General features: G+C 54.3%; 47 protein-coding genes, 2 tRNA genes and 1 riboswitch (1 of these 50 running past the window's edge). Of the genes, 29 read left to right on the top strand and 20 right to left on the bottom strand.

The genetic code is table 11. The annotated features are described in order from the left end of the window. Nucleotides 1–413, top strand: partial view of a DEAD/DEAH box helicase gene (locus tag VFO10_RS28310; RefSeq protein ID WP_325145383.1) — the final stretch only. 796 nt of this gene lie to the left of the window's left edge; only the last 413 of its 1209 coding nucleotides appear in the window; the start codon falls outside the window, past its left edge; the stop codon is at nt 411–413. Between the two features lie 136 nt (nt 414–549). Further along, on the top strand, nt 550–1866 hold the full coding sequence (locus VFO10_RS28305) for a S8 family peptidase (protein WP_325145382.1): 1317 nt from the start codon (nt 550–552) through the stop codon (nt 1864–1866). A gap of 14 nt (nt 1867–1880) precedes the next feature. On the opposite strand, the gene mgtE is transcribed toward VFO10_RS28305, so the two are convergent. Then, the gene (gene mgtE / locus VFO10_RS28300) at nt 1881–3218 is read right to left on the bottom strand and encodes a magnesium transporter (protein WP_325145381.1); all 1338 of its coding nucleotides are present in this window, start codon (nt 3216–3218) and stop codon (nt 1881–1883) included. Nucleotides 3219–3433: 215 nt separating this feature from the next. Continuing rightward, nucleotides 3434–3530, top strand: a riboswitch (purine riboswitch). Here mgtE and VFO10_RS28295 point away from each other — a divergent pair. From VFO10_RS28295 to VFO10_RS28270, 6 genes are all read left to right on the top strand, one after another. Next, the gene (locus tag VFO10_RS28295; RefSeq protein ID WP_325145380.1) at nt 3524–4048 is read left to right on the top strand and encodes a hypothetical protein; all 525 of its coding nucleotides are present in this window, start codon (nt 3524–3526) and stop codon (nt 4046–4048) included. It overlaps the preceding riboswitch by 7 nt. Nucleotides 4049–4229: 181 nt before the next feature. Then, nucleotides 4230–5501, top strand: coding sequence for a replication-associated recombination protein A (locus VFO10_RS28290; RefSeq protein ID WP_325145379.1), 1272 nt, complete (start codon nt 4230–4232; stop codon nt 5499–5501). Between the two features lie 74 nt (nt 5502–5575). Beyond that, nucleotides 5576–6508 carry a PhzF family phenazine biosynthesis protein gene (locus VFO10_RS28285; protein WP_325145378.1) on the top strand — a complete coding sequence of 311 codons (933 nt, stop codon included), beginning with the start codon at nt 5576–5578 and terminating at the stop codon, nt 6506–6508. 39 nt (nt 6509–6547) lie between these two features. Further along, nucleotides 6548–10150, top strand: a complete 3603-nt coding sequence (locus VFO10_RS28280; protein ID WP_325145377.1) for an ATP-binding protein — start codon at nt 6548–6550, stop codon at nt 10148–10150. Nucleotides 10151–10433: 283 nt separating this feature from the next. Next, a complete protein-coding gene (gene ftsH, locus VFO10_RS28275) occupies nt 10434–12389 on the top strand; it encodes an ATP-dependent zinc metalloprotease FtsH (RefSeq protein WP_325145376.1) in 1956 nt (651 codons plus the stop codon). Then, nucleotides 12271–13158 carry a LysR family transcriptional regulator gene (locus VFO10_RS28270; protein ID WP_325145414.1) on the top strand — a complete coding sequence of 296 codons (888 nt, stop codon included), beginning with the start codon at nt 12271–12273 and terminating at the stop codon, nt 13156–13158. Before ftsH ends, VFO10_RS28270 begins: the two co-directional genes overlap by 119 nt. A 1-nt stretch (nt 13159) precedes the next feature. On the opposite strand, the gene VFO10_RS28265 is transcribed toward VFO10_RS28270, so the two are convergent. From VFO10_RS28265 to VFO10_RS28245, 5 genes are all read right to left on the bottom strand, one after another. Further along, entirely contained in the window at nt 13160–18379 is a 5220-nt protein-coding gene (locus VFO10_RS28265) for a SpoIIE family protein phosphatase (RefSeq protein WP_325145375.1), read from the bottom strand. A 139-nt stretch (nt 18380–18518) separates the two neighbouring features. Further along, nucleotides 18519–19691, bottom strand: a complete 1173-nt coding sequence (locus VFO10_RS28260; RefSeq protein ID WP_325145374.1) for a pyridoxal phosphate-dependent aminotransferase — start codon at nt 19689–19691, stop codon at nt 18519–18521. A 21-nt stretch (nt 19692–19712) separates the two neighbouring features. Beyond that, nucleotides 19713–20567, bottom strand: a complete 855-nt coding sequence (locus VFO10_RS28255) for a tryptophan 2,3-dioxygenase (RefSeq protein WP_325145373.1) — start codon at nt 20565–20567, stop codon at nt 19713–19715. Nucleotides 20568–20660: 93 nt separating this feature from the next. Further along, complete coding sequence (gene rlmD / locus VFO10_RS28250; protein WP_325145372.1) at nt 20661–21956, bottom strand: 23S rRNA (uracil(1939)-C(5))-methyltransferase RlmD; 1296 nt, start codon at nt 21954–21956, stop codon at nt 20661–20663. A gap of 117 nt (nt 21957–22073) precedes the next feature. Next, nucleotides 22074–23060 carry a hypothetical protein gene (locus tag VFO10_RS28245; RefSeq protein ID WP_325145371.1) on the bottom strand — a complete coding sequence of 329 codons (987 nt, stop codon included), beginning with the start codon at nt 23058–23060 and terminating at the stop codon, nt 22074–22076. Between the two features lie 381 nt (nt 23061–23441). Here VFO10_RS28245 and VFO10_RS28240 point away from each other — a divergent pair, with 381 nt between their 5' ends. The 4 genes from VFO10_RS28240 to VFO10_RS28225 all read left to right on the top strand — a co-directional run bounded on the left by VFO10_RS28240 (nt 23442) and on the right by VFO10_RS28225 (nt 26346). Continuing rightward, nucleotides 23442–24200, top strand: a complete 759-nt coding sequence (locus VFO10_RS28240; protein WP_325145370.1) for a response regulator — start codon at nt 23442–23444, stop codon at nt 24198–24200. Nucleotides 24201–24332: 132 nt separating this feature from the next. Then, a complete protein-coding gene (locus VFO10_RS28235) occupies nt 24333–25331 on the top strand; it encodes a chemotaxis protein CheV (RefSeq protein WP_325145369.1) in 999 nt (332 codons plus the stop codon). Continuing rightward, nucleotides 25328–25975, top strand: a complete 648-nt coding sequence (locus tag VFO10_RS28230) for a type II CAAX endopeptidase family protein (RefSeq protein WP_325145368.1) — start codon at nt 25328–25330, stop codon at nt 25973–25975. The genes VFO10_RS28235 and VFO10_RS28230 overlap by 4 nt, the downstream gene beginning before the upstream one ends. 92 nt (nt 25976–26067) lie before the next feature. Continuing rightward, nucleotides 26068–26346: a (2Fe-2S)-binding protein gene (locus tag VFO10_RS28225; RefSeq protein WP_325145367.1), complete on the top strand. Its 279-nt coding sequence runs from the start codon at nt 26068–26070 to the stop codon at nt 26344–26346. Here VFO10_RS28225 and VFO10_RS28220 read toward each other — a convergent pair. The 5 genes from VFO10_RS28220 to VFO10_RS28200 form a co-directional block, all read right to left on the bottom strand. Continuing rightward, nucleotides 26343–26912 (bottom strand): HAD family hydrolase, encoded by a 570-nt coding sequence (locus tag VFO10_RS28220; protein WP_325145366.1) that lies wholly within the window; start codon nt 26910–26912, stop codon nt 26343–26345. The two genes, VFO10_RS28225 and VFO10_RS28220, sit on opposite strands and share 4 nt — an antisense overlap. Next, nucleotides 26890–27171: a hypothetical protein gene (locus VFO10_RS28215; RefSeq protein WP_325145365.1), complete on the bottom strand. Its 282-nt coding sequence runs from the start codon at nt 27169–27171 to the stop codon at nt 26890–26892. Before VFO10_RS28215 ends, VFO10_RS28220 begins: the two co-directional genes overlap by 23 nt. A 70-nt stretch (nt 27172–27241) precedes the next feature. Beyond that, nucleotides 27242–27541: a hypothetical protein gene (locus tag VFO10_RS28210; protein WP_325145364.1), complete on the bottom strand. Its 300-nt coding sequence runs from the start codon at nt 27539–27541 to the stop codon at nt 27242–27244. A 95-nt stretch (nt 27542–27636) separates the two neighbouring features. Further along, complete coding sequence (locus VFO10_RS28205) at nt 27637–28410, bottom strand: hypothetical protein (protein ID WP_325145363.1); 774 nt, start codon at nt 28408–28410, stop codon at nt 27637–27639. Nucleotides 28411–28432: 22 nt separating this feature from the next. Then, nucleotides 28433–29680 carry a thioredoxin domain-containing protein gene (locus VFO10_RS28200; RefSeq protein WP_325145362.1) on the bottom strand — a complete coding sequence of 416 codons (1248 nt, stop codon included), beginning with the start codon at nt 29678–29680 and terminating at the stop codon, nt 28433–28435. Between the two features lie 162 nt (nt 29681–29842). On the opposite strand from VFO10_RS28200, the gene VFO10_RS28195 reads away from it, so the two are divergent. The 3 genes from VFO10_RS28195 (at nt 29843) to VFO10_RS28185 (ending at nt 30737) form a co-directional block, all read left to right on the top strand. Continuing rightward, nucleotides 29843–29918: transfer RNA gene (locus VFO10_RS28195), tRNA-Ala, on the top strand. Nucleotides 29919–30103: 185 nt separating this feature from the next. Then, a complete protein-coding gene (locus VFO10_RS28190) occupies nt 30104–30412 on the top strand; it encodes a nucleotidyltransferase family protein (RefSeq protein ID WP_325145361.1) in 309 nt (102 codons plus the stop codon). Next, on the top strand, nt 30396–30737 hold the full coding sequence (locus VFO10_RS28185) for a DUF86 domain-containing protein (protein ID WP_325145360.1): 342 nt from the start codon (nt 30396–30398) through the stop codon (nt 30735–30737). The genes VFO10_RS28190 and VFO10_RS28185 overlap by 17 nt, the downstream gene beginning before the upstream one ends. A 113-nt stretch (nt 30738–30850) precedes the next feature. On the opposite strand, the gene VFO10_RS28180 is transcribed toward VFO10_RS28185, so the two are convergent. After that, nucleotides 30851–31153: a DDE-type integrase/transposase/recombinase gene (locus VFO10_RS28180; protein ID WP_325145359.1), complete on the bottom strand. Its 303-nt coding sequence runs from the start codon at nt 31151–31153 to the stop codon at nt 30851–30853. A gap of 53 nt (nt 31154–31206) precedes the next feature. Beyond that, the gene (locus VFO10_RS28175) at nt 31207–31620 is read right to left on the bottom strand and encodes a type II toxin-antitoxin system VapC family toxin (protein WP_325145358.1); all 414 of its coding nucleotides are present in this window, start codon (nt 31618–31620) and stop codon (nt 31207–31209) included. 136 nt (nt 31621–31756) lie between these two features. Here VFO10_RS28175 and VFO10_RS28170 point away from each other — a divergent pair, with 136 nt between their 5' ends. Next, on the top strand, nt 31757–32356 hold the full coding sequence (locus tag VFO10_RS28170; protein WP_325145357.1) for a hypothetical protein: 600 nt from the start codon (nt 31757–31759) through the stop codon (nt 32354–32356). Here the strand turns inward: VFO10_RS28170 and VFO10_RS28165 are convergent. Both VFO10_RS28165 and VFO10_RS28160 read right to left on the bottom strand, forming a co-directional pair. Beyond that, complete coding sequence (locus VFO10_RS28165; RefSeq protein ID WP_325145356.1) at nt 32333–32626, bottom strand: hypothetical protein; 294 nt, start codon at nt 32624–32626, stop codon at nt 32333–32335. The two genes, VFO10_RS28170 and VFO10_RS28165, sit on opposite strands and share 24 nt — an antisense overlap. A 75-nt stretch (nt 32627–32701) precedes the next feature. Then, a complete protein-coding gene (locus tag VFO10_RS28160) occupies nt 32702–33196 on the bottom strand; it encodes a hypothetical protein (RefSeq protein ID WP_325145355.1) in 495 nt (164 codons plus the stop codon). A gap of 750 nt (nt 33197–33946) precedes the next feature. On the opposite strand from VFO10_RS28160, the gene VFO10_RS28155 reads away from it, so the two are divergent. From VFO10_RS28155 to VFO10_RS28145, 3 genes are all read left to right on the top strand, one after another. Further along, nucleotides 33947–34699, top strand: coding sequence for a PilZ domain-containing protein (locus VFO10_RS28155; RefSeq protein ID WP_325145354.1), 753 nt, complete (start codon nt 33947–33949; stop codon nt 34697–34699). A gap of 86 nt (nt 34700–34785) precedes the next feature. Beyond that, on the top strand, nt 34786–36189 hold the full coding sequence (locus VFO10_RS28150; protein ID WP_325145353.1) for an aldehyde dehydrogenase: 1404 nt from the start codon (nt 34786–34788) through the stop codon (nt 36187–36189). 249 nt (nt 36190–36438) lie between these two features. Further along, nucleotides 36439–36669 carry a hypothetical protein gene (locus VFO10_RS28145; RefSeq protein WP_325145352.1) on the top strand — a complete coding sequence of 77 codons (231 nt, stop codon included), beginning with the start codon at nt 36439–36441 and terminating at the stop codon, nt 36667–36669. A gap of 70 nt (nt 36670–36739) precedes the next feature. Here the strand turns inward: VFO10_RS28145 and VFO10_RS28140 are convergent, their stop codons facing one another. Then, the gene (locus VFO10_RS28140; protein ID WP_325145351.1) at nt 36740–37348 is read right to left on the bottom strand and encodes a tRNA (adenine(22)-N(1))-methyltransferase TrmK; all 609 of its coding nucleotides are present in this window, start codon (nt 37346–37348) and stop codon (nt 36740–36742) included. Nucleotides 37349–37518: 170 nt separating this feature from the next. Here VFO10_RS28140 and VFO10_RS28135 point away from each other — a divergent pair, with 170 nt between their 5' ends. Then, complete coding sequence (locus tag VFO10_RS28135; protein WP_325145350.1) at nt 37519–39057, top strand: serine protease; 1539 nt, start codon at nt 37519–37521, stop codon at nt 39055–39057. Nucleotides 39058–39060: 3 nt separating this feature from the next. Here VFO10_RS28135 and VFO10_RS28130 read toward each other — a convergent pair whose 3' ends face one another. The 3 genes from VFO10_RS28130 to hrpB form a co-directional block, all read right to left on the bottom strand. Then, nucleotides 39061–39873 carry an RNA methyltransferase gene (locus VFO10_RS28130; protein ID WP_325145349.1) on the bottom strand — a complete coding sequence of 271 codons (813 nt, stop codon included), beginning with the start codon at nt 39871–39873 and terminating at the stop codon, nt 39061–39063. A gap of 14 nt (nt 39874–39887) precedes the next feature. Next, on the bottom strand, nt 39888–41897 hold the full coding sequence (metG, locus tag VFO10_RS28125; RefSeq protein ID WP_325145348.1) for a methionine--tRNA ligase: 2010 nt from the start codon (nt 41895–41897) through the stop codon (nt 39888–39890). A 281-nt stretch (nt 41898–42178) separates the two neighbouring features. Beyond that, nucleotides 42179–44719, bottom strand: coding sequence for an ATP-dependent helicase HrpB (gene hrpB / locus VFO10_RS28120; RefSeq protein WP_325145347.1), 2541 nt, complete (start codon nt 44717–44719; stop codon nt 42179–42181). A 133-nt stretch (nt 44720–44852) separates the two neighbouring features. On the opposite strand from hrpB, the gene VFO10_RS28115 reads away from it, so the two are divergent. After that, complete coding sequence (locus VFO10_RS28115; protein ID WP_325145346.1) at nt 44853–45797, top strand: RluA family pseudouridine synthase; 945 nt, start codon at nt 44853–44855, stop codon at nt 45795–45797. On the opposite strand, the gene VFO10_RS28110 is transcribed toward VFO10_RS28115, so the two are convergent. Continuing rightward, a complete protein-coding gene (locus VFO10_RS28110; RefSeq protein WP_325145345.1) occupies nt 45759–47141 on the bottom strand; it encodes a small ribosomal subunit Rsm22 family protein in 1383 nt (460 codons plus the stop codon). The genes VFO10_RS28115 and VFO10_RS28110 overlap by 39 nt on opposite strands. Before the next feature lie 157 nt (nt 47142–47298). On the opposite strand from VFO10_RS28110, the gene lipA reads away from it, so the two are divergent. The 8 genes from lipA (at nt 47299) to VFO10_RS28070 (ending at nt 57670) form a co-directional block, all read left to right on the top strand. Next, the gene (gene lipA / locus VFO10_RS28105; protein WP_325145344.1) at nt 47299–48225 is read left to right on the top strand and encodes a lipoyl synthase; all 927 of its coding nucleotides are present in this window, start codon (nt 47299–47301) and stop codon (nt 48223–48225) included. Beyond that, a complete protein-coding gene (locus tag VFO10_RS28100) occupies nt 48222–49145 on the top strand; it encodes a lysophospholipid acyltransferase family protein (RefSeq protein WP_325145343.1) in 924 nt (307 codons plus the stop codon). The genes lipA and VFO10_RS28100 overlap by 4 nt, the downstream gene beginning before the upstream one ends. Then, nucleotides 49073–49780, top strand: a complete 708-nt coding sequence (locus tag VFO10_RS28095; RefSeq protein WP_325145342.1) for a hypothetical protein — start codon at nt 49073–49075, stop codon at nt 49778–49780. Before VFO10_RS28100 ends, VFO10_RS28095 begins: the two co-directional genes overlap by 73 nt. 194 nt (nt 49781–49974) lie before the next feature. Next, nucleotides 49975–52284 (top strand): hypothetical protein, encoded by a 2310-nt coding sequence (locus VFO10_RS28090; protein ID WP_325145341.1) that lies wholly within the window; start codon nt 49975–49977, stop codon nt 52282–52284. A 332-nt stretch (nt 52285–52616) separates the two neighbouring features. Beyond that, entirely contained in the window at nt 52617–52904 is a 288-nt protein-coding gene (locus VFO10_RS28085; RefSeq protein ID WP_325145340.1) for a hypothetical protein, read from the top strand. 144 nt (nt 52905–53048) lie between these two features. Beyond that, a complete protein-coding gene (locus VFO10_RS28080; RefSeq protein ID WP_325145339.1) occupies nt 53049–54461 on the top strand; it encodes a hypothetical protein in 1413 nt (470 codons plus the stop codon). A gap of 9 nt (nt 54462–54470) precedes the next feature. Continuing rightward, on the top strand, nt 54471–57548 hold the full coding sequence (locus VFO10_RS28075) for a hypothetical protein (RefSeq protein WP_325145338.1): 3078 nt from the start codon (nt 54471–54473) through the stop codon (nt 57546–57548). Nucleotides 57549–57593: 45 nt separating this feature from the next. Beyond that, nucleotides 57594–57670, top strand: a tRNA-Val gene (locus tag VFO10_RS28070). Nucleotide 57671 lies beyond the last annotated feature (1 nt).

The following is a 57671-nucleotide window of genomic DNA, read 5'->3' as shown; positions in this document are numbered from 1 at the left end:
TGGCCCGCATTCATGGCGACCGCACCCAGAGCCAGCGTGATGCCGCAATAAAAGGCTTCCGGGGCGGAACCTACCGTATTCTGGTGGCCACAGACATTGCCGCCCGCGGCTTGGATATTCCTCATATTGCTCATGTTATTAATTACGACCTGCCTCAGTCGCCGGAAGATTACGTGCACCGCATTGGTCGGACAGCACGCGCCGGGGCTGAAGGTGAAGCCATATGTCTTTTGGTTCCCGAGGATCAGGGACAATGGCGCCGTATCGCGCGTCTTTATATGAAGGACGATGCAGGAGCCCCGGCGAAGAAAGGTCCGGTCATCGAGCGCCGCGCTAAAAGCAGTGCCTCGCTGGACAATCCGCTTCCCGAAGCTGCCATCCGTCCTCGTATCATTCCACGCGCCCAGCGTTAAAGTCCTGCAGGCTTCCCATCGGCACTCAAAACCGCATGGGAAAGCTTTTTCTTCATTACTGTATGGACTTTCCTACACCTCCTGACTAGTGTGTTAGTTAAAATAACCAAACACACATAAAAAAACAGGTCATGCCATGTACAGCAAAATTTTTGCTTTGCTATCCTTTGGTATTGTAAGTTCGCTGTCTTGGGCGAAAGGCTCGGCTGTAAGCCCGATTGCGCCGCTCGTTCCGAACGACACTTACTTCACATCACAGTGGAACCTGCATAACAAAGGTCCAGGCCTCACGCCTATGGGTCAGGGCCGCGTTCAGGGTGCAGATCACGCGCATATCGCTGAAGCGTGGGGACTTTTGCACGAGCTTGGTCTTGCAAATGATGTCTCTGACATCGGTAAATCGATTCGCCTGGCTGTGATTGATGATGGATTTGATCTTCAGCATGAAGATTTGAAAGATAAGTTCGTCGCGACCAAAAACTTCGGAGGTCCCGTCAAGGCCAACAATCTTTTCAGCACCTCCCCGAATAATTTTCACGGCACCCTGGTCACGGGTTTGGCTGCGGCGGCGGGCAACAATGATAAAGGGATCGTCGGCGTTTGTCCCGGTTGTCAGATCGTGGCCGCGCGCATGGGCGGCGACAAGCCCACGGGTTCCATTGAAAAATATTATGAGAAAATTTTCGACTGGGTCATGGAACAGAATCCTGATGTGATCAACTGCAGCTGGGGTCCTGATCCTTCCATGAAACCGGGTTTTGCCAAATACATGATTGATCGACTGTCCCGCGAAGGTCGCGGCGGCAAAGGCACTGTTGTGGTCTTTGCATCCGGCAACACAGGCCAGGATTTTACCTGGAATCACTTTGCCAGCTACCCCGGCGTGATCACCGTGGGCGCCAGCAACAGCCTGGGCCAGCGTCATAGCTTTAGCAATTTCGGACCCAACATGGATCTTTTGGCTCCGACCAGTGGCGGCAAGGTCGCGGGCGACATGTACATCGACCCGATCTGGACCACCGATAATTATCTGGCTCCGGATTGTCTTGCTCCCGGTGGAAAACCGAATGCTGATTGCAGTGATATGGCCGGTTGGACGCCTTATTCCAACATGGCCGGTGGAGACAGCTGGGAGGGCCGCTATTCGGATCGTTTCTCCCATACGTCGTCCGCGGCTCCCATTGTTTCGGGGGTTGTAGCCCTGATGCTGGAAGCCAATCCCAAATTAACGGCGGACGAGGTGCAGACCATTTTGCAGAATTCCGCTGATCGTATTGCCCCTTCGGATGCGCGTTATGATGTGCAGGGCTTCAGCATGCGCTATGGCTATGGCCGGGTGAATGCTCTGCGGGCTGTGGCCTTGGCCTATGAGCGCAGTGGCAAGCGTCTGGGTGCGGAACTCAGAGAGCGCATTGATGCGACCTCGCCGTGTACCCGCAAGAATTGCTGGTAAGCTCCGGAAATTTATTAGAGCAGCGTACCGCGAAGGATAAGGCTGGCTGTTGTGAAATAGATGATGAGACCGCACACGTCCACGAGCGTCGCCACAAACGGCGCCGAGGCCGTGGCGGGATCCAGCTTGCACTTGCGCAGGACAAAAGGCAGCATGGATCCGCTCAAACTTCCCCAAAGAACGACGCCTACGAGGCTGACGGCAACCGACAATCCGACCAGAAAAAAATGCTCGCCGTAAACCGTATCCCGATTGGGCCAGAAGATAATGCGCAAGAGTCCGAATGAACCCAGGATCAAACCCAGGGCCGCGCCGACGACAATCTCGCGCCCCAGAACCTTGCTCCAATCGCGCAGACGCACTTCGCCGAGAGCCATGGCCCGCACGACAAGCGTGGACGCCTGGGATCCCGAGTTGCCGCCACTGCTTATGATAAGTGGAATAAAAAGAGCCAGCACCAGAGCGCGTTCCAACTCGTGCTCGAAGTAACTCATGGCCGTAGCGGTGAACATCTCTCCAAAAAACAGGATGACCAGCCAGCCCCCACGTTTTTTGATCATGCTCGCCAGATCTATTTTCAAATAGGGCGCGTCGAGAGCCTCGACACCGGCCATGCGCTGGATATCTTCCGTGGCTTCCTCTTCCACGACTTCCACGATATCATCCGCGGTCACGATACCTTTCATGCGGCCAGCGCTATCCACGATGGGGATGGCCATCAGACCGTGACTGGCGAAGAGCTGCTTCAGCGCTTCCTGATCCATGTTTTCATTGGCGACCACAAGGTTGGTGCGCATGATGTCCTGCACCAGCTTTTGATCGGGCGCGAGGAAGATTTCCCGCAGCGAAACCGCACCGAGAAGTTTTTGATCCCGATCCAGCACATAGATGAAGCGCAAGTTTTCCAGGTTTTCGTGGGCCTGCTTCCTCAGATAGCGCAGGGCTTCCCCCACCTGCATATCCGGCCGAATCCGGGCAAAGCGGGGGTTCATCAAACCACCGGCCTGGTCCTCGGCATACGCGAGCAGGGCCGCAACCTCTTTTCCCAGGCGAGGATCGAGTTCGGCGAGCATGGCGTAGCGCAGTTCGGGTTCAAATTCCTGAATCAAGTCGGCCAGGTCATCGGGGGGCAGAATGCGAAGCCAAAAGCGGCGTTCAAAGACCGGCAGGCTTACAAGGAGTTCGGCCTGTTCATCGGTCTTGAGGGTCAAAAAAAAGTCTTCCGCGGCGGCACGTTCGAGGTTCATGAAAGCATTCAAACGATCTTCGGCCGATAGATCAGCCCACGTCTCCCGCAGGGCGTCGCTGTCCTGGAGCTGCTTTTCGTTTTGAGTTTCATCCAGGCGTATCATGCCACCCTCTTGCCTCGCGCGTGCTTATGGAAGCGTAGTATGGCTAGTCCTCGACCTAATCTTTGTCAAGGCTAATCTCCTGTCGTCTCTGGACTTTCGGAACATCCGGTAGGTCGCACGAGGGGCAATTTCTGCCTTACAAGAAGTCATTTTGACCCCACTCGCAAAATTGTTTGAATCTTCACCAGACGGCAGTTTCTCTTTATACTACGTTGTGCTATCCAGTCCGTGAACTTCGTATAAGCTGAAAATCGGTTCAGCGTTTCTACCAGGCACCGTAAATGCTTGACTATGAGGATCTTTGCATGCGTTTAGCTTTTGTTTTGGCTGCGATTTTCATCACAGCCTGTGGTCCTTCGGATCCAGAATCGACGTTAAGTGCGAGGCCAACGGGCGAGGACAGGTATCCCTTGTTCCCCGAGGAGTCCATGACTCCCGGCACCACGTGTAAGAACCCGAGTGAGTACCGCTATCCTGAACGCATCCCCTACTGCACCCGATCCGTCTCTTCCTCTCTTAAAAACAAAATCATTAAAACCTACGACAACACCTTCGATTATACGATCGGAAGTATGCCGCGGAATGATTTTAAAATCGATCATTACATCCCCCTTTGCATGGGCGGCAGTAATGATGTCGCGAACCTCTGGCCTCAGCATAAGTCGGTCTACATTTATACCGACGATCTGGAGCAGAGGCTTTGTCTCTATATGGAACGAGGCCGCATGAAGCAGGTCGACGCCATATACTACATCAAGCTGGTGAAAAATAATCTGGATGAAGCCGAGCGCGTTCAAGTTGAGATCGAGACCACTTACGGTCATCTCTAATTGTTCGCGGCGCTTTAAGCCCAAGCTTATCAGGCTGAACCGCCAAGGGAAGCCTGTTCCCCAGGCCACTCGCAGATCCTGCGGGTGGTTTTTTAGCTAACCACAACATTCTGACTGGTTGGCCCCCTCACGATTTCCGGTTACAAAGAAGGCGGTGTTTTAACCGACTCGGGATCATTCCATGCCACAGAATAAGCAATCCCCCCTGGCGGCGCGTTATCGCCCCGAACAGGCCGATGAATTGATCGGACAGGAGAAGGTCTGGTCCCCAGGCACAGCCCTTTGGAAGCTGGTCCACGCCGACCAGTTCCATGCCCTGCTCTTTTGGGGACCTCCGGGCACAGGCAAAACCAGCTTGGCCCGTTTGATTGGGCGCATTGTCAAGCGCCCCGTGATTGAGCTTTCGGCCGTGGAAGCCGGCGTGAAGGACATTCGCGAAGTGATCCAGCGATCGCGCGAAGGCCTTGAGCTGGGTGACAAGGCGGAAATCCTTTTTCTGGACGAGATTCATCGTCTCAGCAAGAACCAACAGGACAGTCTTCTGCCGGCCGTGGAAGCGGGCATCATCAAGCTGATTGGTGCCACCAGCGAAAACCCTTCGTTCTCGGTGAATAACGCTCTTCTGTCACGTTCGCTGACCATCCCCATGCAGAAGATCAATGATGAAGCGTTAGCCCAACTTTTTGTGCGTGTTGCGAAACGTGAAGAGCGGATATTGAATCCGGACCTCGCGCAGATTCTTGCGCGCGCCGCGGATGGCGATGCCCGGGCGGGCTTGAATCTTTTGGAAGCCGTGCTGGGTGTGACCAAGGATAAAGCGGAAATCACAGCCGATGACATGCAGCCGATCCTGCATCTCATCGCCCGGCACTATGATCGCGCAGGTGACTTCCATTACGATCTGATTTCCGCCTTCATCAAAAGCATTCGGGCCAGTGATCCGGATGCGGCTCTTTATTATCTTGCGCGTATGCTGCATGGTGGCGAGGACCCTGTGTTTCTGGCAAGACGCCTTGTGATTGCCGCCAGTGAAGACATCGGCAATGCGCATCCTACAGCGTTGGTGGTGGCTCAGGCCTGTCTCTCCTCCGTCAAGGAAATCGGCATGCCCGAGTCGCGCATAATTCTGGCCCAGGCGACGACCTATCTCGCCTCAAGCCCCAAGTCCAACCGCAGTTATCTTGGTATAAACCAGGCCCTGGCCTTGGTGGAAAAGACCGGAGATTTGCCGGTGCCCTTGCATCTGCGCAACGCACCGACCCGTTTCATGAAGGAAATGGGTTATGGTCAGAACTATACCTATGCCCATGATAATCCGCAGAAGGCCGCGCAGCAGTCCAATCTGCCTCCGAACCTCGGAAAAATGCGCTTTTACGAACCTTCGGAACAAGGTTCGGAAAAAGCAATTCGCGATTATCTGGAACGATTGAGGCCGGGAAGTCAGAGGAAGTGAGACGAGCGGCTTGCGGGATAAACCCAGGGCATATAGAGTGAGCCCAGACTTTTCCTTCAAGCCGTGAGGGTACCATGGAAGCGCTATCCTACCTTTTGCTCGATGTTTTCACTGACCGTCCGTATACAGGCAACCCCCTGGCAGTCGTGCCATTCCCAAAGATGCCTCTGACCACCGAACAGATGCAGGCGATCGCGACGGAATTCAATCTATCCGAAACCGTTTTCATATTTCCGCCGCAGAAAAAAGGCCACACCGCCTCGCTCCGCATTTTCACGCCTACCCAGGAATTGCCCTTTGCCGGTCATCCGACTGTCGGTGCTGCGGTCGCCTTGGGTTGGCTTGCGGAGCGGAAGGAATTTCATTTGGAAATGGGCGGCCGCATTATTTTTGAAGAGAAGATCGGGCTCGTTCACGTTGCAATGGAAGTTGAAAATCCCGAGCTGGGACGCGCGACACTGAAGACGGCGCAGCTGCCTGAACGCGGACGCATCACCATTACGAAAGAGCAGCTGGCGGCCACTCTTTCGGTGGAGCCTCAGGATCTGATCTGGGATGATCACTGTCAACCGACGGCATGGTCCTGTGGTGTTCCTTTCTTCTTCGTACCGCTCTGGTCACGCACAGCCGTGGATCAGTCGCGCATCAATACCGGCGTTTGGGAAAGCACGCTGAAGGACAGCTGGGCTTCCTCGGTGTTTGTCTTTGCCTTCGATCCGATGAATAAAAAGCATCACGTGTACGGGCGCATGTTCGGACCTGAAAAGGGCATCGTTGAAGATCCGGCCACAGGGTCTGCGGCTGCGGCTTTTGCCGGCTTTCTTTTCGCGCGGGAAAAGCATCCTCATGATGCGATGCAATGGATCGTCGAACAGGGTTTTGCCATGGGACGCCCGAGTCTTTTGGAGATCACAGCTCATTCCCAAGATGGCGTTCTGCAAGGCGTTCACGTGGGCGGCCAGGCCGTGTTGATAGGCGAGGGGCGGCTGCGAAAACTGCCTAACTGAGGCGTGCTATGATGGTTGTAAAAACCATCGGAGCATTCCGTGATCAGTATCCGCATCATTTTTCTTTGGGGGGTCTGGGCATTTTTTTCCCAGGCCTGGGCCGCGAGCAATCGCGCGCCCGAGAGAAATGATCTGGTAAGCATCCGCGCGCAGCTCTTCGATGATCCGAGACGCGCGAGTGAACGGGCCAGTAACCTGATGCATGCCCTGCATCCCGAGCGTCAGACCAAAGCCTGGCTTGAGGCTGCTGCGCTGGCCGCGGAAGGCGCCTGGCTCTGTGAACAGCCGGAGCATGCTGCCGACCTTGCCCGTAATGCTTTGCCCATCGCCCAGGCTTCTCAGGATCATCGGATCATTACCATCCTTCATAGCGTCATCGCCGGAGCCGAGGAATACGCCGATCATTATGAAGAGGCCAAAGCCGGCTTTTTGAAAACCCTGGAAGAGGCGCGCAAGGCCAATGACCCCGGGCTTTTAGCCTATTTCTATAGCGTGACCGGCAATTTCTTTGATCGCAATGGTGACGAACGCTTTGCTTTCGAAGCCTATCAGAATGCTCTCACCGCCTTTCAAAACCTCCCGAAGGACGATCGTTACTACGACTTCCTCACCAACATGGGTTCCCTTTATACATCCCTGCAGGGTGAAAAAGTCGAAACAGGTCGAGCCATGCTGGAGGAGGCCCTGGCCTGGTTCAGTCAAAACAATAAGCGCTACGCGACCTATTACACGCTGGATTCCATTGCCTTCCATCATTACGAGCAAAAACGTTTCACCGACGCTTCGGTGGTTCAAAGGAAAGCCCAGGCCGTGGCGCAATCACTTGGCTACCAGCATCTTGTGGCCCATTCCGACCTGCGGCTCGGACGCTATCTGATCGAGGACCAAAAGCCGCGCGAAGCACTGATTTTTTTGCAGAAGGCCCTGCCGGTTTTCCGGAAACTGAGGTTCGACTATCAAATCGGTCCGACGATACTCTCGATGGCCCGGGCCTGGCTTTTGGATGGTCAGACGGCTGAGGCCTGGCAGGCCTGCCAGGAGCTTGAACAGTATTACGGCCCCAAGGGCTCGCTGCATATGCGCGTGACCTTTCAAAAGGTCAAGGCCGACGTCCTGCAGGCTTTGGGCCGCAGTCACGATGAGCTGATCACCCGCAGGGAACTTGGGGAATTGAGTGAACGCTACTGGCGCGAAAAGAATGCTGTGACTGTGGCCCGTATGGCCACCAATCTGGAGCTTCAAAGACAGGAGCATCAGAACGCCTTGCTCCGCGAGCAGAACCGCATTCAGAATCTGGAGCTTTTGCAGTCGCAAAGAATGCACCGCACGGTCTATATCAGTCTGCTCGGGCTTTTGATTCTAGGGGCTGCTGCCGCGTGGGCCATACTGAAGACGCGGGATGCTCATAATCAAAAGCTCCGCATGCGAAGTCTGATCGAACAGGAGCAGGCGCGCACCACCTTCTTTCATAATACCTCGCATGAGCTGCGGACGCCTTTGACAGGTATTATCGGCTTCATAGACCTGATCCGATCCGGGCATTATGGAACGGTCAACGAAACGATTCAGGGTCAGCTCGATAAGGCCAAGCGTCTGGCGGAGTCTCTGAAGAATCAGGTGAACATGATCCTGGATCTGGCCAAATCCAAACGCGGCGAGCTGAATGTCACAGCTTCGCGAATTGATCTGCATCGGCTGCGGAATGATATTGATGATCTGGCCGAAGGGCTGCGGCTGCGATATCCCCATTCCCAGTATGATTCGCGCCTGGATCTGAAAGGTGCCGACGCCCATTTCATTCAGGACCGTGAAAAGATCTATACGATCGCCCGAAATCTGATCGGCAACGCGTTCAAGTTTTCCAAGGCTGGCCGCAGCAACCAGGTGACCCTGCGCCTGGAGCGTCTGGCGGGTGAACTCATCCTTTCCGTGAGCGACACCGGCATCGGCATCGCGCCTGATCAAAGGCAGAGGATCTTCGAGGAATTTGCCCAGGTGGAATCCGATGCGCGGCGGCGTTATGAAGGAACCGGGCTCGGCCTTGCCCTGGTCAAGCAGCTTATTGACCTCATGAAGGGCCGAATCGAACTCGATTCGACCCCGGACAAAGGCTCGCGCTTTCGTATCTGGATACCGGAAAGTTCCGAGCAGCTGCTGGTGGCCCCGGAACATGACAAGCCCCTTATGGAAGCCGCACGGCTGGAACGCATTCCCAAAACCATGACCCCGCCGCCGTCCCATGCGCGCCTGTCATCACCACTCCTGGCCGATCCGGGAAGCTTTCATATCCTCGTCGTGGACGATCATGAGTCGAACTGCGAAATTCTCGCGGAAATTTTAAAGTCCGAGGGCTATCGCACGTCCATCGCCATCGGCGGCAAAGCCGGAATGGATGCGATCGTTCATCTGCATCCAGATCTGATTATCCTTGATCTTATGATGCCGGACATCTCGGGCGAGGACGTCCTTCGCTTCGTCCAGGGTCGCGAGGATCTCTGTGACACTCCGGTGATCCTGGTCACAGCGCGGGCCACCGAGGATGATCGACTCATCGGGCTCGAATGGGGTGCGGATGATTATTTGGCCAAGCCGATCAATCCCCTGGAGTTGACGCTGCGGGTCAGAAACCTGGTCGGCCGCATTCAGCTCCATCGTTATCAAAATGATCAGGAGCAGCGCGATCGTATGGTGCAGCTTGGTGAAATCTTCACCGACCTCAGTCATGAGATCAAAACCATTCTGACCAGTTCCCGCGCAACCGAGCATCTGACCGATCAGGAGCTGCGGGCTATTCTGCGGCATAATCCTTTGGATACAACGTTCCGCGAAAGCCTTCTGGACAGTCTGGTGGAGCGGAGCACGGGCCTGGAATTCGAGAAAAAAGCCCAGGCTCTGGTGCCACCGACTCAGGAACATCCCGCCCAGGATACGCTCAGGCAGCTGCGCTTTCTTTTGGCTCGCACGCATATTCCCATCGTGGAACTGCAGGATCAATGGAAGCGTCTTCAGAACTGGGCCCCTGCCGATCTTGCGAGCTTCACGCACACCCTTGATCTGATATTTTCATTCCAGGAACTTCTGCGGGTGACGGTGGAAGCGCAGCGTCTGATGCGCACGATCCTGGCCTTTCATCAAAGTCCTCTGCTCCAGACCGAGATCTATGCGGATGAAGCGGTGGCTGGTACGCTCCTGCTCCTGCAAAGACGCCTCGATAAAATGCGGATTCGCGTCTTCACCGATGTTCCGCATATCAAGGTGGCCATTGGCCTGGCCACGCTGCAGCAGATTTTCCTGAATCTTTTGCAGAACGCCATGGATGTGATTGAAGCGCAAGTGACCGAGGATCGCTGGATCGAAATATTCGGCAGCATGGACTACGAAACGAGAATGCTGCGCATGGGCATCAGCAACGCGGGGCCGAAAATAGATCCGCTCCTGGCCCGGCAGATCTTCGAACGCGGTTTTTCCACCAAGGGTCGTCGCGGCAGTGGTCTCGGCTTACCCGTCTCGCGCCGTCTCGCGAAGCGCGCTCATGGCGATCTGGAATGGGACGAGCACGCGGAATCCACCACCTTCATCCTTATTCTTCCCCTCGCCATCCCCGGCGGGAGCGCCCTGCGGCGTGACAATCAGGCATCCTGAAACTTCGTTTAAAACAATGTAATAGTCCCAAAATATCTATTTTAAAAAAGAACTCAGCCGCCGCATGATGAGGGTCGGGACTGAGGAATGACCACTTCACAGTATCTGCCTTTTTGCTCCGCTCTTTTTACTGCTCTCCCCCCTCGAAATTTTCCCCAGTCATCCGGTCCCGAAAAAAATAATACTTAAGCTCTCAGGCCTTTTTCAGCTTGCCTGCCTTAAACTGAAGCGGATATTCGAGTCAAAGCAGTCATTCAAGGCTGCCATCCAGGAGACACCTTAGATGCCAAAAAAAACGCGCTTCCATATCGGCTACATTTTACTAGCCATCCTGGCAGCCACACTCATTCGCGATCAATGGTTTCAAGCCACTCAGATTCGCACGATTCCCTATAGCGAGTACCTGGAGCTGGTGAAGTCCAATAAAGTGTCCGAGGTCACCGTTACGCCCACGCAGATTCAAGGCAAGCTGAAAGAACCTGACGGCAAAGGTCCCCAGCAGTTTGTGACAACGCGTATTGATCCGGTGCTGAGCAAGGACTTTGAAGGCACAGGAACCAAAGTTTACGGCTATATTTCAAATAATTTCTTTTATGACCTCCTTGCCTGGATCGTTCCAGCTGTGGCGTTTTTTGCCATTTGGTTTTTCATGATGAAAAAACTGGGCGGACGCGGCGGGCTGGGTGGTGAATTCATGTCCATCGGCAAAAGCAAGGCCAAGGTCTATGTGGAGAGTGATACCAAGGTCACCTTCCAGGATGTGGCCGGCATAGATGAGGCCGAGCATGAGCTCCAGGAAATCGTCGCCTATCTGAAGAACCCAGCGGATTATTCCAAGCTCGGCGGCCGCATGCCCAAGGGCATTCTGCTCGTCGGCCCTCCCGGGACCGGTAAAACGCTTCTGGCGAAAGCCGTCGCAGGCGAAGCCGGGGTTCCCTTCTTTTCGATCAGCGGATCGGAATTTGTGGAAATGTTCGTCGGTGTGGGCGCGGCGCGTGTGCGGGATCTCTTTCAGCAGGCGCGTACCAAGGCCCCGGCGATCGTTTTCATCGACGAGCTGGATGCGCTGGGAAAATCCCGTGCAGCGGGAGCTTTGGGCGGTGGGCACGATGAAAAAGAGCAGACCCTGAACCAGCTCCTTGTCGAGCTGGATGGTTTCGATTCCACATCGGGTTTGATTCTTCTGGCTGCCACCAACCGTCCGGAAATCCTGGACCCCGCTCTTCTGCGCGCAGGGCGTTTCGATCGGCAGGTCCTGGTTGATCGACCTGATAAAAAAGGTCGGATCGATATTTTAAATGTCCATCTGCGCAAAATCAAAGCGCTCAGTCCTGCCTTCGATGTGGAAAAGGTCGCGGCCCTGACCCCAGGTTTCACAGGTGCGGATCTAGCGAACCTTTGTAACGAAGCGGCCCTGATTGCCACCCGGCGCAAAGCCGAACAGGTTGACCTTGGCGATTTCACCGAAGCTGTGGAACGAATCGTGGCTGGTTTGGAAAAGAAGAATCGCATTCTGAATGAGACCGAGCGTCGTATCGTGGCCTATCATGAAATGGGTCATGCGCTGACGGCTGCGGCTCTTTCCACAACGGAAAAGGTGCATAAGGTTTCGGTGATCCCTCGGGGCATCGGCGCTTTGGGGTACACGATTCAAAGACCGACCGAAGATCGCTTTCTGATGACGCGCGAGGAGCTGGAAAATCGAATCTCGGTTCTGCTGGCTGGCCGCGCCGCGGAAAAACTGGTCTTCCATCACCTTTCCACCGGCGCCGCGGATGATCTGACCAAAGCGACCGACATCGCCTGGAGCATGGTCACACGTTACGGTATGGAGGAATCGCTCGGTCATGCCACCTTTGAGCAGGATCAGCCGAACTTTCTCGGTGCAAGCTATGCCGCAAAACGGTATGGTGAAGAAACTTCGGAGAAGATCGATCTTGCGGTCCGGAAAATTCTTGATCGCTGCTTCGGACGCGCGCTGGACCTTCTGACCAAGGGCCGGGCGGTGCTCGAAGAAAGCGCCCAGCTTCTTTTGGCCAAGGAAACGCTGAAAGAGGAAGAGCTGGAAGTCTTTTTCCATAGGCTGCAAGAGACTGTGAAGGTGGACCATGGACAATTGGATCAATTACCATCATCTGTATTACTTCAAAACCATAGCCACGGAGGGTGGCATAGCCAAGGCAGCGAAAAAACTGCGGCTCGGTCAACCGACGCTCTCAACGCAGTTGAAACAATTTGAAGACCACCTGGGCCAGACTCTTTTTGAAAGACGCAAAAAGCGCCTTTACCTGACCGAAGCCGGACGTATCGCCCTTGATTATGCGCAGGAGATCTTCAAGCTCGGCGACGAGATGCTCGATGCCCTGAACGATCGCCTGCGTGAGGATCGCATTGAAGTGCAGTTCGGTGTGCTCGATAGCGTGCCGAAGCATCTGGCGCTTTTGCTGATCCAGGAAGCGCAGTCCGTCCAGAACTGCATCGTTTCCATTCAGGAAGGGCGCGGGGATCTTCTGCTGCGTGAATTGAAAGCGCATCGCATCGACCTTCTTTTGGCCAATGAAGCGCCCCCTGTCATGGAAGGCCAGGGCCTCTTCTCACGACGCGTGGCCCGCATGCCGGTCGTCATCTGCGGGGCGAAAAATTTTCTGCCGCTGAAAAAAGGCTTCCCTGGATCGCTGGCGAATCAACCTTTTATCATGCCGATCGGCACCAACCGCCTAAGGGTCGACGTCGATCATTTCCTGAAAATGCAAAACATTCGCGTCGATACCGTGGCTGAAGTTCAGGACACCAGTCTGCAGAAACTTCTTGGTACGCATGGAAGGGGGCTGGTACCCTTGGCCCGCCCTGCGGCTGAGGATATGCTGCAAAGCAAGGAACTTTTCATTATCGGCGAACTCGATGGTATTTATGAAGACCTATGGATGGTCGCGGGCGAACGCAAGATCCAAAACCCGGTGGCGTCTCATCTGATGCGAAATTTTAAAGTGGAAGGCGGGGCGGATTGAATCAGCTGGCTTTGACTGACTTGCCCTGGCGGTAGCCGTCCCAGCGAATGATGACGAAGGCATAGTCATCCGCAGCTTTCTGATTCTGCCAGATGCTGTCCGTTTGTTTCAGAAGCTGCTTTTTGATCAGATCCGGTTCGCGGGAAAATTCGAGCACGCGCGCCAGATCACGCGGATGCAGTTTTTCCCCTTCCGGACCTTCATTCTCAATCAATCCATCCGTATAGAAGAAAAGAATATCCCCTGGCTGCAGCTGAAGCCTTTGCACCTTGAAAATAGGGTCGCGATGAAAGCCGAGCGGGCTGCCTTTGCCGAGCAGCGGTTTGACCTTATAATCCGAGATAATGAAGCCATTCGGATGACCGGCGTTGATGAAGGCGACTTCACCCGTGCGCGAGTCGAAGGAGACAAAGACCATGGTCATGAATTTATCGACCTTGGCGGCTGTGTCATAGACCGCCCTGTTCACGCAGTTGGCCAGGATCTCGGTGGTTTCTGTAAGACTCATATCCCGTTGAACAGCCTGCAGCGTGGCGATGGATCCATACACGGAACCGGCTGCCGTTCCTGTGATCAAAGCCGATGACACGCCATGCCCGGTTACATCCCCGATGAAGAAGTAGGCGCGTTGCCGACGCTCCTCTTCATAATACCCGTACCAGTCGCCGCCGGTATGATCGGCGGCTTTGAAGTGATCCGCGACCGCAAAGGAACCAAGGCGTTTGATCGTCGGGAAGAGAGCCTGCTGCACGAGCTGAGCTTCTTTCAGGGATTCTTCCAGCGTATGGGCTTTTTCGGAGAGCTCCAGGCGACCTGCTGTGGCCTGGCCGACGAGTTCAAGCAGCCGCAAACGCTCCTGGGTGAAGACATGCGAGGAAACGCTGTTTTCCAGATAGATGACGGCGATGAGTTCGCGCTCGGATCCGCTGCCGATCTCGATGGGAATGCAGGCCAGGGATCGAATCATTTTTTCCATCACATAAGGATCACGCTCCAAACCTGGGATTGCCTTCTGAGGCACCTGGGCATCGGCAACCACCACCGAGCGGCGGGTGCGGATCACATAGTTCACAAGGCTCTTGCAGATGGTATCAAGAGCCATGAAGCCTTTATCGGTCTGGGTAATCACGCCGTCGTTAAAAGACTGCCGCACGCGGTAGTTCTTGTCATCAAAACTTTTCAGGATGAAGTGACCGCAGTCAGCACCCGCCAGGTGAACCGAGCTGGCCAGGATTTTGGCGATCAGTCGTGCATCGGTGGTTTCGCGCGTCATCTCGGAGAGCACACGCTGCAGATACTGGATATCGTAGGAATGCTCGGCGACCTTCAGACCGTGGGACGGTAATTCCGCCATCTGCCAGCTGCGATAGTGCTCCTTGAGCCGCACGACGAGTTTGCTGGCACCCCATCTTTGATAGGCATCAAAAGCCTTGCGAAGATAATCGTGGGCCAGGCTTTGTAGACCGAGACTATGAAAGAGGCCGGCCAGCTGCTCGCACGCCAGCCCCAGATCCTGCTGAACACCGGATTCCTCGGCTCCGCGTATGGCATGGGCATAGGCTTCGAGCGCCAGGAGCGGACGTCCCTGGAGGCGCTGAAGCTCCGCATTCAAAAGGTGATAGCGATGCGCCTGGTTCTGCGGCACATACTTCATCCAGCGCTTGAACATGCGAGCGGAATTTTTCAGTTTCAGAATACTCAGGGCGCGATTTCTTAAACCTGTGGATGCCGCGCGAGCCAAAAGTATGCCTTGATAGAAGCGATAAACCGAGACCCCATAGGAACCCATGGCCGACTGCCGATGCCGATGAGCCATGTCCACGAAGCGGAAACCTTCCTGCACATCGTGGTAAAGCGTGCAGAGTACGGCGCTGTTCGTCGCATAATAGAAGGTGAAATCAGGCGCCTTGGTCATGAGCTCGACCTGTTTGCGGTGGTCGAAGAGAGGGCCTGTCATCACCGTCGTATCACCCGAATCGAGGCAGAGATTCATAATGGTCTGACGGGCCATATCCGTATGCGCATTCAGATAGTTATGATGCAGATCACCGACGATGCGGCGATATTCAACGAATTCCTCTTCCAGTTTCTGAAGAGAGCTGCCGGCATAGAAACTATAGTGGCAGTAAAGGTTGATCGCATGAATGGCGAATTCATATTCACCATATTCCACGCCGTTGCGAAAGGCCTTCAAGAGTCCAATGAGGCAATGCCGCATGGACTCGGACCATGGATAGATAAAAGCATTGAGCATGTGATCGACACGGCATTGCTGCTGCTTATCCTCGAACTGACGAACCAGCGCCTCGGAATATCGGGCCAGACGGAAGGCTTCGCGATACTGACCGAATACAGCCAGCAGTATCGTTGAAAGTCCGGCATAGGCGAAGGGCATCGAGGGGACATGACCGTATTTAAGGCCCAGTTCAAAACCTTTGGTCACCAGAACAGGCATAAGATTGGGACGGACAAGGTAGGCCGCCGAGCCCACCCGGGTCGCTATGCGGATCGCCGCCGCACTGAGCAGATCGTGCGAGTGCCCGACATTTTCAAGGCGGCGCAGGTAATTGGTGGTTTTCATCCGAACAAGAGTTCGCAAAAGTTGCAGAAGAACCCAGATCGTGCCAGGGCGTTTGGGGAAATGAAAACCGAAGATGTTCAGGACAGGCACTGCATAATCAAGGGCTTCTTCCAGATCCCGGCTCATGATCTCGGCGATCTTCATTTCGTGGAAGACGATGGTGTCCACCGGATCCCGGGTGTTCCTCAACGCCTCTTCAACCACCTGATGCAAAAGCTCCTTGTCCTTATTCAGGAAGGCGCCAATAGCCATTTCCTCGTGGATGGCGAGACACTGGCGATAGTACTTCGTCCAAGGCTTATCCCCCAGGTAAAAGACCGCCATATGAAGATATGTCAGCGCCTGAGCAAAGGACGCGGAAACCCGGGCCTTGCGTGCGGCACCCAGGTTCATCTCGGCAAGACGGATGTCTTCACAGGTCTGATCACGGTTGATGCTCTGATTGAAGTGATCGACGATGGAAAAGAGGCGATCCTGCTGCCCGCTTTCGGCCACATGCAGCATGTACTGCTCGGCGATGGCACGATGCACGGACCTTTTCGCTTCGGGTGTTAAAACATCCGAGGCCACTTCCCGAATCGCTTCATGGGCAAAACGCAGAAGGCCTTCGATGACAAAGCGATCGGACTGCTCTTCGCCCTTGTCCCAGCTGTCATCATTCACAACGAAAGTAAGGCCCCGCTCACAGGCCCGTCTGAGGGATGCGCGAACGGTTTCGATATCAAGCCCCGACACCGCCTGAAGATCATTGACGCGGAATTCACGGCCAATGCAGGCGGCCACTCCCAAAAGATCGACATCCCCGGTCTGCAGTTTCTGCAGCTGAAGCAGCACGTGATTGACCATGCTGTCATTGATCTTCCACTGCTGGGCAATGGAGAGGTTCCAAAAGTAGCAGAAACGCCGATAATCAAAGGAAATCGCGCCGTGCTCGGTCAGGCCCTGGATCATGTTGCGAACGAAAAGAGGCACGCCGCCGGTCTTTTGAAAGATGATCCCGGCCAGGTCTTCCACCCGGTCCTGGTCCATCATGAAGAGTTCCGCCAGAAGCCTGGAGATGTTATTGGTCGAAAGCGGGTGCAGATGCATGACGGCATGATGCACGAAGGCGCACTGCAGAAGCTCGGTGACACTCTCGACCTTGCAGCGAATGTTCTTGGTATCCGTCGCATAGGTCAGAATCAGGAAAAGATGCTCGATCTTATCCCCACGCAGGATCGCATCGAGCATATCCAGCGTCCCACTGTCGAGCCACTGCACCTGTTCGAAGACAAGAATCAGCGGATGCTCGCGCTGGCAGAAGGTGCGAATGAAATTCCTGAGCGTCATCTCGAAACGGATTTTCTCCTCTTTCGGCGGCAGCGAGGGAATATCCTCGGCATTGCCGAGCACCAGCGAAAGATCAGGACAGAGATGGATCATGAGCGCGACGTTTTCACCGACGCTATCAAAGATTTTCTTCCGCCAGGCCAGCATCTCGCGCTGGGGTTTTTGCAGAAGGTGATGCACAAGCTCATCGACCGCTTCCATGATGGGAGCAAAGGGCCTCGTTGTGGTATCCGGCACCGAGGATCCACGAGCCAGAAGACAGCCGCTGGCCTTGCTCAGCTCATGAATGTGTCCGAGCAGCCGCGTTTTGCCGATGCCGGATCGGCCTTCCACCAAAAGCGAGACGGATTCACCCGAGATGAAACGCTGATAGACGGCGTCGAGTTCGGCGATTTCAACGTCACGCCCATAGATTTTATCAGGGAAACGCAGCTCGTCGGGAACATCCCGAGTGCCGATCGACAGCATCTGATCGGGAAGATTCGCCTGGGATGACGACAGGGCTTCACGCAAATCCTGCAGCACGCCCCAGGATGTTTGATAGCGTTCCAGCGGCGGCTTCTTGCAGAGCTTCGCAACGATCGCGGAAATATACGGTGAAAAATTCATGATTCGATCGGTCAGCTGATCCGGGATCATGGTCATGTGCCAGTGGCTGCATTCATCGCGATTTTTCTGGGACGTGGTCAATTCCCCGCCAAAGAGCTGATAAAGGGTCATCCCCAGGGAATAAAGATCGCTGCGCTGATCCACGGGTTGATTGCTCACCCCGGTTTGTTCAGGAGCCATGTAGGGCCAGTGGCCGGGATCCGGTTCAAAGATTAGCGGCGGCGAGGATTCCCGGCGTGATCGACTGCGCATGTGACTCGCATCCAGGAACATGAAGCTATGATCATCATCCCGCACAAGGCAGGACCATGGGTTCAGATTCAAAAGGATGAAGCCGCGCTTGTGCAGCTCGACCAGAGCTTCCGTCAGGTTCACGACAAGATCCAAACGAGCGCTGACCGTGCTTTCCGACCGTTCCAGAACGCGAGGCAGAGGCGTTACAATCGGGCCGGTATAAATCGCCCAGCATTCCTCGTTATCCTGCTCCCAAACCTGCGCCTCAGGAAAAAGGGGCAGCGATAGCGAACGCAAAAGCGCGAATTCACTTCGAAGACGCGCCACACTTTCGTGACGGGCGGGAATGATTTTCACCAGGAAGGCATGCCCATCGCTCGACCGGACCGCGCGCGCAAGGCGATAGGGTCGTCCTGGAAGTTCCAGAACGTCGAGGAGTTCCAAACCAAATTTGCCGCCAAGGGACATAGAGCCTCTCGGATCACGCCTTGCAATGAAACTATTGCTCTATCGCTATCGGAGATCAGGCGCAGGAAATAAGGCTGGGTATACCGGGCGGAGTCAGGGCCGGCCACGAGGATGCGGCCAGCACAGGGGAAAATGCTGTTTATAAGTTTTTGACCAAACGCGTGACGATCTCCATCGCCTCGACCGTATCCGGGTCTTCGGGAACGAGGGCAAAGCGCATGGAACCCTTCATGCCCTCGCTGAGCCACTGCGAAGGGCTGGTGATCACGCCCTCTTCCGCAAGACGCAGACAGAACGCAACATCATCCATGCCCTTGGGCACCTTGCACCAAAGATAGAAGGTGGCTTCCGGTTTGTGTTCGATCATGCCGAGTTTTTGCAGATAGGGAATAGCCAGCTCGATGCGTTTGGCAAAGATCTGCCGACGCTCGGCCACGTGCCTGTCATCAGCCCATGCAATAGCAGCCGCCTTCTGCAGCATCGTCGGCGTTCCAACGCCCATGTTGGCCCTGGCCGTACCCACCAATCCCATATAACGCGAATCGCCGATCAGAAAACCACTGCGATAGCCGGTCATGCCCGAGCGTTTGGAAAGGCTCATGAAGGAGTAGACATTTTTCGAGGTATAGGTGATCGGGGTCAGAGGTTTTTTTCCCTCCTTATCCCAGGCCGGATTGTAAATGTCGATGTAGCAGTCATCGGCCAAGAGAACGACATCGCGCTTTTCACACCATTCGATAATCTTTTCCAGATGACCCTTCTTCAGGATCGCACCTGTGGGGTTATGCGGATAGTTGATCCACAGCGCCGCGATATTCTTCTGCACCTCTTCGGGCAGAGTCCATGGTTCCATCTGAAAATCATTCTCGGCTTTCAGATGCATGGGATAGGGAATGCCGCCCGCGTAGAGCGCGGAGCTGCGATAAACGGGATAGCCGGGATCCGGATAGGCGATGATTTTCTTGCCACCCGCGCGGCCCACAAGGCACAGCGCGATATGGAAAATCGCCTCCTTGCTGCCGTTGGTCGCCATGATATCGAAACCCTGGCCGCTTTTAATGCCAAAGTTCCGATTGCAATAGCCCCAGATGGATTCAATCAGATCCGGTCCACCCCGGGTGGCAGGATACTGACTGATAGGAGTCACGCTCTGCGCCACCGCCTCGCGGATCGGAGCCCAGGTGGGGATCTTGGGATCACCCGTTCCAAAGTCGAAAACCTTTTTGTTCTGGCTGATCAGACGCTGACGAATCTTCGACAGCTCTTCCATGGGATAATTCGGCAGATTGAGCGTGACTTCATTCAGACTCATGCATTCTCCTTGAACGGCTCTTCAGCGGGACCCATAGGGCGTCGTGCCTTGCCCCAGATGATTGCGAACCTCCCAGATATCCGGGAAGGCGTTTTTATTCAGCGTGGACTGCAGATAACGGGCTCCCAGCGAACCTCCGGTTCCTGAAAGATCACCGATCATCCGGCGCACCATCTGCACATGACGGTACCTCCATAGTACCAAAAGTTCGTCCAGATCGACGAGCGCTTCCAGCACCATATAGAGCTGATAATTCTGTCCGGGGTTTTGATAGATCCCGGTAAAGAGCTTGACCAGTTCGGGATGACTGCTGGGAATCTGCGTCACATCACGATCCAGCACATCCTGGGGGACAGCCAAACCCTGCCGTTTCAAATAACGCAGAAAATGATCATAAAGCGTGGGCTCGCGCATGGCGACTTCAAGTTTGGCCGATGCCACCGCATCATGGGCAAAGAAGCGCAGATGAGCCGGATTTTTCATACCCAGGCGGAATTCAAATTCACGGAACTGATAGGATTGAAAACCACTGGCGGGATTCAGATTTTTGCGGAAGCGATTGAATTCCGTCGGGGTCATGGTTTCCAGAATATCGACCTGCTGCAAAAGGACTTTCTGAATGGTCGTGACCCGGTGCAGGGCCTTGGTCATGGGCATGATATCGTCACGGGCCAGGGATTCCTGACAGTGCTTCAGCTCATGCAGAATCTGTTTGAACCAAAGTTCGTAAACCTGATGAATGACAATAAAAAGAAGTTCATCGTGCTCTTTCGGCTCCGACAGCTCCTGCTGCAGGCCCAAAAGATCATGAACATGAAGATAACGACCGTAGGTCAATGTTTCAGGATTCGGTTGAACGAAGTTATCGTAGCTCATCGCGTGTTCTGCCCATCTTGTTGGTGCTGAACACTTGTATATCGCAGGCGGGAGCTGCTTGTCGAGGCAGCTCCCAGGTATTCAAGGAAGGACTTACTGGATGACGGCCAGCCATTCCAGTTTTTCGGTGTAAGGGAACATGTCAAAACACTCAAGCTGGAGGAGCTTATGGCCGGCTTTGGTCAGCTCCACGAGATCACGGATGAGCGTCTCCGCTTCACAGGACACATAGACAAAGCGGCTGCCAGGACGCTGACGGAGGCCGTTCAGCACCAGTTCACGGGCCGCAGGCGCCAGTCCGCGGCGTGAAGGGTTGGCCACGATCAATTCAGGCTTTTCCGACCAGCTGGGGAAACGTCCGTCCAGATCTTCCACGCGGCCCGAAATATAAGCGGGACGGAGCGCAGCCGGGATTGCATTGCGCACACAGTTGGCTTCCGCATCACCAATGGCCTGTGGGTTTTCTTCGATACCAAGTGTCCGGTATCCCGCCTGCGCGAGCAGCATCGAAATCTGACCCGTTCCGCAGTAAAGGTCCCAGGCCACGGCATCACCCTGACGATGACCACCGATCTGCTCCACGCGGCGATAGATCATCTCCGCAGTCCAGGGATTGACCTGAAAGAAACTGGTGGGACCGATTTCAAAGGTCAGGCCACAGAGGGACTCACGCAGACCATCCGCTCCGACCAGCTTTTTGCTGAGCGAACCGAAGATGGCATTGGTGCGATTGGGATTGATGTTCTGGAACGCGGACACGATCACGTGCCCTTTCTGCCGCAAACGAAGGATCATGGCCTTCAGCTCGACCTTGTCCTTCTCTTCACGCGTGACAAAGGTCAGCATCAGCTCTTCGGTCAGATGCGTGGCGCGGATGGCCAGATAGCGAAGGTCACCCGTATGGGTTTCCTCATCGTAAGGCTGAAGGTTAGAGGCTTCCAGCTCCGCCTGCAGGTCGGGCAGAAGGCGGTTGATGGAGGCGCGGTGCATCGGGCATTCTTTCAGGTGAATCACCTGATGGGAATTCGCTGCGAAAAGACCGATGGCAAAGCGTTCGGTCGCTTCAGGTTTCACGACCGCTTCACGGACGTGACGCACAGCGAGTTTCGCGTGTGTGCGATAGCCGGTGGAGCGCGGCGAGGCCACAGGTTCAATGACGCTCACGCCTTCCAAAAGTCCCTGTTCACGGAACTTCTGCAGCGCGGTCTTGTATTTCGCATCCAGGCTTTGTTCGTAATTACCATGGACCGGACTATGCGTACCGCAACAGGAGTCGTCACGGGCAGGGGCTGCCGGGCGCTTGTTCAAAAACTGTTTACTATGATCGTTCTTCCAGCGTTCACTACGAAAAATCTTGGCTGTCGAGCGATGCGTTTTTGCTACTGTCATGGCTTATCTTTAATTGAGGAGTGATAACCAGTGCGCCGAGGAAGGGCGCAGGGGGCTTTTATTACCACTCCTGACGAGCCAGGAAAACACTTTTCCTTCAGTAGCAAGACAGGTCAATCAATAGATCCAGTCGTCACGCTTCACAGGCAATCGTCCGGATGACAGGTTCAGCTGGCGGCGGTAGATCTTGACGCCTAGATTCTGAGTTAAAGAACGCCATGTTGACCACTCATCCTCCAGTTTTTTCACGGAGTAAGGCGTATTGGGCGACTTCGACCCCTTGGAAAAGGTGTAGGGGCCAAAAAGGTAAATGGCGGTATGACGAATCCATTTGAAGTTGATGTGCTTGGGCGATTCCTGGGGAACCCCAAAAAACACCATCAGATCCCCGTATTTAAGCGGGGTATTGCGGGGGTCGATCTCATAGAACTCGCTGCTGATGACCCGCCATAGCTCATCATAGTTGATCATGGCCCTGTGATAGCCCTCTTCTTCCTTCACGTTGATCGAAGGAGCGCGGGTCAGGTGCTGATCAAAGAAAGCCAGGGCCGCATGGAAGCAGTTGGGTCCGCGATAGATGATGAATTTTCCCGCCATCTTCTTCGCAAAGGTGGGCAAGAGGTCATCATCCAAAACAAGGTCGACGCCGTTTCTCACCTTTTTGTTGATACGGGCCAGCTGATCGCGAGGCAGGATATAGCTCAGCTGATTACGAAACTCATTCCAGGTATCTTTCTCGGCCGCCAGTTCCTTGGTCTTCACCGTCACCTGATGGTGCTCCTTGGAGAGTTCCTGGCTCAAGGATTGAAAGTTGATGAGCTTGAAGTCATCAGGCTGAAGTTCAATCTTCACCGTCGCGCGCGTAGTCGGTCCCTGCTTTTTGATGCGATCAAAAAGGAGCGTCTGCAGCTGATCACTGCTTTCCCCTGATGCGAGGCGCCTTGCCAACTCGCTCACACCCGATTCCGAACGCGGAACCGTGATGCTGATCGGCTCGATGGTTTCATCCTTCTTGGGATTATAGGCCCTTGTCTTCAGCTTCTTGGACGGAATGGTGATTTTTTGGACATGATCTGTAACCGGCAGGGTGAGACTTGCACGCATCGTATTAAGATCCTGCGTGAAAGGCAAAGTCACCGGGCGCAGGTCAGTGATTGCGAGCGCAGGGAGAGTGAAAACTCCCAAGCAGCTCATCAAACAGGCTTTGGCCAGTCTTTGCATGAAAACTCCCAAGCGCTTATTAACAAAAGGTAAGGATCGGTACCCTTTGGGTTTTCCAGCCCATCGGGGCCTTGGATCCCAGCCTTCCCGATAGAGGGAATGCATCTGGGGATCACTTTGATTCTAACAGATGTGCAGGGGCAGTATTTTCCCAGTGACCTTCGCTATAATGGAACTAGAGGCATGGTCCATCCCTTCGATTCTGGAAGTCACTGAGCCTCTGAAGACTGCATCGAGATTCATACGCATGAAAGGGATTATTCCATGACAACCGTTTTGATCGCTGATTCATGCAAGCCCAGCCTCGTCATGACTTCCGAGGTCTTCAAAGACAAAATCATGGGCACTGTCGTCGACGTCGCCGCCACGGGCAAAGAGGCCTTGGATTACCTCACGGCTCGCCGTCCTGACCTTTGCGTGGTGGACTTTGATTTGCCGGACGTTGACGGACCCGCTTTGGTGGAGGCCATGCGCCGGGTTTACGATGGACCGATTCTGATGACGGCCTATCCCAGCGACATAGTGAAACAGGCTGTCGTGGAGAACCTCTTCGCCTATCAGGACGCCTCGGCCTGGATTCCCAAGCCGATAAACTTCGATGATCTTTCCGAAAAAATAGATCGTTTTCTGGTCAGCAAACATCGTCTGGAGCGCCGCTTCTCGGCCAGCTTCATGACGCAACTCGTCGGCAAAGCCGCAGGTCGCGGCAAGCGTGCGCCCAAGGTCGATGGCAAGGTTTTGAATATCAGCCTCGGCGGTGCCTGCGTGAAGCTGCAGGGACCTTTGAAAGTGAAAAAAGCCCAGGAACTCACGATGTCGATCGAATTGCCTGCCGGAGAAGAGGAAGGCAAGGCCGCCGCGCGTAAAAAGAAAACACTGGCCGCCGCTGATTCCAAGATCAAGGCCACGGTTGCCTGGATCAACTCCAAAGGCGAAGTCGGCCTGCGCTTCGGCAAACTGAGTGATGTGCAGAGAAAACAGCTCGAAGTCTATTTCAAGACCCTGATGACCGTGGAACCCTAAATACCAAGGGGCCGCCCGCCCCAAACATTCTCGCAGTCTTTCATTAACCTCGCGACAATGCGGGGTTTTTTATTGTCTCTATCAAGCCTTCCGCAAAAACTCCGATCATTGAGGCAGCGAAAAGGGACAAGCATGCTGAACCGTATGAAAGCCAATCTCACCGAACTCGATACCAGCTTCGAGGTGGGCGGCAATTATTTTGAACTGATCGAATTCTCCCTGCATCGCAACCTCCCCGGCGGCCGTGTGATCAAAGGCAGCTACGGGGTGAACGTCGTGAAAGTCCGCGAAGTCGTGCACATGCCGCGCATCAATCCGCTTTCGTCGTCCGTTCCCGGCATCGCCGGTATTTTCGAGCTGCGGGGCATTCCGATCCCTGCTGTGAATCTTTGCTCGGTGCTTGGTGATTATAATAGCCCGATCACCCCGGATCAGCAGATTATCGTGACTGAATTCAGCCAGAAGCGGGCCGGCTTCATCGTGCATTCCACGCAGCGCATTCGTCGCGTGACCTGGGATAAGGTGCTGCCGCCGTCCGCGGATAGCAATTCGTCCATCACAGGGATGATGCTGATCGAGGACTCGGAATTTCTGTTCATCCTCGATCTGGAAAAGATCATTGCCAGCCTGGAATCGAAGGCCCACGGTCATCACGCGATGGCATCGCATGGAATGCAGCATGGCTTTGATCCGGATGCGCAGGTACCGCCCATGAATATGAATCGCAATGCGCCGGGCGTGCTTTTGATCGATGATTCCAATCTTATTCTGACCAATGTGTCCCGGGCGCTTTATCATGAAGGCTATCGCGTGATACTGGCCAAAAATGGCCGCGAAGGCCTGCAGAAGCTCGAGCAGTCGCAAGCGCCTGGCAGCGCGACCGGTCCTGTTCATGCGATTATCACCGATGTGGAAATGCCGCAGATGGACGGCATCACCTTCATTGCGAAGGCCCGGCAGAATCGCGATTACGACAGCATACCCATCTTCCTGCACACCTCGCTGGGTGACACGGGATCCCGCGACCTGGGCATCAATGCCGGAGCCAACGGCTATCTTGTGAAAAATGATGTGCTCACCATCATTGAAACCTTGAAAAGACATTTCCTGCTCAGCAAAATAACGGCATGAGCACCCTCGACTCCTCCACGCGCCTTTTTCCTATCGCTGTCCTCATCCTTCTGGGTTGGGCGCTTTCGCTATTCTATGGCTTTATAGGCCGCAATCTGCCCCCAGGATGGTTGTCCATTGCCCTGCTTCACAGCGGAGTGGCCGTCATCCTTTGGCGTTTTGGAGCAGGGCTTCGCATTCCAAGGCGCTGGGGCCTTCGAGCCTATGGACCGGCGCTGATCATTCTGGGGGGCAGTCTTGGGGCTGCGGGGGTGACCCGTATGTTTGTCGAGGGTGCCCCAGCGATCGACCTTGCGTGGGACCCTCGCATCCTGGGCTTTGTGCTTTGGATTCCGATTGTCGAGGAACTCGTTTTTCGCTACGGAATAGGGGGCTGGGCCCGGCAAAGGCTGGGAAGATTCTGGGGTGCCTATGCGTCCGCCCTGGTCTTTGCCATGGCGCATGGGAATGGGGAGTGGAATCAGCTGGCTCTGCCGCTAGGCCCCCTGCTTTTAGGTCTATGCTGCGAATGGCTGTATCTTGCATCCGGTCGTATCACAGCAGCCATGGCCTTGCATGCGGCCTGCAATGCCAGCGGCTGGATTTTTGCGGCATTCGATGAACGGTGGTTGGATTGGCTTCAGGCTCTTTACCTGAAAATTTGAATCCCTCCGCCCCGGGTGCTGCCTATGTGGCCTGTTCTGCCCTGGCTTGTTTTTATGCTAAGGTGAAAGAACGGGGATTAAGGGAGTACGGCATGCCCGATGACAAGGATTCCATTTTGAATGATGAAACGGAGCGTCCCCTGACGCCGGAAGAGCAGGCTCGTGAGCGGATCAAGCAGATGACTCGCGTTGTGTGTATATGCAAAGGCATTCCGCTGGGAAAAATCCTGGAAGCCCTGCCTGGCTGCGATACCGTGGCCGATGTGAATCAAAAGGTGGGATCAGGCTCAGGCGGCTGCAAGGGCGAACGCTGCGGCCCTCGCATCAAAATTCTTTTGAAAAAGTACAAAGATCACAAGACCGGCGGTTAAGGGGCTCGGTGTTTCACCGTCCACTCCGCCGCTTCAAAAAGATCCCGCACCGTTACGTGCGGGGCTTCATGACCTTCATACTGATCGCTTTCGATTTGAATACCCACGATGCCGGCTTTCAATCCGCACTCGATATCACTCGCACGGTCACCGACCATCACGCTGTGTTCCCAATCTATGGCAAAATCCCGAGCCGCTTTTTCCAAAAGAGCCGTTCCCGGTTTGCGGCAGCTGCAGCTGATCGCGAGTTCGAAGACGGAGCCTTCGGGATGATGGGGGCAGTAATAGATCCCATCCAGGGTGAAACCGAGCTCGTGTTCCAGGCGTTTTTGCATTTCCGCATGGAAGTGATCGACGTCATCGGTGGAATAGTATCCACGGGCGACACCGGCCTGATTGGAGATAACGATCAGAAGATAACCATGATCATGGAGTAATTTTAGGGCTTCGGGGACGCGGGGGAGGATCTCAAGATCCTCGATGCGATAGACGTAACCCGTATCACGAACGAGAACACCGTCTCGATCCAGGAAAGCAGCAGGTTTACTGATTATTTTTTTGTCCATAGAGCCAGGATCTGTCCATCTCCCGCACCGCGAAACGAGCCGATCGGCGCAGGACTTTACGGTAAGAGGTGGCAACCTCGGCCTGGGCTTCACCCGCAGCCAGAAGGTAGTTGACGTCTTTGATCAGCTTCTCAAGATCCCAGAAATCGCGGACCGGCATAACGAGTTCAATGACTTTGCCGATTTCGTTATAGGTCTCGATATTCTTACTTTGCATATAGATCTGTTTCTTACCACAGATCAGAAACTTGCGGATCATGACCCACCCCCTCCTGGATTTATCGGCATAAATCACCGAGTCTGAAGGGGGTCAGTGGGTGGATGAGGTCTTAAGCCTTGGCTGTTTCAGCTGCGGCTGTTTCCGTCGTCTCTTCCTTGTTCTCTTCAAAGTCGTGCATCACCGAGTGATAGATCCGGCGCCACAGAGTTGTATCCTTGCGCAGCCAGGCTTCGAAAAGTTTACGAGCCGAGCGATTCACCATCGCGCGCTTCAAAAAGTAGTCGGCGAATTCCTTGGTGTCTTTGCGTGCCTTCAGTTCGGTGACGTGATGCGAGAGAACCAGCAGTTCCACGCCGCGCGCACGCAGGATAAGGGAATTTTGAATCGGATAAAGTTCGACAGGTTGCACGGCATGACTCCTGAAAAATAATCAGCGGGTAGGCCCCAAGGGCATCATGGAGCCTTTATATACCCCGCTTGTCGAAACTTGGTCAAGGTGAACACTCAGGACTTCCGACTCTTGCAGTCGGCATCCTCACCGGAAAAGAGGCCTTCCGCCTCCAGCCGACCAGCGGCATTATGTCGGGCTCGATACACCTGGAAGGGATAGGCCAGTTCCTTGGATTTCGGAGAATAACCCAGCACTTCCTTCAGGAAAAAGCCGCGGAAAAACTTCAGCATCTGCTCCCATTCCGCATGCAGATCCGGAGAGATTTCCAGATGCGTGCAATCCACCAGAAGACTCCAGGCGGAATGCCACTGCATCAGATTGTTGGTCAATTTGCTGCGCAGAGTCTGCAGCTTTTCCTTGGTATCAATGACGGCATCAGCCGCGAACGAAAGTTCCACCACGTGCTGGCGGAAATGATTCTGGAGCTGGATGCTGCTGCGAAAATCGGCGGGTTCCACAGGACCGCGGGCCTTCCTGATGCCGATGGCCTCCCAGGCCGCGTCTTCGGTCTCGGCGTAATCAAAGGGCATGAGGTCGGCAAATTCCTTGTCGACGCCCCAGATCACGGCTTTTTTCAGGAAAAATCCAGCAAGGACTTTTTCCATCCGGCCGAGCGCCGCCTGAAGGGAAGGCTTGTCCGCATCCAGGGCCAGGCGCAGCTGGGATCCGTCGATCACAGCTTTATAAGGCGAATGCCAGGACTTCAGCGCATTGAGCCAGGTCTGCCTCCAGTTCATCACATCGCTGTCCTGGCCCAGCGTGGTGGGCTCGGCAAAACGCATGCTGAGAATCTTCTGTTGGTAGTCGTGTTCAAAGTTAATATTCATCACTGGCCTTCTTTTCTTGAAATCAGCTGTTCAGCAGAGCCTCGACGACCTGCTTCAGCGTTTCGGGATCCACGGCGCCGTTATACTTGCGGCCGTTGATAAAAATCGTGGGAGTTCCGGTCAGCCCGGCTTCGTTTGCCTGCTTCACATCATCCTGGATCTTTTTCACGATATCAGGCGACGCCTTGCACTGTTTGATCTGGTCATCATTGAGGCCCACATCCTTGGCCCAGGCCACAAGACGGGTGGAATCTATATCGCGGTAGTTATCAAAGATGCGCTCGTTGAGTTCCCAGAATTTTCCGACCTGGGCCGCGCAACGGGTCATGATCGCCGCTTCGCAGGCGAAGGGGTGCATCTTCGATTGCATCGTGGGGTTACACGTGCTGTCGAGCGGGAAGTTTTTGAAGACGATCAGAACCTTGTCGCCCATATCCGCGTGCAGGGCCTTCATCACCTTGGAAGCGGTCGCGCAGGACGGACACTGATAGTCGGCGAATTCCACGATTTTGACTTTGGCGTCATCGGAGCCTTTGCGGTAGTCCTCGCCGAGTCCGCTGTAAGCGGTGAAATCAATCTTCACGGAGGGTGAAGGCGTAGGATCGAGCGAGGCGAGGATGGGCGATTCCCCACGGCTTGCACCGAGTTTTTCCATGTGCTTCTGCACTTCTTCCTGACTCATGGGATTGTCAGGTTTGAAGTTACGGGTCGAGGCTGGCTTCACAACCTGATACACGGCGACGGTTGCAACCAGTGCGATGATTCCATACCAGCCGCCGTTGGTGATGCTTTTCATGCTCCAGGGTTTGGGCACAGCGTCGCGGGTGAAGAAGAGCACCGCGGCTTGCATCAAGGTGACGGCATAAACGCCGACGCAGGTTGGGCAGATTTTCCCGATCACGAATTCAGAAATTCCGAAGAGGGCAATCGAAACGACGACCCCGATGCCAACCATGACGCTGTATGCTTGCAGGGCATCCTGCCGCAGATTTTCTTTTACGCGGGCGGTGATCAACAGAGCAAAAAGACCGAGGAAATAACCAATTCCGTAGACACCCATCGGGTTGCCCCAGGGGTCCTCGGCGAACTTGCTGTTGGCGATATCGTCGCAACTCAGGGTGTCATTGATGTTGCAAGCAAAGCTGGTCGCGCCGGCCTGCTTCAGCTCCAGATGGTGCAGGAGCGAATAGATGGACAGGCCGATACCTAATACCGCCAGTATGCTACCAAGCAGCAGCAGGTTCTTGAACTTTTCTTCTCTCTGTTCCATAGGGCTGATTCTCCTTCCGCAGAGGCTCTTGAGGAGCGATCATCGTAAAAGAGCAGCCGCCGCCTGGCAAGCAGAGAGAAAAATCGTTGACAAGGAAATCGGGTTCAAGCATAAACCGTGTCTACCTCGCAGCGATGTGAGGCGATCTTCTGCAAAGAGATCGGGGGTATAGCTCAGTTGGTAGAGCGTCGCAATGGCATTGCGAAGGTCATCGGTTCGATCCCGTTTACCTCCACCATGAAAAACCCGCAGTACGAGAAATCGACTGCGGGTTTTTTCTTTTCTGGAGATTCCATTAAATCCCACGATAGAGACGTGCCCGCTGCGCGGTCACCTGGATCGTTTTGAGCCTGCGTTCGCTGGCTGGAAAATCTTTGCTTTTCGGGTACAATAAAAGCAGATTGGCCTCTATAGGGAGCCTTTATGCCTATTAAAATCAGCTTCGATTCCCAGAAACTCCAGGAGTTTTGCGAACAGCAAAAGGTAAAGCGTTTGGCTTTATTCGGATCTGTTCTTCGAGATGATTTTACCTCCACCAGCGACGTCGATGTACTTGTTGAGTTCGAAGAAGGGCAAACCCCTAGTCTTCTTTGGTGGCCCGATATGATTGAAAAGCTCTCCAAGATTTTCGGCGGTAGACGAATTGATCTCGTAACACCTCGCAGCCTGAACCCTCGCCTCAAAGTAGCTATCCTTGCTGAAGCGGTGAATCAATATGTCCAAGAGAGATGATCGCATTTTAATTGCAGACATGATCGAACACGCTTCGGACGCGATTGAATTCGTAGGACAGATGTCCTTTGAAGAATTTTGTCAGGATAAGAAAACCAAGGCAGCTGTGATTCGGTGCATCCAAACTGTTGGCGAAGCTGCGGGTCGCGTCTCGGAGGAAACTCGAGCGAGATTATCGAAGATTCCTTGGAAAGCTATTATCGGGATGAGAAATATCTTAGTTCATCGGTATTTCAATCTCGATGAGGAAGCTCTCTGGAAAGTCGTTCAGTCAGACTTGAAAGATCTTATTGCAAATTTGTCTATTGCGACCAAGCCTCGATGAAGTTCGGTGGAATTTCCCGGATTCTGTAGAGTGTTTTCTTAAGCTGCCTGCATAGCGCTTGTCAAGGACTCGTATTCCACGGGACAGACGCCACCAATTGACGAGTGACGCCTCTAGTTGTTGTAAAAGCATTCGATCCATTCAACAATCGCGAGTCTGGCTTGTGCTTTGTTGATCCAGGATTGGCGGTCTATCAGTTCCCCTTTGATGGTTGCAAAGAAAGATTCCACCACCGGGTTATCACAACAGTCGCCCTTGCGGCTCATGCTCTGGATGGCATTGAAAGCCTTTAGTATGCCTCTGAACTCACTGTTCGCATACTGCGCTCCCTGGTCAGAGTGTATGATCAATCCCTCTTTTACGGTGCGCCTGCGAAATGCCATCTTCAGGGTGTCATTGACCATCGCCGCCTCCATGCTGTCGTCCAGCAAGTTTCGAAGCAACTTTCAAATCAGTTGCGGTTCTTCAGCTACTGCACAACCCAATCCTGGGTCTTAAGCTTTGAAATCCCACTTTCTTCAAGAACGGATCGAATACGCCCATATTCTTCTGCAGCCGCAATATCGAAATTTAGGATTTCGAATGCTGTCAAAAATAATCCGAGTGCCTCTCTATTCTTCTCAATAGCGGAGCTTTTCTCGGCACCATAATGAAGTTCAGCTACCGTCAAAGAAGATAAAGTCACATCACCAGGTTTTTTCTTCAGCAAAGTTTCCAGCACCGATGAGTACTTCTTCCTTATCAAAAAAACAAAAGTATTTCTCCTTGTCCGCGGGCTGCTTACGCTCTTCCGGAAAATCCAAAAACATCGCGGGCGTCCGTTAAACAAACCCCAAGGATCATTCATCGGTATCAATACAACGGCATTGCCGATTCGCTTCACATGCCTTCGTCTTGAGATCGGGCAGTGGCTCACAAGGAGCAGAGACTTTGCTACCTGCGGTCACTGCAATATTTTGCCGTTCTCCCACTCCTCTCCCAGCCTCCCCCATCCCAGGCACCTAAGGAGAGAAAACGCTATGTTAAACCGCTTTTTGTTTACCCTTGCGCTTGTCAGCCAGCTCTTTGCCTGTGGTCAGGAAACCGTTCCCGAAAACGCAACAACTCCCGTGCCTGAACCCGCGAAATACCCACGTTCGATGCCTCAGTCAAATCTTGATGACTCGCGATTGATTGGTTACTGGGAAACACTCTGCGAAGTGTCGGCTTCGGGAAGCACACGCTGGAGTTTTCTCTTGGATCCGACGAAGGCCGTGCTGGAGAAACAGGTTTATCAGGATGCCCAGTGTGGAGAGTCTTCTTACATCGCTCGTTATTACATGACATATACTGCAGCCGATGAAAAACTGGACGGAAGAATCTGGGAAGTGCATGCGAGCATTCGGTCGCAGGATACCTTGAATACGTTATTCCACCAACAAAGCTGTTCGCTTCCTACTGTTCGCGATGAACTTTGGTATGACCTGACAGGAAGCCGCTGCACGATGAATGATGCGCCGGCTTCGGTGGAACGCGGCAGCGCTTTGATTGCTTCGGCCTATTCCATCAGTTTGAATAAGCGTCAGCTGACACTGGATGTCGCAGGCAAGGCTGGACTAAAATTCAAAAAGATCGACTGAAAAATCAAACCAGCGACCTGGAGGTCCAGCCCGCGGGTTTGAACGTTCAAACTCATCCGCTGTAAGATCCGCAGCCGTGGTTTTGGAATTGGCGACCTTGAAATACTCGACCGTGGGATTGGTTTCGCCGAAGTAAGGGAACACGCTGGGATAAGCCGTACAGAAACCCGGTCCCGCCATCGCGCCTTCAGCGATCTTACAGCCTCCCATGCCACCTGAAATATTAGGCCCATAGTAAAGCTGGTCAAGCACATTGGAAAACATCGTCATGGTTACAGTTGCACCTTCCGGCACACCGAAAAGTGCCTTCGCAAAGAGAAAGGACGGGCTGACTGTCCTCTGTTTTCAAGGAATAGGAGCCGGCCCAATTCCCTTCAGCATCTCGGGGCAGAGCGAATCGAGGACATTCTTCAACACGCGGGCTTCGGAAGAACGATTGCTGAGAATAATACCCGTGCCACCATTTTCGTCATAAAGCATCACGCGGGTCACCGAATCATCGGGATTGATCATCCAGGCGTAATAACGGACAGAGGGACCGTCCACAGCACCCGGCTGATTCACAAGCTTCTGCTTCCTTGCATTCTGAATCAAGGTCATCAGATCGCCATCGAGCGTTTGGTTCTTCGTCCAAACGCCAGTTAAATTGCCCACGCCACCAAAGTTTGTTGTGAACACGGTCTTTTGTGCAAAAACTTCGCATTTTTCTGTTTTGGAATCCTCGGCCACTACGAAGCCTGTGCTGGTCTCTTTCACCAAAAGCGGCCCGATATAACGAGCCTCCGCAACCGGACTCATCCATCCCAGAAGGGCAAGAGTGTAGCCTGCAAACTTTATCATCATGGGCTCCTTTCACGGTTCTTTTCGCTATAGAGCCAGAAAAATGAATTGAGGTAAATTGGTACGATTCATGAAGTCAAAAGAATTGCCCACAGAAGGTGGGCGCTGCAAAGAAAAATGTAGTAAGGATGAGAGGTTTACTCATGGGTACCGGAAATGAACCACAGCGAAATCCATTGGGACAACCGCCGCAGTCTCAGCCAGGGCAGAAGGCAGGCAAGGGGCCAGGGCCTCATGACGAGGATCCGAGTCGCAAGGGGCAGGCAGGCAAAGGCACGGCGCCATCCCATGAAGTCGTGCAGCCTGATAGAAGCGGAAAAGGCACGGCATCGAACGGCAAATGAGCGAGGGCAGGCGGAGGGGTCGAGGCCCCTCCCTTGCACTATTTTTCCAAGCTGTGGGACCATGAAGCCGGTCACTTCAATATCCTGACTAACCGTAAGGAGTGCTATTCATCGGACTGTCCAACCCTTCGCGGCCCCCTGGAATCCGCACCTCCATCGATAGAAAATGGGCGAGATTCCAAAGGATTAAAGACATCATGAGACATCCCTACCAGACAACTTGCACACAAAATTTCGCAAAGTAAGGATGAATCCTGTCGTTCCGCGGCAGCAGGAAATCCTTGGCAAAGTTCTGTTGTGCTTAAAATTTAGACCTGTTCTTTTCGTAGGCTATAAAAATCTTTCAATTCTGCTGCAGCTCCGCCGATAGTCATTATGTGAGGATTTTCGTCTTGGAGAATTTTTTATGGCGGCCACGGCACTCATCGGAGAAGAACAGGTCTTGGATCAGGCGCTAGCCCAACAGAGTATCGGTTTCGGCCTGATGTCCGTTGCAGGCTGGGAAAAGCCCGTTGACTATGCACTCTATGAAGTATCCCATCACAATATCGGCATCATCTCCAGCGATTCGCTGGAAGTCGGGACCAAGGTTACGGTCGAATACCGCGATGGCCAGCCGATCCCCTTGGTTGTGCATCAGATCGTTCCGAAAAAGAATCTGCCGCCGGGATATAAACGCTACCGTTTGATCACGACGGATCCTGAAGTCAATTTTGAAAGGATACTTCCTGAGTCTTCGCATCGGAAGGTGTCCTTCACCACGCGGCATCACTATCATGTGCGCTTCGCCCGCTTCAATACGGAGATCCCGACTCGTGTTGAAGCCAGGACTTTTGGTTCGGAAGAACCCTATCACATGAAAACCATCAACGTCTCGAAGACCGGCTTTCTGCTCGCGAGCCCTCCAGGGTTCCGCGTGCCCTTTCACGAGTCGACACTTTTGGAGCTGACTCTCTTCCTGGAAGACCAGCCCATCCGCTGCCTCGGCAAGGTGATCCGCTGCGAAGTGGATTTTGAAAAGAAAATCAAACGTTACGGTATCAATATCTGCGACATTCATGCCGAGGATCGCGAGAAATATTTCTCATTTATTGAGGATACGGAGCATCGGAAAAACCGTCAGGTCTTCCGATCGCTCAAGCTTCCCATGCCGATATAAGGCACTTTCCGATCCGGCGTGTGCATGCTAGAGTGGGGGCCGCTCGTCCCTTTGACGACCGTCATTCATGAAAGAATGGATACCGTATGTCACACGCCTTGCCGCAAATTACTGCTCCCCTTTTGCTGGATGACCTTATCAAGCGCCAGGACCAATACTTTCAAAGCGGTGCGACGCGCAGCTATGAGTTTCGCCGGCAGCAGCTGCAAAAACTCATGCAGGTCGCCCATTTACATGAACGGGACATCCTGGATGCTTTAAGCAAGGACCTGCGCAAACATGAAACGGAAGCCTTCCTGGCAGAAATCGGCATCGTTTATGCCGAGATTTCCGATGCGCTGAAACACCTGAAGCGCTGGATGAAACCACGCAAGGTCGGCTCTCCTTTGACGGTATTTCCGGCGCGAAGCCGCATCGTCCCTGAACCCCTGGGTCGCAGCCTGATTATCAGTCCCTGGAATTATCCCTACCAGCTGACTATAGCGCCGGTGATCGGAGCCATCGCGGCCGGAAACGTGGCGGTCATCAAGCCTTCCGAGCTGGCGCCGCACACAGCCGTTCTTTTGGAAAAGCTGATCAATGAAAATTTTGCGCCGGAATACCTGCGCGTTTTGAATGGTGGCGTCGAGCTCAGCCAGGAACTTTTATCACGTCGCTGGGATCACATATTCTTCACCGGCAGCACAGCCGTGGGCAAGGTGATTGCGTCCGCGGCTGCAAAGCATCTGACTCCGTGCACGCTGGAGCTGGGTGGAAAAAGCCCGTGCCTTGTGACCCGCAAAGCGAATCTGGACGTCACGGCTCGTCGTATCATCTTCGGCAAGTTTTTGAATGCCGGGCAAACCTGTGTGGCACCGGACTACGTCCTGGTCGAGGATGGCGTTCATGATGCTTTGATCGAAGCTTTGCGGCGGGAAATTACGCTGCGTTTTGGTACCGATCCCTTGCGGAATGAGCAGCTGCCTCGCATTATCAACGAGAGGCATTTTCAAAGACTGAGCCGCCTGATCGAGCCGGGCAAGGTGAACTTTGGGGGCCGTTCGGATCCGGGGCAGCTTCTGATCGAACCGACTCTGATGACCGGCGTGCAGATTCATGATCCGGTGATGCAGGAGGAAATATTTGGACCTGTGCTGCCGATCATTCCCGTTAAGGATCTGGAAGAGGCTAAACGTTTTATTCTGGGCTTTGAAAAGCCGCTGGCGCTTTACCTTTTCTCGGATGATGCTGCCGAGCATCAGGATATTATCGGCTCGGTGAGCTTCGGAGGCGGCTGTATCAACGATACTCTTATGCATCTCGCCAATCCCAATTTACCCTTCGGCGGCGTGGGCGCCAGCGGGCTGGGTGCGTACCATGGGCAGTTTTCTTTTGATGCCTTTTCCCATAAAAAGGCGGTGCTGGTGAACGGCACCTCGATGGATCTTCCCGTCCGCTATTTCCCCTGGATTCGCTCCAAGGAAAAAGTCCTGCGCCTTCTTATGAAGTAGCGGCACTGTCGGTCCTCCGTCTCCTCATGAAGTAGCATTCAGCACGATAACACCCTGAATATTCAGCAGTCATCGGGTCTCATCCATGAGTCCCGATTATGCTTGAACTTTTTTGCATAAGTCATGAAGTTTAAATAACCGCCATTATCCCTCGGAAATCATAGGCTGAAAACCCGCTTTATCACTTTTCGCGGCAGCAGCTCCGATACAGAGTACGGGAACCAACAACTCATTTGGGAGGGCTTGCTTATGCAACCCGAATCCAAACCTTCAGCCGAACTGCTTGAACGTTACGAGAAGAACTTTGGTGCCGCCGGGCGCCGACGCGGGATGATCGTCATGGGAGTTGCCGTGATTATCATTCTGGGAGCCATCATCGGGATCACCCGCTCGATGAGCTATGTCGGAGGTCTGAATTCTCAGGTCTACGACGCGTTTGATAACAGTAAGGAAAAGGGCGAGGAAAAGGCTGCGGAGTAAGGGAGCTGCATGTCGATGGTTCGATGGCAACCCTGACGCGTCCTTCACCCAAGGTTGATCCGCCTCTTCTTCAAGGGGCTGAGCGGGCTTCTCTTTTTTTGGTCACCGCCGCGTGCCAGGCCCGAAGCGACTTTACAAAGTTCTGAACATGAGGATCCTCACGACCCACGTAACCTTCACCGAGCAGGTGAATGGGACCGCCTTTTTCTTCCAAAACTATAATTTCACGAAAACGTTCAGCTTCCATCACCACATCCTCGGCCACGACTCCAAGTTTCTGTGTCTGTAAAAAGCTGCGGAGCTCAAGCGAATTTTTCTCAGGACAGATGATCAGACGATGCGGACCGGGACCCGAGGGAAATAGTTCCCGGATAATCGTCACGATCGTGCGAATGCCAACGCCGGCCATCACAAAATCACAGGGACTGTCGCCGTTGATCTGAAGATTCTCGGCGAGTCCTGTGATGACCTGGACCCGAGGATCCTCTGTGAGCTGCCGTTCCTTCAAAGCCTCATGCACGGCTCGCAGAGCATTCGGACTTTGATCGACAAAGACAAGGCCAGCCAGCGGCTTTTGATCCCAGGCCGTCAAACCAATGTAACCGTGATCGCAGCAGAGGTCATAAAGAACGCTGTGCGGACGAACGTAGGAAGCCAGACGGCGGATGCGATCACTCATGATTCAAAAGTCCTAATGGCGCAAAGTCCTTGTGTAGCGGCTTTTCACCTTTTTGACAAGGCCTGCAGGATAGGTCTATTTGACAAGGGGCATTGGGAATCCCAGCCTCCCACCTGTGACTATGGTATAAAGGATGGTCGCAGAGCGATGCCATTCACGAGGAGGAAAACATGTCAGCATTTCGTCAATGGGCCTATGTCCTTTCTTTGCTCGTCCCTGGCCTGTCCGTGGCGGCCGTCGAAGAAGGGCCGCAATCCCAGGCCGAGGTCAAAAACGATGCCGCGGTTGCACCAGGACCATACTGCACCAATGAATATGCGGATGACCTGTCGGCTTTGAATCCCAAGGCCAGGGAACTGGAACAACAGGTGCCGTCCTATACCTTTTGCATAAGAACCATGGCTACCTATGAATGCCCTTCCTATGGACCGGATGGGAATATCCGCAAGAAAAAGCGCAAAGTCATAGGCCACGGCACGGCCTTCGCCTATAAAACGCAGAATGGCGAAACCTATGTGATGACCAACGAGCATGTTTCGGATTGGCCCAATGTCACTGATGAGCAGAATCCGGCCGATGATGTGCCGGCGGGTTGCAAGCGCGTGGCCGATTCGGTGAAGATCGTCGATGATGAAAGCGATAGCTTCGATCGTGACGATATTCAGCTGACGCGCGTCGTCTCTGATCCGCAGCTGGACATCAGCATTCTCAAGACCAAAAGCAAATTGCCCGTGCTCCCCTGGAAGATCGGGCACAGTTCGGGCCTTAAGGAACGGAACGTGGTCGATGTTCGCGGCTTCCCCCTGGGCGTTTTTAAAGCAACCAATGCCGGGAAAGTGATCGCCGCCTATGATCATGACGAATACAAGGAATGGGATCACGTGGATTTCGTCATTGATGCGCTTTTGTCTCCGGGCAATTCGGGTTCGCCGGTGTTTGCCGTTTCCTGCAAAACGGGGGAATTTGAACTGGTCGGTGTTTATCACGCTGGCTACACTCAGGGAAGCGCTTTGAATGTGGTGATCGGGATTGATCAGGTGCGGGAGTTGATGACGACCTTTAAACGCAAGCCGCAGAACCGAGCCATCAGCAAAGTGGATCTGAATCACAGCACGCGCATGCGGGTGGTGAATGGGTCCAAGACTTCCCTCGCTCCTTTTTTTCCTTTTGGCAATATGATCGCAGCCGTGCGGGTTCGCAACGATGGAACCCTGGTTTATGAACTGCTGAATAAAGGCTTTCCCACCCGCGTTTATCCCGTCCTGGTCATGGAGGATCTGCCGAGCTCCAACGATAAGGTTTTCGGTGTGATGGGACGCATTTGGATTGGCAATCGACAAGGATTGAAGCTTTATAAGTGGTCGGATCTGGATGCCGATGATCAGGAGCAGTTCGATCGGCTGCTTGATGCCATGCGGGCCGAGAGTCTGGCGACTTTTGATTTGCGCGATGCGGATCGCGATGCAGAAACCAGCCGTGAAAAATTTGATCTGAGCAAGAAACTGGAGAGGGCTTTGCAAAAGGCCAGCGCGGGTTATGCGGATCTGGCTTCGAATACCGTGGAATTCGCCGAGAAGCGGGGACCACAGCCGGGTGAGATGCCGGTGGATATCCGCTCGATCTTCGCCTACGGAGAAAAGCACGAAGGCTTCCCAACGACGATTGCACGCTGGGGAACACCACCCGAGAAGGAAGAAAAACCCAAGTGATGCTTACGTGCTAAGATATCCGGACGCCAGCCACTGGCGTCGCAGCTCATGAACAGCGATACCGGCTGTGACGGCGACATTAAGGGAATTTTTCCGACCCCAGCACGGTATCTCCAGCACCGCATCGCAGCGCTTCAAAAGATCGGATTCAAAACCATAGCGTTCATTTCCCAAAAGAAGGGCGACCTTCTGTTTGGGAAAGGCAAAGCTGTCAAGGCGCACAGCGTTCGGACTGGTTTCCAGAGCATAGAGCGCATAACCTTCGACGCGAAGTTTTTCCAGGCAGTCCTCGCGATGCGCATGCCATTCCCAGGCGACCAGCTGCTCGGTTCCGAGCGCGGCCCGGCTGACCTTGGCCTGATCGGGCGTGGCGGTATAGCCGGTGAGATGAAGTTTGCTGACCCCCAGGCATTCCGCAAGACGCCAGATGGATCCGAGGTTAAAGGCCGAACGCAGATTATCCAGCACCAAAACAAGGGGCATCAGCTGGGCTTCCTTCGGCTCCTGACGATCTTCGCTGGCAACAGGAAAATCGCCATCGGCTATGGCGCGACTGTGCTGCCGTTCGATGGGAACGACAAGACTCATGAACTGATGGAACGTTGGATTGTCCGGAATGCGCTGACGCAAGGACGCGAGGCCGCGGACGATAGGACCGCGGTGCAGGGCGGCCCCATCGAGCAGTTCGAAAAGTTTTTGCAGTTGGGCCTGACGCTGGGATTCGTCATCCCAGGCGGCTTCCACACGAAGGATCTGATCGAGGAGTTCCCGCAGAGCCATGGCCTCGTTCAGCTCCAAAAAGCGTCGCAACTCCATGGCTCTCCTTTGCTTTAGCTAATGCGTTGACCAGGAACGGCGTTGCTGTCTGGAAAGAGGACAGCGAGTTTATCACCATCACCCGAAGCCAGGACCATGCCTTCACTCACACCGAACTTCATCTTGCGCGGTGCGAGGTTCGCCACCATCACCGTCATTTTCCCGATCAGGTCCTCGGGCTTATAGGTGGATTTGATGCCCGAGAAAACATTCCGCGTGACACCGTTACCAAGATCAAGGGTCAGTTGCAGAAGTTTGCCCGCGCCTTCCACGTTCTTGGCATCCACGATCTTGACGACGCGAAGGTCGATCTTCTGGAAATCGTCGATGCCGATCGTTGGTGCAAGATTCAAGGCGGCTTCTCCTGAAGGTGCGGATTTTTCCATCGAAGCCGCGGCCAGGGCTTTGGCTTCCTCAAGCATGCCCTGAACCTGAGCCATCTCCACGCGTTTGGCGAGGTGCTCATAGGGCGAGATTTCATGGAATTCGAGTATCTGCTGCGCGCTGCTCCAGGTATAGCCATCTTCCTGGAAGAGGCGTTCCACTTTTGCAGCGTATCCGGGCAGCACGGGTTTCAGGTAGACCGTCATGATGCGGAAGAGGTTCAAAATCCCCGTGAGGATCTGAATGGTCGCGGCCTCGTCCGTTTTCACCAGTTTCCAGGGCTCGTGCTTGTCGAAATATTTGTTGGCTTCATCGGCAATCCCACGGATCGCGATGATGGCCTTCGAGAAATCACGCTCTTCATAATGCGCGGCGATCTGCTCGCTCAGGGCCTGAGCCTGGACCACGAGGGCGCGGCCCTCTTCGCTCAGGGCACCCATTTTCCCGCCGAGTTTTTGCAGCATCTGGGCCCCGCGCGAGGCGACGTTGGTGATCTTGCCGATCAGGTCCGAATTCACGCGCGAGACGAAGTCTTCGAAGTTCAAATCGAAGTCGTCGATCGACGAGGACATTTTGCATGCAAGGTAATAGCGCAGATAATTCGGATCGAGATGCTTGAGATAGGTTCCCGCCGAAATATTGGTGCCGCGTGATTTACTCATCTTCGCGCCGTTGACCTGGAGCATGCCGTGCACCATCACCTGGGTCGGTGTGTTGAGGCCGGCCGCTTTCAGCATCGAAGGCCAGAAGAGGCTGTGGTGATAGATAATGTCCTTGCCGATGCAGTGATAGATCTCGTGGCTATTCCAGTAGTCCTCGAAGGTCTTGCTGCGGGCGCGGGCATAGTCGTCGAGTGATGCGAGGTAACCGATGGGCGCATCGAACCAGACATAGAAAAACTTGTCGGGATAGCCCGGGATTTCAAAGCCGAAATACGGTTTGTCGCGCGAGATGCACCAGGACTGCAGATCGTCCTTGAGCCACTCGCTGAGCTTTTTGGTGATCTCCTGGCTGTTGTGCTCGGGAACCCATTCCTTCAGAAAGTTTTTGAAGTCGTTCAGCTTGACGAAAACATTCTCGCTGGCTCTTTGCACCGGAGGGTTGCCGCAAAGAACACAGCGGGGATTTTTCAGTTCGTCGGTGCCATAGACCGCACTGCAGACTTCGCAGCCGTCGCCGTACTGATCGGGAGTGCCGCAGCGGGGACAGGTGCCCTTGACGAAACGATCAGGCAGGAACATTTTATCGTGTTCGCAGTAGGCCTGCTGCAGGGTTTTGGTTTCGATATGACCTTTTTCCTTGAGCGCGAGGAAAATGCGATCCGAGATTTTTTTATTCGACGCGCTGTTGGTCGAGCCGTAGTTGTCATAAAGAATTTCAAAACCATTGAGGTCACGCACGTGTTCGACGCGCGCGGTTTCCACCAACTGTTCAGGCGTCACGCCTTGTTTACGGGCGTTGACCATCACCGGAGTTCCGTGGGTATCATCGGCACAGATGAAGTAGCAGTCGTGGCCCCGCATCCTTTGGAAACGCGCCCAGAAATCAACCATGCAATGTTCCACCAAATGACCGATATGAACCGGGCCATTCGCATAGGGAAGCGCCGCTGTGATCACTATTTTGCGTTTTCCGGACATTCGAAACCTCTCCTTCCAGCATATATGCCACATCGCCACATAAGTCCTGCGGCCAGGCGGGTACTATAGAGGAATCTGGAAAGAAGTGCCATGCTCAGGTGAAAGTGCCGTCCGCGAGTCGGGAAGACCCGCGCTCAGGTGAAAGAGATGACTGCGGGAGGCGGACAGCCTAGGACGCGGGCGCGTCTGCGGGAGGCGGACAGCCTAGGACGCGGGCGCGTCTGCGGGAGGCGGACAGCCTAGGACGCGGGCGCGTCTGCGGGAGGCGGACAGCCATCCCATCACGAAGGACGCGGGCGTGGCTCCGGAGGCTTTTCATTGACCGGATCATCCGGCCAGGCATGCTTGGGATAGCGTCTTTTCAGCTCCTTTTTCACCTCGTGATAGCTGCCCTGCCAAAATCCTGCAAGGTCCTGGGTAATTTGCGCGGGTCGGCGGCTGGGGGCCAGGAGTTTCAAAAGCAGCGGCTGACGGTCGGAACAAATACGCGGCGTCACGGGTTGTCCGAAAAATTCCTGAATGCGTCCTTCGATCCAGGGCTCGCCCGGCTCTTCATAATGAATGCGGAATTTTTTACCGTTCTTCAGGCTGACGTGATCCGGGCACTGCTGCTGCAGAAGAAGAATGTCATCATAATCCAGCTGCTCTTCGATCGCCTGCCGCAGGCTGCGGCCCGTGACATCGGCCAGGGATCGCGCGCCTTCACAAAGGTACGCCAGCAGAAGTTCCAGCATATCGCCTTCAAAACGCGGCAGTTTATGCGAAAAATTGTGGCGGTCGAGGATCTCGACTTTTTTATGATACGAATGAAATTCCGAAAGATCAGGAAAAGCCTCAGGCCACCGCTGCCGCACTGTTCCGAGCAGCAGCTCCTCGATGGCGGCGGCATCAGCCTGCTCCACCGTCTCCTCCAGAACGAGGCGACCATAATTGAGGCTCGTCACCTTCCGCGCCCGGCCGGTCTTTTCATCCAGACGAACATCAAGAGCATTCTGCAGGAGGTGAAAAGGATCGTCCTTAAGCCACGACGTTTCGACAGCCGACGCCACAAAAATCCGCCCGCGCTGTGTATCCGCCTCTTCGCTTAAAGTCTCCCGCGCATCGATCGCCACCAGCCACTCGCGGTCGCGAACAACCGAAGACTCATTCAGCACCGCTCCGCGTCCCAGACAGAAATTAAAATGCCGCTGCTTCCGATGCCCGGCCTGACTCGCCGCGGGTCGATACTTCGCGACCCGGTCCGCAAATCCTGCAAAAATAGCTCTGCGAATGCGCGGGCCATCCAGAGGATCCAGATTCTGAAGCGGCTCTGCATCACAGATGCGCCGCATATTGTCATAGAGCTGCCGCAGCCTTTGCATCTTCGCAAAATCAAGATCACGGCGCGCCCCAGGTTTTTTCAGAATGGCCTGTAAAAAAAGTTCCATCTGATAGGTGACGTCGCAGTCCAGATGATCCCGCGCATTTTCATCACCGCGCAGCAGCATCCCTTCACCGATCAAAAGAGCTGCCAGCAAAGCAGCGCCAGGTATCCCTTGCTTTCTGCCTTCCAGCATGATGCGGCCAAGACGCGGATGCAGCGGGAAATCAGCCATGAAACGGCCATCAGCCGTTAAATGCCCAGCGGCATCGAAGGCCCCCAGGGACTGCAGAAGCTGAAGGTTATGCTGCAAAATCGCATCATCAGGCGCTTCAAACCAGGGGAGCGTTTCCCAGGCCTTCTTTTCATGAGGCTGGATCGCCTGCACTTCCAAGAGTGTCTGACACAGATCAATGCGTTTGATCTCGGGCTCTGTGAATTTCTGCCGACCGTTGAAATCAATCGCACTGAACAGTCGATAGCAAATACCCGGAGCAATACGGCCTGCCCGTCCCATTCTTTGAATACAGGACGCCTGGCTCACCTTCTGCGTTTCGAGGGTCGGCAGTCCGCTCCATGGAGCATATCCTGAAACCTTGGCTTTGCCGGTGTCAATGACTCCGCGAATACCGGGCAGGGTCACCGATGTTTCCGCGACGTTCGTAGCCAGCACCACTTTAGGAACCGAAGTGTTCTGCAGAAGCAGACGATAGTTTCCCGCAAGATCGGCCGTCAAAGGAATCCAATCGGCACGGGAACCGAGTCCGCTTTTCAGCCTTTCCGTACAGCGCTGAATCTCGGCAAGTCCGCTCAGAAAGATGAGAATATTCCCGCCGCAGCGTTCATCCTCCAGCATTCGCGCTGTGGCCGAATAAACCTGCTCCTCCAAAGACGACTGACTCGCGCCCGGAAAATATTCCAAGGCCACAGGAAAGGTGCGGCCCGGCACATTGAAGACCTGCGCTCCATCCAGATACTGTTCCAACGCGCCTGTGTCGAGAGTTGCCGACATGATCAAAAGCTTAAGGTCCGTACGGCGGGTCTGAAGACTTCGCAGAAGAGCGAGCGCTATATCGGTATGAATATGCCTTTCGTGAAACTCATCGAGGATCACGACATCAAAATCCCGCAGCTCAGGATCCTGCAGGAGTTTACGCGTCAGAACCCCTTCCGTGACGAAGAGCAGGCGCGTGGCCGGGCTGCTTTTATTCTCCAAACGAATCTGATAGCCGACCAGCTGTCCGCAGGGACCGCCCGACTGTTCGGCCACCCACTCCGCCGCCAGCTTTGCCGCAAGGCGCCGCGGCTGGACCACGAGGATCCTCTGAAACTTCTGCAGAAGGGCCTGCGGCACCCGCGTGGTTTTACCCGCACCGGGCTCGGCCTTCAAAAGAACAGCGGGGTTTTTCTGCAAAGAGGCCGCGATATCATGGAGAAAAGGATCAATGGGAAACACGGACATGTCAGACTCGATTAAGGTTCATCCGTTCGGTTTTACCGAAAGATCGCCTGAAAATCCAGAAACTTGACTATTCCCAGCCAGAATGATAACACTTGCTGCCCTTTATTCCGGATTACCAAGGAGTCTCGTTTTCATGGAAAGGCATTCCATTCAGGTCAGTTACCGTTTGAACGGCATGCGTCTTGATGCAGCCATTTCCGATTCGATCCCTGGTCTTTCCCGCCGCCGCGCCAAAGCCATTGTCGATATGGGTGGCGCCTATGTGAATAAAAAGCGGGTCCGCATTGCCTCCAAAACTGTGGGCAAAGGCGATCGTATTGATGTGGAATATAACGAAAAACTCTTCGAGCCGGGCAAAAAAGAAGCCCTGAGTCTGAAGCCCGAGGATATTCTTTACTTCGAAAACGACATCATCATCATCAACAAGCCCGCGGGCCTGCCCTCGCAGGCGACTCGTGATCAGGCTGTTCTGCATGTGATTCCGCTGCTCGAAAAATTACTGGGCGAGATGGGTCACAAGGAAATGGACCTGCAATTGGTCCACCGCCTCGACAAGGATACGACGGGCGCTCTTGTCATCGCGACCAACAAGGACACGATGACTTTCCTTACCGACCAGTTCCGCCAGCATACGATTCAAAAGACCTATCATGCCATCGCGTGGGGCGTGGTGGAGAAAGCTTTTGAAATGAAGTGCATGCTGAGTGCGATTCAGCCGAATAGTGGCAAGGTGAAGGTCGTTAAATCCGGCGGCAAGTCATCGCAGACTTATTTTGAAGTGATCAAGGCTTGGCCGCAGCACCGCGTGTCCCTCGTCACCTGTCGCCCGATCACAGGCCGTAGTCATCAGATTCGCGTGCATTTGGATGAAGCGGGTCATCCCATTGTCGGGGATAAGGTTTATGGAGAAGGCAAACGGCATAAGCTGCCGGATGAACTTCTGCAGGCCGCTTCGCATCAGCTGCTTCACGCGGCCAGCATTCGGTTTCAACCGACCAAGGATGCGGCCCCTGTGGAGGTGACCGCACCTTATCCGGAATCATTTGCGGGTTTTCTGAGGCTTGCGGACAGTCTTTGATTTTTGCGTCGGCTCGGTTTTCTGAGGCTTGCCGATAGTCTTTGATTTGGGCGCCGGCTCGGTTTTCTGAGGCTTGCCGGTAGTCTTTGATCCAGCCTTCGCCTTCTTCGCCGGCTCATCAGGTTTCTTCGGTGCATTCACCGGAGTCACCTTGGGCTTTTCCATACGATTCCAAACCACCCCGCGCAGACGCTCAGAGCCGGCATCCACCGGCTCTTTCACCAGTCCCGCATCGGTACACAGAAGATAGCTGAATTTCCGCGTATTGGAACGCCCGGCCTTCTCGTCCAAAGGACGGCCGACCACGACCGCGCTCGGGCCGTCGGTATTTTTCATGGTCCGAAGGGCCATGACGATATCGGGACTTGCAAAGACATAAGCGGAAGCACCGAGGCGACGACGGTCGATATCCAGGATGCGATCAATTTTCTGCATCAGCGGCGGCTGCTGCCATTCCCACTCACTGTAGCACCAGTCGCGGGCTCGTTCGAGCATCGGACAATTGGAACTGTGCGGACAGGGGTACAGAACCTGATAGCCCATCGCGCAGAGTTCATCACGGAACTGCTGGGCAGCGCGGGATAGATCCTGCGTGGCCGGCTCGATCAAGGTGATCAAACGGCGACCCTGCTGGAGTCCCTGCGCCAGGTGACGAAGCATCGCCTGTGCTGTTTTCGGATTATGGGCGATTTCATTCCAAACGTAACCGAGCTGATACCAGACTATGCTCTCGTTCGCCTCGTCCGCTTTGCGACTTTCGCGGCTCAGATATTCATCCAAACGCTGCTGGCGGGTGACCAGGGTGGCCTCGCGATTGAGTTCCTGTAGACCCAGGGTCGCAGCGTCCAGGAAGGCCTTCGATTTATCCACCAGCTCGATCGAGCAGGGTATCTTCTTTTCATCGCGGAAAATAAGGTCGAGCGTCGCGAACGTCAGAGCACCCGTGCCGCAACCGAGATCCTCGATGTGCAGAGAGCGGGGCTGCTGCCGCAGCCAGCTGATCAATCCCATGCGATGCTCTGTGCGCCTCAGCATCCCCTGCGTACGCGCAAGGTTTGAAAGGTGAAAGCCCAGCAAATAGGTCAGCGCTTCCTTTTTTGGGTCCATGAGGTAGCGCGAAACTTCCGAACGATTCAGTGTGAAAGCTTCCCAAAGCTCGATGATTTCCTTCCGCATGGCGGGAATCACCGCGGCGGTAAGATCGAGATCCGAAACCTCATTCCGCGGACGGTCGAGGCTCCTTGGAGTCTTGGCAAGGCTGGCTACCGTTTTTGCCCAGATGGAATAACTGCGTCTGCTGGTCAGAAGCGTATCCGGATTCGTGGGCAGGGAAAATTTGGACATAAAACGGTTCCTCTTTGATAATACCAGGGAGGACAGCTTCTAACATGGAATGAGCCAAAAGGCGACCATCCTCCACTGGCAATCGCTGGACTTCAGTGATAATGTGCGGCTGTTCGTGCCAACGCTGCCCGCAGCCCAATGATCAAGGGGTTACGTCGTGACTGACAACGCCGATGCTGTGCAAAAACCAGCTCCTCTGCATATCAATAAGCCGGAATGGCTGAAAACCAAAATCCCAACCGGGGATGTCTTCTTCGATATCAAGCGCGATCTGCGCTCCAAGAACCTTTATACGGTCTGCGAAGAAGCCAAATGCCCGAATATTAACGAATGCTGGGCCACCAACACAGCGACATTCATGATCCTGGGTGATACCTGCACCCGTGGCTGCCGCTTTTGCAATGTGAAAACCGGCAATCCGAACGGCTGGCTCGACCCGCATGAAGGCGAAAAAACCGCGCAGAGCGTGGCCATGATGCGCCTTAAATATGCTGTTTTGACAATGGTTGACCGCGATGATCTGCCGGACGGTGGTGCGGCGCATATCAAATCGGTCTTCGAGGCCATTCGGGAAAAGTCTCCCGAAACCCTGCTTGAATTTTTGGGCGGTGATTTCCAGGGCAAGGACAGTTCACTCGAAGTCGTCCTGAGCGCGAAAATGGAAGTCTTCGCGCACAATATCGAAACGGTCGAGCGCCTGACCCCGCGCGTGCGGGATGCTCGGGCTTCGTACCGTCAGTCGCTTCAGGTTCTGGCGCGCGTGAAAGAACTCGCTCCCTATCCTGTCTTCACCAAAAGCGCTCTTATGCTGGGCCTTGGCGAAACCATGGAAGAAGTCGTGCAGGCGCTCAAGGATCTGCGTGAGCATCAGGTCGACTTCCTCACCATCGGTCAGTACATGCGTCCGTCCAAGAAGCATCTGGCCATCAAGGAATTCGTGGAACCGAAGCAGTTTGATGAGCTGGCACGCATCGCCGATGAGCTGGGTTTTTTAACCTGCGCCTCGGGGCCTTTGGTACGCTCGTCGTATCGCGCCAATGAGTTTTACGCCAAAGCCTTGCAAAAAAGGGCGGAGCGCGCGTGAGTTTTCGTTCCCGTCTGATCACAGTTCTTTTGAAAGCTGTGCTCCGCACGGTCGCGTCCGTGCCCGCGGGCTGGATTCCATGGACCTCGCGCGCCGTGGGGTTTTTGGGCGCGCGCTTTTTGAAACGTGATCAAAAGCTGATCGCCAGCAACGTGCAGCGCGTCTATGCGCTGCCGCCTCACAGCTCCTTCTCCCAATCCTTTCAAAAACAGGTCTTCCGCTCGCAGTGGTGCGTGCTCATGGAAACGCTGCGCGCCAATCTCTCGAAAAAAGATCCTGTCGTCGTGGAAGGGCTGGATGGCCTTGCCGCAAGCACGCAGGAACTGATGGCCGCCGGCAAAGGGCTGATCATAGTCACGGCGCATCTTGGCAATTGGGAATTCGTCGCCCGTTATACCGCGCGGGCGAGCGGACGCCGCTTCAATGCCCTCGCCAAACCCTCGAAGCTCCCTGAACTGACAATAATCCTCGATGATCTGCGGCAGCGCATGAATACCGCGGTGCTTTGGACCGATAGCAGAAATCTGCTGAAGGACATGCTGAAGATCCTCAAAGCTGGCGAATGCCTTGGTTTTGTGATGGATCAGAAGCCTGAAGGTCGGGTGGGTCCTGTGGTTCAATTCTTCGACCAGCCTACCGAGTTCGTCAGCGGTCCGGCGAAACTCTCGATTCGCATGGGTTCGCCGATCCTGGCGGTTTTTTGTATGCGGACCGGGGTTTTGCAATATAGAATAATCCAGAAGCTGATCGTTCCTGCTGATCATGGCCTAAGCGATGAAATTGAGCTGACGCAGAAAATGGCGAACTCCATCGAATCCGTGATCCGCCTCTACCCTGAGCAGTGGCTATGGAATTACAAACGCTGGCGTCCTTCGGTCAATCCTCCCGTGAACGTCTCCTCCGCGCCCAGCAGCGTTTAGGAACGGCGCTGCCTTTTCTCTGTATCGAAGATTTGATCCTTTTGATCACGCTCATCGGCGCGGCACCGGATACGCTGTCGCTGTGGATCGGCGGTTCGATATCCCTGGTGGCCCTGGCCCTTCTCTTTTGGGTTCAGGGTTATATGCAGCCCGCCCAGGAAACCGGAGTCGTAGGGCCCTTTCGTTTCGTCAGGCATCCTTTGCGCCTGAGCCTTTGGCTTTTGGCCATCGGCTTGAGCCTCGGGGCGCGGTCGTTCCCAGGCCTTCTTTTCAGTTTGGGGATTCTGCCTCTTCTTTATTACTTCGATCTTTATCATGAGGAAGCGCAAAGACGTCGCCAGAACCTGGCCGCCTTTCGCTATGGAAAATTCGTTCCCGCGCTGGTGCCCACGATTTTTCCCTATCGCCGGGAACCAGTCGCAGCGCCTTTTTCATGGCGCAGCGGACTGTTTGGTTCCGATCGCAGCGTACGGCGCCGCCTGGGACGATTGATTCTGGGCTGGGCGCTGATCGTCCTTTTGGAACGACATATTCTGCCGGAAAAAAGCGCCTGGATTGCAGCCGGTGTCTGGCTGCTCGTCCTTGTGATCCGCGCCCTCCTCTACCGTAAGACTTTGCGCCTCGTCTTTTCGTAGGCGCGAAATCCCCACAGAAATTTTTCCTTTTTTTAACGTTTTGGCAGAAAGGCCCTTGAAAAGAGGGCTTCAAGACCCTGATTCCATTGACTCCCCTATGAATCTTGCCGCATTCGTAAAGACCTTTTGGTCCCCGCTGTTTTAGTTTCAAAAACCACAGTCGATAAGCCTGGAAAGCGGGTGAGGTAAGCCGTATGACGCCAACGCATTCCAGCAATCCCCAGCTCGACGAAGCCAACAAATACATATTTGTGAAGGCTTACGATCGGGCCGAACGAATGATCGAAGATCTTGTGAACAGCGATGCCTATCGCGATGATCTTCTTCTGCACCTGCGGCGAGTCGAACTCGCTACCAAGCTCGACAACCTCGCCCATCTGCGCAAGGTTTACGAAGAGGCTCTGGAGAAGGAGTCCGAAAGCGTTACCTACCGCATCGCCCTCATCTTCGTCGAACAGCATGGTGAATTCATCGAAAACAAGGAAGCCCTGATCCGCCTGCAGGCCCTTCTGCGGACTGTCGGACCTCATCCTGCCATCTACTATGGCATCGGCTTCTGCATGGAAATCGAGAACAATCTGGAACGCAGCCGCTTCAACTATGAGCAGTGCGTGAACCTCGATCCCAACTGGTATCCGGGATACTTTGGTTTGAGTCAGATCTGTTACCAGGCGCATGATGACAAGAAAGGGGATCAGTATTTCTTCCTCTTCGAAGAAATGGCTCCCTATAACGTCTATGGGAACTTTGAAACCCATCGCCGTCTGTCCAACGAATTCATGGATCGAAATGATTTCGATGCGGCGGAGATGGCCATTCAAACCCTCTCCGAGTGGTGGATGGAAAACAAGGGCATCTGCCCGCCTGAAATTCAGCTCTTTGAACGCCTAGCCACAGCTCGTGTCGCGGACATGCGCGGCGATCGCACTCTGGCCGAGCAGCGCCGTTCGCAGTCCCGTCTGGTCGCGCACCGCATCCTCGATGATCAGATGCTATCCGAAGGCGTCCTCTATTTTTCAGCCAAAGTTCTGGAAGAATTCGGCGAGTTCAATCTTTCGCTCGATATGTACCGGAAGATCCTGAAAGCCGAGGCGGCAAGTCCGGAGGTCATCCAGAAAATCGGCGGGCAGTTCCTGTCGATGGGTGAAGTGGAGCTTGCCCATCAGCTTTTCACCGAAGCCTATCGCGCGCATCCCGATCAACCGGAAATCCGCTTTTGCCTGCTTGTCTCCAAGCTGAGACTGGCCAAGGTGAATGTCGAAGATTATCTAATTAATAAAGAGCGGCTGAAAAAGCTGGTCGATGCGCCATCGGAAAAGGTCGAACTCCTGAGCCTCCTTCATTCCCTGGTGGCAAAATTCCCCGAAGATCCCGATGTTCAGGGTCACATGGGCGAAGTTTATCTGCGCCTGGGCAACAAGGACAAGGCCGCCAAGCATTTCCATCGGATGTATGAGCTGGATTCGAACAGTCGCATCACGACTTTGAAATACGCGGCCTTCATGATGCAATTTGGTGATCCCGATCAGGCCAAGCTCATTCTGGAAAACATCAACCGCAATGACAAGATGAGCGAGGAGGAACTCTGCGAGCTGCACTGGCTGCACGCGAATTATGAGTTCCGCATGGGGCAGTTTCAAAACAGCCTGGATCAGCTGCATCAGGTTCTGCAGCGTGATCCCTGGAATATCGCCTATCTCGTCCTTCAGGTGCGGAACCTTTCTGAGCTGGCTCGCGGCAAAGTGGAATTTGATGTGACCGACATAACCCTGAAAAAGCTCGCCGAGAGCGATGAATCGGAATTGAACTGGGCTGAATACGATGCCAAGACAAGGGCCCTGGTCGGTACGCGGCAGATCGCTCTCGTGTATGCCCGGGAAAAACTGCGTTTCCTCTATGGTGACGGCCAGGATCTGGTGCTGATGCGCCTTGTGCAGGCGGCATCGGCCTATGACGCGAGGCAGGCGATCTACGACCTTCTGAAACTTCTGAATACCAATTTCGATAGTCCCGAGATTTACTGGTCGCTCGGTGTACTCTTCAAGGATCTCTGGCAGCTGGAAACCGCGAGCATGTGGTTTGATCAGATGCTCATGATTCCCTCTCTCAAAGATAAACAAAGAGCCAAGGCTTATCTGGAGCAGGCCGACTGCTATATCTGGAGAGGCACCCAGCTGGAAAAAGCGGTTGAATATGCAAAACTCGCTTTGGACCTGGGTCTCACCCACGATAAGCGGCCTTTAAGGGTTTTGGCCCATGGACTCTTAAAACTGGGTAAAGTGCGGCAGGCCGAAGTCTATCTGGAAGACAATGAAGGCGATCGGGATCCGGAAGTCATCTATCTGCGCGGCCTCGTCAAATATCGGAACGGAGCCTACCAGCAGGCGAATGAAGTCTGGAAACCACTGCTGACCCATCGCATTGAAAATCTCCGCTTCCACAATATCAAGCAGGAGATCATGCGGTACTACTTCGACAAGGAACCCTACCGCGGAATCAACTGAAACGCTGCAGGCCTTGTGTTTCACAAGGCCTTATACCTTCTTCTTCCCATCTTTATTTTTCGGGTTTATCCAAGCGAAATCTCTGCGAATCGCTCGCTCTGAGCGCAACATTTTTTGTTGACTTGGAGTGCGGGATGTGGAAAATGAAGCACGAGCACAACACATAACTAAAAATTCTGATGCGGCTTAGCGCATGTCGCCCAGCACCTTGAGGCTTTCGCACCTCCAGAACTGTGGTCATGTCTGGTTTCGTCAGAGCCTGCATCATCAGCACCTGACTGATGAGCGAGCGGTGGAATTTTTTTATCTGATTTCAGAAAGGAGACGGGGGCATGCGCAAGTCAGTTACCAATTCATGCAGTGTATGTTGCGAGGCTAAGAAAAGTCGTCAACGCGAGTTCAGTACACATGCCTGGAAAGCACTCACGATTTGGGGAGAGGTCGAACAAAGAACGTTTGGCCAACCCATCTGTGAGGGTTGCTATCGTGAACTGCGCGATCTTCTGATCGAGCGTTCCGAGGAACTGCATGCAATGCCGGCCGTTCAGCCTGATTACGCCAGCGTTCTGGAAATGCCCTTTATGAATCAGGAATCCCCTGCCGCTCAAATCGCCAGCTAAAAAAAAGCTCAAGCGCCAGGCAAAAAACGCCCGGCGCTGGGCAAAAATTAGTCAGATATTTCGCCCTGTTAAGCTAAAGTTCCGATCTCCTGGTCCGATAGGTCTTCTGCGTGCTTTACGCAGGACAGCCCCCAGGAGGTTCGGATGGTTAGAAATCAGAAAAACAGCAGGATGCATAGTCCTGATCAGGAATACCTTCAAGCCCTCCGGCTCTATTGGCAAAATGAAAAGGAGGGCGCTCTTTCCCTTTTAAGTGAACGACTTGCGGAAGGGAAATCGCAGCAACCACACCCCTATTATCGCCTGTGGATCGAAGCTCTGGCCGATGACCAGGACGAGAGCAGTCTGCGCATTCTGCAGCGCCACATTCAAAGAAACATCAACTATCAGCATCCGACCTGGATTGGGCTCTATGCCCTGACGGGTTTGATTCATTATGAATTGGGTGAGCTGGAAGCCGGCCGCATCCTTCTGCGCAAACTGGAGCGCCATGGGGCGGATCCTTATGTCCGCGAGCTGTCTTTGGTGCTGGGCACGGATCTATCGGATGACGATCAATTGCAGCTGGCCAAAGGCCTCATCAAGACCAGCGTGGATTATTTCGTGCTGCGTCGCGCCGCTCTTTTCGGCGTTCGTCAGCAGGACACTACGTTCACCCGCAAGGTTCTGAGCACCATCGACGATCGCATCGGCGACAGCCCTTTGCAGGCGGAAATCGGCTTCCACAAGCAATTCAGCGCGAAGCAGTTCCGCAAAGCCTGGCAGTTCGCCCGTTTCCTGCGGGAAAGCTTTCCTTTGAACAGCCAGTATCAATTCTACTTCGCCTATACCTCATATCTGATCGATCGCAATCGCACCGCTCTGGAAGAGTTTTTGAAACTCAATCGTCGAGGCCAGGAAGGGGATCCTGACGTCCTCTGCATGATTGGGGCGACTCTTCTGCAAGGCGGGCGTAAGTCGATGTCGGACAAGCTCAGAAAGCGCAGCGAGTACTATCTGGAGAAGGCGCGTCTGCGTCTGAAATCCCAAGGCTTGCCCACCGACTATCCACAGGAGCTTCTCTTGCGATTGCATGACACCGATGAAGTGCCAAGCTCAGGCCGGCACTGGATCGTTAAACTTTCAGCCAAGCAGTGTTATGAGCTTTACCATAAACCCGAGCACCGCATTGAATATTTGCACCGGGCCATGGGTCCTTATGTGAAGGCCGGAGATGTTTGCATGTTCGTTTCGGAAAGCCGCGTCGCTGATAGTGATGACGTGGGGATCTGGCGCTTGAATGCCATCTACAAGGCCCTGACGGACCCTGAGTGGCATCCCACGCACCGCTGGCAAACCGTTTTAAAACTTCAGATGCGCTTGGAAGTGTCGATTCCTCTCGAGATCGAGGGCAACCAGAAGGATCGTCTGCCGGATGATGGCCCTCATCGTTACGGACTTTACGAAATTGATGACTCGGCCTTGGTATGGATCGAAGACAGCGTTCGCAGCTTCACGTTGGATGATCAATCCTTTGCCCAGGTCTTTGCCGAGCTGAAACTGGCTCGCTCCGTATAAGGGTTTACTATGAAACAGCTGATTTTGATTGGTCTACTCCTTGGCAGCATCATGCCCGGACTTCGCGCCGAGGGGCCACCCCAGCCGCCGCGTCCGCCCGCAGCCAAGGATGAGCCCAAGGAAGAGCCGAAGGTTGCAACAGGCGAGCGCATAGAGATTCCTGATGTCGGGTTCAGCATTGTTCCGCCGAATGGCTGGATGGTGCATAAGAATTCGCACGGCTCGTCGCTGCTCTTCGAGGCACCCAAGCAGCCGAATCAAACCTATCAGCCGACCATTCAGGTCATGGTCTTCAGTAAGCTTCGTTATATTGATGAAGTGACCATGAAAGAGTATGGGGACCTTATTGTCGAGAAGTTCGGCAAGATGTCCAATCGCGTGACGGGTTATCATCTGCGTGATGCAGCCATTCAGCGTTTGGAGACTGGGGATCCTTCGATCCTTTATTACACCGAGTTTCAATATGATGACGTTCCCATCATGCAGATGCATATTCTGATCAGCTCGGCGACCAATCACTTCGTGATGACCTATACCGATATCGCCAAAGTGTTTGAAGATGAGAGCTCGCCCGGTCTTGCCATTGCCTATACATCCATGCATTCTGCGCAGCTCGATTCCCGTCCGCCTTGGAGATGGCGTGGTTTTGTCATTGGTGGCGGCGCGGTGCTTCTGGTGATTTTGGGTTGGTTCACCCTTCGTTTCCTGCGGGCGCGTCGTATGGCGAAGCTGGGTCAGAGAATCGAGGACGAGGATAATAAGGAAATCACGCGGGATGAGGAGTCCCAGTATTACAGCCGTCATTCGCCGGCTACGCATGCGGACTCGCATGTGGGTGATGATGAGTGGGCGCCTTCGAAACCGCAATCGAAGGCTGCGGCCAAGGTTTCGCAGGTTCAGAGTTCGCATTTTGATGAAGATGATGAGCCCGAGGTATCGGATGTGGTGCCTATTTCCACTTTGGAAAAATCCCTGCACCCTGCTCGGAAACGTCGGCAGGAAGCAGCTGCTGCCGCCCCTCGGCATCAGCCGCCACCGCCGGTCTCACAGCAGCCTGTGTCGCAGCCGCCGCCGATTTCCCATCATCATCCTATGCAGGGAATGAATGTTGCTCCCGTTCCGCCGCCGCAGGCCCAACCTGGGCAGGGGATGAATGCATCACAACCGATGCACCCGGGTATGCCCGCACAGAGCATGGCTCAGCCGGGGCCGATGCATCCGGGGATGCCTGGACAAGGTATGCATCCTGGAATGCCTGTGAATTCCATGAATCCATCTCAGCCTGCACATCCAGGGATGCCTCCACAGTCTATGGATCCGGGAATGCCGGCATATGGGAATAATCCTTCGCAGACTATGCAGCCTGGTGCGCCGGCTTATGGAAATCCTTCGCAAGCTATGCAGCCTGGTGCGCCTGCGTATGGAAATAATCCGTCGCAAGCCATGCAACAAGGTGCTCCTGCTCAGGCGGGTCATGCGCAGGGAACTCATGCCATGCCGCATGCGCATCAGGGAATGCCTGCGAATGCTTCACAGGGCGCGCATCCTGGAACGCCATCCCATGCGGTAAATCCACAGGGAATGCAGGGCGTAAATCCTTCGCATGCTATGCATCCGGGAGTGCCCTCGAATGCAATCGACCCAACTCAATCTATGCATCAGGGAGTGCCGGGACATGCGGTGAACCCGCAGGGTATGAATCCGGGAATGCCTGCAAATGCAATGAACCCAGCTCAAACTATGCATCAAGAGGCGCCTGCTCAGGCGGTGAATCCGCAGGGTATGAATCCAGCGCACGCCATGCATCCGGGAATGCCTGCGAATGCAATGAACCCAACTCAAACGATGCATCAGGGAACGCCTGCTCATGCGGTGAATCCCGGAATGCCTGCACATGCAATAAACCCAGCTCAAACTATGCCTCAGGGAGCGCCTGGACATGCAGTGAATCCGCAGGGAGTGAATCCAGCGCACGCCATGCATCCGGGAATGCCCTCGAATAACGGTCCGATTGCGCAACCTGTTTCGCAGCAGCATGCAATGCAGGCTCCGCAAAACCCGGCACCATACCCGCAGAATGCAGCAGGCATGCCGCCCCATGCGATGCCGCAGCCTCCGTCGACGGCAGGCTACCCGCACGCTGCTCCTGCAGCTTATCCGCAGGATCAACAGCCGGTGTCTCAACATCCTTTCGTGGCTCCCGCTGTACCTCAAGCAGCAGCCATGCAATCTCCTCCTGCACCTCCGGCTTCCATTCCGGAAGGTACCGTGCCTGTGAACGCACAGTTTGCCCAGGATCAAGCAACAACAGCCAGCTTCGTCGCCAATGGCCAGCCGCAACCAGCCTATGTGCAGAAGGCTGCAGCACCTGCAGCTCAAGCGTTCCCTGCTCCAGCAGCGCCATCGTTCGCGGCATCGGTTCCCACTACGGTATCCGCAATGCCACAGTATGCGCCGCCTGCTGAACCGGTGAGCGAGCCGCCGATCACAGCGTCACGTCCCCATTCAAGTCAGATGAGTCGGAAACAGCCTTTGAGCCAAAACGATGATGAACCGGAAATGACTGAAGAGGCGCGACTCTCCGAGATCCTGCCGAAGGCCGGCACGATCGAAAAGAGCAAACCCAAACGCAAAGGTCTTTTCTGGCGGAAAAAAACGGACGACGATGATGATCAGGACGAAGGCAACGACGACAAAGCCTCCTGGAATATGCCCGCGTCCAAAAAATCCAAGGGCAAGTCCGAGGATGACGATAAAGATGGTGACGGCGATGGCGACGGCGATGGCGACGGCGCTGATGAATGGGCCGTCGCAGCCAACGACGATAGCCCCGCAGCCCCTGTCGAAAAAGATGATGACGAGTCTGCGGAGTCTGACGCCTGGGCACCCGAGGCTACCAAGAAATCCGATCCCAAGCGGGACAGTCTGCTCAATGAAACCCAAGGCCCCCAAAAGCTTGTGCGCCGCACACCTCAGGGACCTGTCACCAAAGAGCAGAACAACGCCGCAGTGACCGAAGACGGATGGAATCTGAGCCCAGAAGCCGCCTCTGACCATGACGAAGAGGACGAGGAAGAAGTGGGTTGACAGTACTTTTGAATTCTGCGATAACCCATTCCTCGTTTGAGGATCGGGCGTTTAGCTCAGTTGGTTAGAGCATTAGCCTTACAAGCTAAGGGTCCACAGTTCGAATCTGTGAACGCCCACCAG

This window comes from Oligoflexus sp. (genome assembly GCF_035712445.1).
GTDB lineage: Bacteria > Bdellovibrionota_B > Oligoflexia > Oligoflexales > Oligoflexaceae > Oligoflexus.
Note: the sequence above shows the minus strand (reverse complement) of the source record. Positions and strands in the feature narration are given on the sequence as shown.

Coding starts and splice junctions, on each gene's coding strand:
- VFO10_RS28305 (WP_325145382.1), top strand. CDS start 550: ATGTACAGCAAAATTTTTGCTTTGCTATCCTTTGGTATTGTAAGTTCG.
- mgtE (WP_325145381.1), bottom strand. CDS start 3,218: ATGATACGCCTGGATGAAACTCAAAACGAAAAGCAGCTCCAGGACAGC.
- VFO10_RS28295 (WP_325145380.1), top strand. CDS start 3,524: ATGCGTTTAGCTTTTGTTTTGGCTGCGATTTTCATCACAGCCTGTGGT.
- VFO10_RS28290 (WP_325145379.1), top strand. CDS start 4,230: ATGCCACAGAATAAGCAATCCCCCCTGGCGGCGCGTTATCGCCCCGAA.
- VFO10_RS28285 (WP_325145378.1), top strand. CDS start 5,576: ATGGAAGCGCTATCCTACCTTTTGCTCGATGTTTTCACTGACCGTCCG.
- ftsH (WP_325145376.1), top strand. CDS start 10,434: ATGCCAAAAAAAACGCGCTTCCATATCGGCTACATTTTACTAGCCATC.
- VFO10_RS28265 (WP_325145375.1), bottom strand. CDS start 18,379: ATGTCCCTTGGCGGCAAATTTGGTTTGGAACTCCTCGACGTTCTGGAA.
- VFO10_RS28260 (WP_325145374.1), bottom strand. CDS start 19,691: ATGAGTCTGAATGAAGTCACGCTCAATCTGCCGAATTATCCCATGGAA.
- VFO10_RS28255 (WP_325145373.1), bottom strand. CDS start 20,567: ATGAGCTACGATAACTTCGTTCAACCGAATCCTGAAACATTGACCTAC.
- rlmD (WP_325145372.1), bottom strand. CDS start 21,956: ATGACAGTAGCAAAAACGCATCGCTCGACAGCCAAGATTTTTCGTAGT.
- VFO10_RS28245 (WP_325145371.1), bottom strand. CDS start 23,060: ATGCGTGCAAGTCTCACCCTGCCGGTTACAGATCATGTCCAAAAAATC.
- VFO10_RS28240 (WP_325145370.1), top strand. CDS start 23,442: ATGACAACCGTTTTGATCGCTGATTCATGCAAGCCCAGCCTCGTCATG.
- VFO10_RS28235 (WP_325145369.1), top strand. CDS start 24,333: ATGCTGAACCGTATGAAAGCCAATCTCACCGAACTCGATACCAGCTTC.
- VFO10_RS28230 (WP_325145368.1), top strand. CDS start 25,328: ATGAGCACCCTCGACTCCTCCACGCGCCTTTTTCCTATCGCTGTCCTC.
- VFO10_RS28225 (WP_325145367.1), top strand. CDS start 26,068: ATGCCCGATGACAAGGATTCCATTTTGAATGATGAAACGGAGCGTCCC.
- VFO10_RS28220 (WP_325145366.1), bottom strand. CDS start 26,912: ATGGACAAAAAAATAATCAGTAAACCTGCTGCTTTCCTGGATCGAGAC.
- VFO10_RS28215 (WP_325145365.1), bottom strand. CDS start 27,171: ATGATCCGCAAGTTTCTGATCTGTGGTAAGAAACAGATCTATATGCAA.
- VFO10_RS28205 (WP_325145363.1), bottom strand. CDS start 28,410: ATGAATATTAACTTTGAACACGACTACCAACAGAAGATTCTCAGCATG.
- VFO10_RS28200 (WP_325145362.1), bottom strand. CDS start 29,680: ATGGAACAGAGAGAAGAAAAGTTCAAGAACCTGCTGCTGCTTGGTAGC.
- VFO10_RS28190 (WP_325145361.1), top strand. CDS start 30,104: ATGCCTATTAAAATCAGCTTCGATTCCCAGAAACTCCAGGAGTTTTGC.
- VFO10_RS28185 (WP_325145360.1), top strand. CDS start 30,396: ATGTCCAAGAGAGATGATCGCATTTTAATTGCAGACATGATCGAACAC.
- VFO10_RS28180 (WP_325145359.1), bottom strand. CDS start 31,153: ATGGAGGCGGCGATGGTCAATGACACCCTGAAGATGGCATTTCGCAGG.
- VFO10_RS28170 (WP_325145357.1), top strand. CDS start 31,757: ATGTTAAACCGCTTTTTGTTTACCCTTGCGCTTGTCAGCCAGCTCTTT.
- VFO10_RS28165 (WP_325145356.1), bottom strand. CDS start 32,626: ATGACGATGTTTTCCAATGTGCTTGACCAGCTTTACTATGGGCCTAAT.
- VFO10_RS28160 (WP_325145355.1), bottom strand. CDS start 33,196: ATGATAAAGTTTGCAGGCTACACTCTTGCCCTTCTGGGATGGATGAGT.
- VFO10_RS28155 (WP_325145354.1), top strand. CDS start 33,947: ATGGCGGCCACGGCACTCATCGGAGAAGAACAGGTCTTGGATCAGGCG.
- VFO10_RS28150 (WP_325145353.1), top strand. CDS start 34,786: ATGTCACACGCCTTGCCGCAAATTACTGCTCCCCTTTTGCTGGATGAC.
- VFO10_RS28145 (WP_325145352.1), top strand. CDS start 36,439: ATGCAACCCGAATCCAAACCTTCAGCCGAACTGCTTGAACGTTACGAG.
- VFO10_RS28140 (WP_325145351.1), bottom strand. CDS start 37,348: ATGAGTGATCGCATCCGCCGTCTGGCTTCCTACGTTCGTCCGCACAGC.
- VFO10_RS28135 (WP_325145350.1), top strand. CDS start 37,519: ATGTCAGCATTTCGTCAATGGGCCTATGTCCTTTCTTTGCTCGTCCCT.
- VFO10_RS28130 (WP_325145349.1), bottom strand. CDS start 39,873: ATGGAGTTGCGACGCTTTTTGGAGCTGAACGAGGCCATGGCTCTGCGG.
- metG (WP_325145348.1), bottom strand. CDS start 41,897: ATGTCCGGAAAACGCAAAATAGTGATCACAGCGGCGCTTCCCTATGCG.
- hrpB (WP_325145347.1), bottom strand. CDS start 44,719: ATGTCCGTGTTTCCCATTGATCCTTTTCTCCATGATATCGCGGCCTCT.
- VFO10_RS28115 (WP_325145346.1), top strand. CDS start 44,853: ATGGAAAGGCATTCCATTCAGGTCAGTTACCGTTTGAACGGCATGCGT.
- VFO10_RS28110 (WP_325145345.1), bottom strand. CDS start 47,141: ATGTCCAAATTTTCCCTGCCCACGAATCCGGATACGCTTCTGACCAGC.
- VFO10_RS28095 (WP_325145342.1), top strand. CDS start 49,073: ATGGAATTACAAACGCTGGCGTCCTTCGGTCAATCCTCCCGTGAACGT.
- VFO10_RS28090 (WP_325145341.1), top strand. CDS start 49,975: ATGACGCCAACGCATTCCAGCAATCCCCAGCTCGACGAAGCCAACAAA.
- VFO10_RS28085 (WP_325145340.1), top strand. CDS start 52,617: ATGCGCAAGTCAGTTACCAATTCATGCAGTGTATGTTGCGAGGCTAAG.
- VFO10_RS28080 (WP_325145339.1), top strand. CDS start 53,049: ATGGTTAGAAATCAGAAAAACAGCAGGATGCATAGTCCTGATCAGGAA.
- VFO10_RS28075 (WP_325145338.1), top strand. CDS start 54,471: ATGAAACAGCTGATTTTGATTGGTCTACTCCTTGGCAGCATCATGCCC.